The organism is Rhizobium sp. 05L419, assembly GCF_056397845.1.
In genome coordinates this window covers 1-55,791 of record NZ_JBFTOF010000026.1, presented here as the reverse complement: position 1 = coordinate 55,791, position 55,791 = coordinate 1, and the positions used below count along the sequence as shown (strand labels likewise).

The 55,791-nt window shown below is 60.5% G+C and carries 54 protein-coding genes and 1 pseudogene (1 of these 55 only partly in view); 29 read left to right on the top strand and 26 right to left on the bottom strand.

Annotated elements, in window-relative coordinates; genetic code table 11:
* Positions 1 to 248: the final stretch of a branched-chain amino acid ABC transporter permease gene (locus AC1DMK_RS25375; RefSeq protein WP_477863014.1), read on the top strand. It extends 742 nt beyond the left edge of the window; only the last 248 of its 990 coding nucleotides appear in the window; the start codon falls outside the window, past its left edge; its stop codon occupies positions 246 to 248.
* 82 nt (positions 249 to 330) lie between these two features.
* Positions 331 to 1,206 (top strand): 3-hydroxyisobutyrate dehydrogenase, encoded by an 876-nt coding sequence (gene mmsB / locus AC1DMK_RS25370; RefSeq protein ID WP_477863012.1) that lies wholly within the window; start codon positions 331 to 333, stop codon positions 1,204 to 1,206.
* A gap of 31 nt (positions 1,207 to 1,237) precedes the next feature.
* Here mmsB and guaD read toward each other — a convergent pair whose 3' ends face one another.
* From guaD to AC1DMK_RS25330, 8 genes are all read right to left on the bottom strand, one after another.
* Entirely contained in the window at positions 1,238 to 2,605 is a 1,368-nt protein-coding gene (gene guaD / locus AC1DMK_RS25365) for a guanine deaminase (RefSeq protein ID WP_037060427.1), read from the bottom strand.
* 16 nt (positions 2,606 to 2,621) lie between these two features.
* Positions 2,622 to 3,182 carry an amidohydrolase family protein gene (locus AC1DMK_RS25360; protein ID WP_477863010.1) on the bottom strand — a complete coding sequence of 187 codons (561 nt, stop codon included), beginning with the start codon at positions 3,180 to 3,182 and terminating at the stop codon, positions 2,622 to 2,624.
* A gap of 4 nt (positions 3,183 to 3,186) precedes the next feature.
* Positions 3,187 to 4,044, bottom strand: a complete 858-nt coding sequence (locus AC1DMK_RS25355; RefSeq protein WP_477863008.1) for an aromatic ring-hydroxylating oxygenase subunit alpha — start codon at positions 4,042 to 4,044, stop codon at positions 3,187 to 3,189.
* A 104-nt stretch (positions 4,045 to 4,148) separates the two neighbouring features.
* Positions 4,149 to 4,271 carry a hypothetical protein gene (locus AC1DMK_RS25350; RefSeq protein ID WP_477863006.1) on the bottom strand — a complete coding sequence of 41 codons (123 nt, stop codon included), beginning with the start codon at positions 4,269 to 4,271 and terminating at the stop codon, positions 4,149 to 4,151.
* A 14-nt stretch (positions 4,272 to 4,285) separates the two neighbouring features.
* Positions 4,286 to 5,221 carry an ABC transporter permease gene (locus tag AC1DMK_RS25345; RefSeq protein ID WP_477863004.1) on the bottom strand — a complete coding sequence of 312 codons (936 nt, stop codon included), beginning with the start codon at positions 5,219 to 5,221 and terminating at the stop codon, positions 4,286 to 4,288.
* Positions 5,222 to 5,232: 11 nt separating this feature from the next.
* Positions 5,233 to 6,276 (bottom strand): ABC transporter permease, encoded by a 1,044-nt coding sequence (locus AC1DMK_RS25340; protein WP_037060150.1) that lies wholly within the window; start codon positions 6,274 to 6,276, stop codon positions 5,233 to 5,235.
* Position 6,277: 1 nt separating this feature from the next.
* On the bottom strand, positions 6,278 to 7,852 hold the full coding sequence (locus tag AC1DMK_RS25335) for an ABC transporter ATP-binding protein (RefSeq protein WP_477863002.1): 1,575 nt from the start codon (positions 7,850 to 7,852) through the stop codon (positions 6,278 to 6,280).
* 75 nt (positions 7,853 to 7,927) lie between these two features.
* Positions 7,928 to 9,049, bottom strand: a complete 1,122-nt coding sequence (locus AC1DMK_RS25330) for a BMP family ABC transporter substrate-binding protein (RefSeq protein ID WP_477863000.1) — start codon at positions 9,047 to 9,049, stop codon at positions 7,928 to 7,930.
* A gap of 450 nt (positions 9,050 to 9,499) precedes the next feature.
* Here AC1DMK_RS25330 and AC1DMK_RS25325 point away from each other — a divergent pair, with 450 nt between their 5' ends.
* From AC1DMK_RS25325 to AC1DMK_RS25305, 5 genes are read left to right on the top strand one after another with little or no spacing between them, the layout of a single operon-like run.
* The gene (locus tag AC1DMK_RS25325; RefSeq protein WP_477862998.1) at positions 9,500 to 9,772 is read left to right on the top strand and encodes a hypothetical protein; all 273 of its coding nucleotides are present in this window, start codon (positions 9,500 to 9,502) and stop codon (positions 9,770 to 9,772) included.
* Entirely contained in the window at positions 9,759 to 10,433 is a 675-nt protein-coding gene (locus tag AC1DMK_RS25320) for a Rieske 2Fe-2S domain-containing protein (protein WP_477862996.1), read from the top strand. The genes AC1DMK_RS25325 and AC1DMK_RS25320 overlap by 14 nt, the downstream gene beginning before the upstream one ends.
* Complete coding sequence (locus AC1DMK_RS25315; RefSeq protein ID WP_477862994.1) at positions 10,433 to 11,065, top strand: glutathione S-transferase family protein; 633 nt, start codon at positions 10,433 to 10,435, stop codon at positions 11,063 to 11,065. Before AC1DMK_RS25320 ends, AC1DMK_RS25315 begins: the two co-directional genes overlap by 1 nt.
* 19 nt (positions 11,066 to 11,084) lie before the next feature.
* Positions 11,085 to 12,887: an adenine deaminase C-terminal domain-containing protein gene (locus AC1DMK_RS25310; protein WP_477862992.1), complete on the top strand. Its 1,803-nt coding sequence runs from the start codon at positions 11,085 to 11,087 to the stop codon at positions 12,885 to 12,887.
* On the top strand, positions 12,887 to 13,816 hold the full coding sequence (locus AC1DMK_RS25305; RefSeq protein ID WP_477862990.1) for a LysR family transcriptional regulator: 930 nt from the start codon (positions 12,887 to 12,889) through the stop codon (positions 13,814 to 13,816). The genes AC1DMK_RS25310 and AC1DMK_RS25305 overlap by 1 nt, the downstream gene beginning before the upstream one ends.
* A 77-nt stretch (positions 13,817 to 13,893) precedes the next feature.
* Here the strand turns inward: AC1DMK_RS25305 and gcvA are convergent, their stop codons facing one another.
* The gene (gcvA, locus tag AC1DMK_RS25300; RefSeq protein WP_477862988.1) at positions 13,894 to 14,787 is read right to left on the bottom strand and encodes a transcriptional regulator GcvA; all 894 of its coding nucleotides are present in this window, start codon (positions 14,785 to 14,787) and stop codon (positions 13,894 to 13,896) included.
* Positions 14,788 to 14,915: 128 nt separating this feature from the next.
* Between gcvA and AC1DMK_RS25295 the strand changes: the two genes are divergently transcribed.
* The 4 genes from AC1DMK_RS25295 to AC1DMK_RS25280 all read left to right on the top strand — a co-directional run bounded on the left by AC1DMK_RS25295 (position 14,916) and on the right by AC1DMK_RS25280 (position 19,101).
* Positions 14,916 to 15,620: an SDR family oxidoreductase gene (locus AC1DMK_RS25295; protein WP_477862986.1), complete on the top strand. Its 705-nt coding sequence runs from the start codon at positions 14,916 to 14,918 to the stop codon at positions 15,618 to 15,620.
* A gap of 293 nt (positions 15,621 to 15,913) precedes the next feature.
* A complete protein-coding gene (gene ahpC, locus AC1DMK_RS25290) occupies positions 15,914 to 16,477 on the top strand; it encodes an alkyl hydroperoxide reductase subunit C (RefSeq protein ID WP_037060133.1) in 564 nt (187 codons plus the stop codon).
* Between the two features lie 103 nt (positions 16,478 to 16,580).
* Positions 16,581 to 18,161 carry an alkyl hydroperoxide reductase subunit F gene (ahpF, locus tag AC1DMK_RS25285; RefSeq protein WP_477862984.1) on the top strand — a complete coding sequence of 527 codons (1,581 nt, stop codon included), beginning with the start codon at positions 16,581 to 16,583 and terminating at the stop codon, positions 18,159 to 18,161.
* A gap of 22 nt (positions 18,162 to 18,183) precedes the next feature.
* Positions 18,184 to 19,101 carry a LysR substrate-binding domain-containing protein gene (locus tag AC1DMK_RS25280; protein ID WP_477862982.1) on the top strand — a complete coding sequence of 306 codons (918 nt, stop codon included), beginning with the start codon at positions 18,184 to 18,186 and terminating at the stop codon, positions 19,099 to 19,101.
* A 21-nt stretch (positions 19,102 to 19,122) separates the two neighbouring features.
* Here the strand turns inward: AC1DMK_RS25280 and AC1DMK_RS25275 are convergent, their stop codons facing one another.
* From AC1DMK_RS25275 to AC1DMK_RS25245, 7 genes are all read right to left on the bottom strand, one after another.
* Positions 19,123 to 19,650 carry a hypothetical protein gene (locus AC1DMK_RS25275; protein WP_477862980.1) on the bottom strand — a complete coding sequence of 176 codons (528 nt, stop codon included), beginning with the start codon at positions 19,648 to 19,650 and terminating at the stop codon, positions 19,123 to 19,125.
* A gap of 607 nt (positions 19,651 to 20,257) precedes the next feature.
* Positions 20,258 to 21,712: an NADP-dependent succinate-semialdehyde dehydrogenase gene (gabD, locus tag AC1DMK_RS25270; protein WP_477862978.1), complete on the bottom strand. Its 1,455-nt coding sequence runs from the start codon at positions 21,710 to 21,712 to the stop codon at positions 20,258 to 20,260.
* Between the two features lie 208 nt (positions 21,713 to 21,920).
* Entirely contained in the window at positions 21,921 to 22,667 is a 747-nt protein-coding gene (locus AC1DMK_RS25265; RefSeq protein ID WP_037060125.1) for a ThuA domain-containing protein, read from the bottom strand.
* A gap of 13 nt (positions 22,668 to 22,680) precedes the next feature.
* Positions 22,681 to 23,766: an ABC transporter ATP-binding protein gene (locus AC1DMK_RS25260; protein WP_477862976.1), complete on the bottom strand. Its 1,086-nt coding sequence runs from the start codon at positions 23,764 to 23,766 to the stop codon at positions 22,681 to 22,683.
* A 21-nt stretch (positions 23,767 to 23,787) separates the two neighbouring features.
* A complete protein-coding gene (locus AC1DMK_RS25255; protein ID WP_477862974.1) occupies positions 23,788 to 24,699 on the bottom strand; it encodes a carbohydrate ABC transporter permease in 912 nt (303 codons plus the stop codon).
* 1 nt (position 24,700) lies between these two features.
* Entirely contained in the window at positions 24,701 to 25,588 is an 888-nt protein-coding gene (locus tag AC1DMK_RS25250) for a carbohydrate ABC transporter permease (protein ID WP_037060421.1), read from the bottom strand.
* An 84-nt stretch (positions 25,589 to 25,672) separates the two neighbouring features.
* Positions 25,673 to 26,965 (bottom strand): ABC transporter substrate-binding protein, encoded by a 1,293-nt coding sequence (locus tag AC1DMK_RS25245; protein ID WP_477862972.1) that lies wholly within the window; start codon positions 26,963 to 26,965, stop codon positions 25,673 to 25,675.
* A 201-nt stretch (positions 26,966 to 27,166) separates the two neighbouring features.
* On the opposite strand from AC1DMK_RS25245, the gene AC1DMK_RS25240 reads away from it, so the two are divergent.
* The 3 genes from AC1DMK_RS25240 (at position 27,167) to AC1DMK_RS25230 (ending at position 30,249) form a co-directional block, all read left to right on the top strand.
* On the top strand, positions 27,167 to 28,171 hold the full coding sequence (locus AC1DMK_RS25240; protein WP_477862970.1) for a Gfo/Idh/MocA family protein: 1,005 nt from the start codon (positions 27,167 to 27,169) through the stop codon (positions 28,169 to 28,171).
* Between the two features lie 9 nt (positions 28,172 to 28,180).
* The gene (locus tag AC1DMK_RS25235) at positions 28,181 to 29,179 is read left to right on the top strand and encodes a LacI family DNA-binding transcriptional regulator (protein WP_477863051.1); all 999 of its coding nucleotides are present in this window, start codon (positions 28,181 to 28,183) and stop codon (positions 29,177 to 29,179) included.
* Positions 29,180 to 29,298: 119 nt separating this feature from the next.
* Positions 29,299 to 30,249, top strand: a complete 951-nt coding sequence (locus tag AC1DMK_RS25230; RefSeq protein WP_037060418.1) for a lytic transglycosylase domain-containing protein — start codon at positions 29,299 to 29,301, stop codon at positions 30,247 to 30,249.
* Between the two features lie 66 nt (positions 30,250 to 30,315).
* Here the strand turns inward: AC1DMK_RS25230 and AC1DMK_RS25225 are convergent, their stop codons facing one another.
* The gene (locus AC1DMK_RS25225; RefSeq protein ID WP_037060115.1) at positions 30,316 to 30,747 is read right to left on the bottom strand and encodes an Lrp/AsnC family transcriptional regulator; all 432 of its coding nucleotides are present in this window, start codon (positions 30,745 to 30,747) and stop codon (positions 30,316 to 30,318) included.
* A gap of 124 nt (positions 30,748 to 30,871) precedes the next feature.
* Here AC1DMK_RS25225 and AC1DMK_RS25220 point away from each other — a divergent pair, with 124 nt between their 5' ends.
* Positions 30,872 to 31,975, top strand: a complete 1,104-nt coding sequence (locus AC1DMK_RS25220; protein ID WP_037060112.1) for a saccharopine dehydrogenase family protein — start codon at positions 30,872 to 30,874, stop codon at positions 31,973 to 31,975.
* Positions 31,976 to 32,084: 109 nt separating this feature from the next.
* On the opposite strand, the gene AC1DMK_RS25215 is transcribed toward AC1DMK_RS25220, so the two are convergent.
* The 8 genes and pseudogenes from AC1DMK_RS25215 to AC1DMK_RS25180 form a co-directional block, all read right to left on the bottom strand.
* Entirely contained in the window at positions 32,085 to 33,362 is a 1,278-nt protein-coding gene (locus tag AC1DMK_RS25215) for a DUF3422 family protein (protein ID WP_477862967.1), read from the bottom strand.
* 237 nt (positions 33,363 to 33,599) lie between these two features.
* Positions 33,600 to 33,944 (bottom strand): ArsR/SmtB family transcription factor, encoded by a 345-nt coding sequence (locus AC1DMK_RS25210; RefSeq protein ID WP_477862965.1) that lies wholly within the window; start codon positions 33,942 to 33,944, stop codon positions 33,600 to 33,602.
* Positions 33,945 to 34,359: 415 nt separating this feature from the next.
* Positions 34,360 to 35,910 carry a DHA2 family efflux MFS transporter permease subunit gene (locus AC1DMK_RS25205; RefSeq protein WP_477862963.1) on the bottom strand — a complete coding sequence of 517 codons (1,551 nt, stop codon included), beginning with the start codon at positions 35,908 to 35,910 and terminating at the stop codon, positions 34,360 to 34,362.
* Between the two features lie 174 nt (positions 35,911 to 36,084).
* On the bottom strand, positions 36,085 to 37,125 hold the full coding sequence (locus AC1DMK_RS25200; RefSeq protein ID WP_477862961.1) for an Ldh family oxidoreductase: 1,041 nt from the start codon (positions 37,123 to 37,125) through the stop codon (positions 36,085 to 36,087).
* An 83-nt stretch (positions 37,126 to 37,208) separates the two neighbouring features.
* Entirely contained in the window at positions 37,209 to 38,120 is a 912-nt protein-coding gene (locus tag AC1DMK_RS25195) for a dihydrodipicolinate synthase family protein (protein WP_037060100.1), read from the bottom strand.
* Between the two features lie 186 nt (positions 38,121 to 38,306).
* Positions 38,307 to 39,449 (bottom strand): M24 family metallopeptidase, encoded by a 1,143-nt coding sequence (locus tag AC1DMK_RS25190; protein WP_477862959.1) that lies wholly within the window; start codon positions 39,447 to 39,449, stop codon positions 38,307 to 38,309.
* Between the two features lie 204 nt (positions 39,450 to 39,653).
* Positions 39,654 to 39,945, bottom strand: a pseudogene (locus tag AC1DMK_RS25185) (DUF4172 domain-containing protein); the annotation flags it as partial.
* Between the two features lie 11 nt (positions 39,946 to 39,956).
* Positions 39,957 to 40,676 (bottom strand): GntR family transcriptional regulator, encoded by a 720-nt coding sequence (locus tag AC1DMK_RS25180; RefSeq protein WP_477862957.1) that lies wholly within the window; start codon positions 40,674 to 40,676, stop codon positions 39,957 to 39,959.
* Positions 40,677 to 40,982: 306 nt separating this feature from the next.
* On the opposite strand from AC1DMK_RS25180, the gene AC1DMK_RS25175 reads away from it, so the two are divergent.
* Genes AC1DMK_RS25175 through AC1DMK_RS25165 form a run of 3 tightly spaced genes read left to right on the top strand, consistent with a single transcriptional unit; the run spans position 40,983 to position 43,836 of the window.
* Positions 40,983 to 41,534, top strand: a complete 552-nt coding sequence (locus AC1DMK_RS25175) for a MaoC family dehydratase (RefSeq protein WP_477862955.1) — start codon at positions 40,983 to 40,985, stop codon at positions 41,532 to 41,534.
* A gap of 5 nt (positions 41,535 to 41,539) precedes the next feature.
* The gene (locus AC1DMK_RS25170; protein ID WP_477862953.1) at positions 41,540 to 42,700 is read left to right on the top strand and encodes a CaiB/BaiF CoA transferase family protein; all 1,161 of its coding nucleotides are present in this window, start codon (positions 41,540 to 41,542) and stop codon (positions 42,698 to 42,700) included.
* Positions 42,697 to 43,836, top strand: a complete 1,140-nt coding sequence (locus AC1DMK_RS25165) for an extracellular solute-binding protein (protein ID WP_477862951.1) — start codon at positions 42,697 to 42,699, stop codon at positions 43,834 to 43,836. The genes AC1DMK_RS25170 and AC1DMK_RS25165 overlap by 4 nt, the downstream gene beginning before the upstream one ends.
* Before the next feature lie 51 nt (positions 43,837 to 43,887).
* Here AC1DMK_RS25165 and AC1DMK_RS25160 read toward each other — a convergent pair whose 3' ends face one another.
* Positions 43,888 to 44,676 (bottom strand): IclR family transcriptional regulator, encoded by a 789-nt coding sequence (locus tag AC1DMK_RS25160; RefSeq protein ID WP_477862949.1) that lies wholly within the window; start codon positions 44,674 to 44,676, stop codon positions 43,888 to 43,890.
* Between the two features lie 204 nt (positions 44,677 to 44,880).
* Here AC1DMK_RS25160 and AC1DMK_RS25155 point away from each other — a divergent pair, with 204 nt between their 5' ends.
* The 11 genes from AC1DMK_RS25155 (at position 44,881) to AC1DMK_RS25105 (ending at position 55,065) form a co-directional block, all read left to right on the top strand.
* Entirely contained in the window at positions 44,881 to 46,164 is a 1,284-nt protein-coding gene (locus tag AC1DMK_RS25155) for a type 2 periplasmic-binding domain-containing protein (protein ID WP_477863049.1), read from the top strand.
* Between the two features lie 77 nt (positions 46,165 to 46,241).
* On the top strand, positions 46,242 to 47,138 hold the full coding sequence (locus AC1DMK_RS25150) for a carbohydrate ABC transporter permease (protein ID WP_037060084.1): 897 nt from the start codon (positions 46,242 to 46,244) through the stop codon (positions 47,136 to 47,138).
* The gene (locus AC1DMK_RS25145) at positions 47,138 to 48,004 is read left to right on the top strand and encodes a carbohydrate ABC transporter permease (protein ID WP_037060081.1); all 867 of its coding nucleotides are present in this window, start codon (positions 47,138 to 47,140) and stop codon (positions 48,002 to 48,004) included. The genes AC1DMK_RS25150 and AC1DMK_RS25145 overlap by 1 nt, the downstream gene beginning before the upstream one ends.
* A 3-nt stretch (positions 48,005 to 48,007) precedes the next feature.
* On the top strand, positions 48,008 to 49,105 hold the full coding sequence (locus AC1DMK_RS25140; protein WP_477862947.1) for an ABC transporter ATP-binding protein: 1,098 nt from the start codon (positions 48,008 to 48,010) through the stop codon (positions 49,103 to 49,105).
* Position 49,106: 1 nt separating this feature from the next.
* A complete protein-coding gene (locus tag AC1DMK_RS25135; protein ID WP_477862945.1) occupies positions 49,107 to 50,219 on the top strand; it encodes a mandelate racemase/muconate lactonizing enzyme family protein in 1,113 nt (370 codons plus the stop codon).
* 12 nt (positions 50,220 to 50,231) lie between these two features.
* Positions 50,232 to 50,561, top strand: coding sequence for an L-rhamnose mutarotase (locus tag AC1DMK_RS25130; RefSeq protein ID WP_477862943.1), 330 nt, complete (start codon positions 50,232 to 50,234; stop codon positions 50,559 to 50,561).
* Positions 50,554 to 51,630: a Gfo/Idh/MocA family protein gene (locus AC1DMK_RS25125; protein ID WP_477862941.1), complete on the top strand. Its 1,077-nt coding sequence runs from the start codon at positions 50,554 to 50,556 to the stop codon at positions 51,628 to 51,630. The genes AC1DMK_RS25130 and AC1DMK_RS25125 overlap by 8 nt, the downstream gene beginning before the upstream one ends.
* Before the next feature lie 3 nt (positions 51,631 to 51,633).
* Complete coding sequence (locus AC1DMK_RS25120) at positions 51,634 to 52,083, top strand: MaoC/PaaZ C-terminal domain-containing protein (protein WP_037060071.1); 450 nt, start codon at positions 51,634 to 51,636, stop codon at positions 52,081 to 52,083.
* A 13-nt stretch (positions 52,084 to 52,096) separates the two neighbouring features.
* Positions 52,097 to 52,831 carry an SDR family oxidoreductase gene (locus AC1DMK_RS25115; protein ID WP_037060069.1) on the top strand — a complete coding sequence of 245 codons (735 nt, stop codon included), beginning with the start codon at positions 52,097 to 52,099 and terminating at the stop codon, positions 52,829 to 52,831.
* A 31-nt stretch (positions 52,832 to 52,862) separates the two neighbouring features.
* The gene (locus AC1DMK_RS25110) at positions 52,863 to 53,708 is read left to right on the top strand and encodes a fumarylacetoacetate hydrolase family protein (RefSeq protein WP_477862938.1); all 846 of its coding nucleotides are present in this window, start codon (positions 52,863 to 52,865) and stop codon (positions 53,706 to 53,708) included.
* Between the two features lie 79 nt (positions 53,709 to 53,787).
* Positions 53,788 to 55,065 carry an L-fuconate dehydratase gene (locus AC1DMK_RS25105; RefSeq protein WP_477862936.1) on the top strand — a complete coding sequence of 426 codons (1,278 nt, stop codon included), beginning with the start codon at positions 53,788 to 53,790 and terminating at the stop codon, positions 55,063 to 55,065.
* Positions 55,066 to 55,791 lie beyond the last annotated feature (726 nt).

The following is a 55,791-nucleotide window of genomic DNA, read 5'->3' as shown; positions in this document are numbered from 1 at the left end:
CGTGGCAGATGTCGGGAGAGGTGATCCTGATGACGCTGCTCGGCGGCATAGGGACGCTGATCGGTCCGCTGTTCGGCGCAGGCCTGGTCGTCACGCTGGAGAACTATCTGGCGACGTCGGAATTCCCGGTCACGATCATCACGGGCGTCGTCTTCATGGTTTGCGTGCTGGTCTTCCGGCGCGGTGTCATCGGCGAATTGTATGCCTCTCGGATTGGCCGCAAACTGGGCTTCGTCTACCGCCGCTGAGCATGGCCGGATCGCATCATGTGGATCGATCGCTGCAGAAGCGGCGGCGATGATCCCGACAGACAAAAGATAGGAGAGCGACATGGCAACGATCGCATTCATCGGTCTCGGCAACATGGGCGGGCCGATGGCGGCAAACCTCGTCAAAGCAGGCCATCAGGTGACTGGCTTTGATCTTGCGGCGCCGATGCTGCAGGCAGCCGAAGCAAGCGGTATTCAGCCCGCAAGCCACATCAGCCAGGCCGTTGCGGATGCCGAGGCTATCGTGACGATGCTGCCGCAAGGCAAGCATGTGCTGAGTGCCTGGACGGACATCCTGGGGTCTGTGCCTTCGGGAACGCTGGTGATCGACTGCTCGACGATCGACGTCGACAGCGCGCGCAAGGCTCACGAGATGGCGAGAGCCGCGGGCTGCCTTTCGCTTGACGCGCCGGTCTCGGGCGGCACCGGCGGCGCTGCAGCCGGTACGCTGACCTTCATGGCGGGCGGGTCGCCGCAGAGCTTCGCAAAGGCCAAGCCGATCCTCGAGGCGATGGGTAGGAAGATCGTCCATTGCGGCGAGGCAGGTGCCGGGCAGGCGGCCAAGATCTGCAACAACATGATCCTCGGCATATCGATGATCGCCGTCTGCGAAGCTTTCGTGCTCGCAGAAAAGCTTGGACTTTCGCATCAGGCGCTCTTCGACGTCGCGTCGACCTCGTCGGGTCAATGCTGGTCGATCAACACGTATTGCCCGGTGCCGGGCCCGGTTCCGACATCCCCCGCCAACAACGACTACAAACCGGGGTTTGCCGCCGCGCTGATGTTGAAGGATCTGCGGCTATCGCAGGAGGCAGCCCTTTCGAGCGGAGCGTCTACGCCGCTCGGCGCGGAGGCCGCGCAGCTGTTTTCGCTCTTCGAAAAGCAAGGAAACGGCGCCCGCGACTTCTCCGCGATCATTGAGATGTTCCGCGGCTGAGCGTCGCGAAAACCATGAGGGATGCTCGTCATCAAGGCAGCCGGATATGCATTCCGCCGACCCAGGTGGCCGAGATGTTTGCCTTCGAGGCCGTGTAAATGATCTTCTGCAGGATCTGGTCGCCGGCGTCGAGTTCCTCGAAGAGCCGGACGGACCCCTTCTCCGCCCTGGTGTCGATCACGATGGCGTCGAACTGGTAGCCGGGCTGGAACTGGCCGACGGGAAGATCGAGTGCTATGCCGCCGCCTGCCGTTGCGAGGTAGAATGCATCGCGAAAATCGATCTGTGCCGGGCCGAAGGCAGAGCGGGCGCCGGCTGCGAGGTTCGGGTCGGCTCCAGTTTCGAGAACCCGCGACACCAGGATCGCGCCACGGCAGTTTTCCAGCATCGAGGCACTCGGACCACCGGAAATGTCGGTACCGAGACCGACATGCAGCCCTTTCTCCAGTGCGGCCCGCAACGGAAACACTGCATTGGCGAAATAGACGTTCGACAGCGGGCAATGTGCCACGGCCGCCTCGCGGAGGCGCACACGCTCCAAGTCGCCGGCCGTCAGAAAGTTTGCGTGGGCTATAACGCTGCGGCGCCCAAGCAGGCCGAAGCGGTCCAGCATTTCGGCGTCGGTCGCGCCGTGGCGTGCGAGCACGTAGCTATGTGCCCAGTCGCTTTCCGAGCAATGCGTCTGGACATGACAGCCGCATTCCCTGGCGATGGCGCCGAGACCTTCGAGCGTCGCATCAGTGCACGACGGAATGAACCGGGGCGTTACAACCGGCAAAACGCGGCCTTCGCCGTTTTCCGGATGAGCTCTCACATAGTCGATCAGGGCGCGCGTTCCCAAGATCGCCGCTTCGGGCGAGGCGTCGCGATAATAGTCCGGGCATTCGTCGGCATTGTCCATCGCCACTTTGCCGATCAGCGCCCGCTGGCCTTTGTCGAGGCAGGTATCGACCAGCGCGCGCGTCGCCTCCTGGTGGATGGTGGCAAAATAGAGCGCCGTCGTCGTGCCGTTCGCCAACAGGTCCTCGACCAGAAGGCCGTAGCTGCGGCGCGCAAACGCCAGGTCTTCATAGCGGGCTTCGAGCGGGAAGGTGTACGTCTGCAGCCAGACCTCAAGCGGCACGTCGAGGGCGCTCCCGAGCTGCGGATACTGCGGCGCGTGGACGTGCAGATCGACAAAACCGGGCAGCAGAAAGGAACCGGGCGGCAGGGTCACGAGTTCGCCGGTCTCTTCTCGTGCATCGCGAAGGGTGCGATAGTTGGGATCGCCCGGCCGATGGATCGCCTCGATCCTGCCGTCAGCGCCAATGGCGATCAGCACGTCCTGCAAAATGTCGATCGCGCCACGCTCGGGTGCATGAAAGCCGGAGGCGCAGATTGTCCTGTTACGCAAATCCACGTGCATGTCCCCCAATTCAATTCATGCTTCGATTCTTCAGTGCAAGTGCGCCCTCGCGAAATCTATGGCGAATTTCCGCCTCGTCTATGCCGGGCAGCACGCGTTCTTCCATCAAGATCCGTCCGCCGCAGATGGTGGTGACCACATCGTCGGCGCGCGCCGAGTAAACGAGTGCCGCCGTCTCGTCGAAGACCGGCAGGCAATGCGGCTTGTCGAGATCGACGATGATCACGTCAGCCTTCTTGCCAGCGGCAAGGGCACCGGTTTCCGGCCGGTTCATGGCAGCGGCAGCACCCGTCGTTGCCAGCTCCAGAAGTTCGCCGGTCTTCATGAACTCCACGTCGGCAGTCTTGTCCTTGTGGATCATGCCGGCGAACTTCATCTCCTGGAACATATCAAGCGCGTTGTGGCTTGCCGGCCCGTCGGTCGCCAGCCCGACCGTGATGCCGGCCTCTCTGACGCTGCGCAGACGAAGCGTCCAGTCGCCAGAGATCGTCAAGCTGCCGTTGCCGATCTTGCCTGCGCCGCCCATCGGCAGGATGGTGGCGTTGATGATGGCGATATCGGGATTGCTCATATTGTCAGGCTGCCGTCGCCGTTGTGCCGTAGGTGATGCCCTTTTCCTTCAGCCAGCGGCGGTAGGCGATCGAACTTGCGTCGGCGCGAGTGGGGATTTCGGCGCGCGCTTCCATCGGCAGCAAGGCCGGACGCTGGTTTTCCAGGATGATGCGGTCCTGCAGGAAGATCAGTTGCTGGAAATGCAGGAGTTCGGTGGTGGTCGAGACATCGTCGATCAGGAACATGACGGGATGAGCGATGCAGCGATCGGGTTCGAGCGGCTGCACGAACAGGCAGATCACGTCCCAACGGTTGGCCGCATTCGGGCAGGTCTTGTAGAGCAGCGTCGCAAACGGCGTCATCACCCGGTAGGTGTAATCCGTCATGATGCCGTCGGTCGCCGAAAGGGCGGCCTGCGGCTGGAAGAACTGGCAGTTGGTCGCCCAGACCTCGTCGACGTCGCGGCGGATTTCGGCGTTGTAGTGCATGACTTCGGTATGCGGCTCGGCACCGAGAATATCCGTATGGACAAAGGGGAAATGCGCCATGTCGAGGAAGTTCTCGATGATGCGCAGCCCAGAGGCGCGCACCATGACGGCGCCGCAATTGACGACGCGGCGGTCTTCCTCGTCGGCCTCCGGCAACGCGAAAAGGCCGCCCTTCGGCTCGCCGAGCGTCGTCCAGACAAGGCCGAAGCGTTTGATGATCGGTAGCGGCGCGATGCAGCCGTCGATAGTCACGACAATCGTTCCATCGGTCGCTCTGTAGAGTACGAGATCGGTGCCCAACAACCGCATGGCCGATTGGCCGAACGCAATCTCCGTCTCTGTGCCAAGCGGATACCACTCGTTGAGGGCTGCCTTGTCTGAACACCGGCTCATGGGACGCTCGCTTTCATTGGTCATAGATGCGGTCCATCACAGTCTGGTGGCTTGCCAGCAGCCCGTCCACATCCAAATGTCGAAACTCGCCGTTCGCGACGATCTCACGGCCGTTCCGACGGCCTCGATGACGTTGTCGCGCAGCAGCAATGCGCCGTCCTGATCTCGCGCGCTTCGTCATCGAAGGTGGCGAGATAGTCGATGTTCCTTACAACAAGAGCGGTCATGTCGTTTCCGGTATTTATCGGACGTCGCGGTAGTAGGGTACGCCGATGGCAGCGGGAGCGGCCATGATCCGACGCATGCGCTGCCACGCAAGGACCGGCACGATGATGAAGGCCATGGTGCCGAGATATGGCAGCATGGAGAGGAAGGCGGGGGCGATCGGCCAGCCGCGCGCCTGGCCGACAAAGCCGAGCGCGGTGATGAAACCGAAGAGCAGGCCCGACAGGACGGCCGGGATGGGCCGGTAGCCGGCGAAGATGACGAGCGCGACGGCAATCCAGCCTCGGCCGGCGACGACGCCGTCCGACCAGGAGGGAACGAAGGCGAGCGTCAGATAGCCGCCGGCACCTGCCGCCAACGCCGAGCCAGCGGTGACATAGGCAAAGCGGATCAGGTTCACTGAAATGCCGGCGGCATCGGCTGCGGCCGGGTTTTCACCGACGGCGCGCAGGTTGAGGCCGTGGCGGGTGCGGAACATGATGTAGTTCAGGCCGACCGGCAGGATGATGTAGATCAGGTAGACGAGGATGTTCTGCGAGAAGAAGGCGGGACCGAGGATCGGGATCTTACTCAGGAGCGGCACTTCGATCGGCGAGAAGACAGCCCGCGCCGGCATGCCCGAATAGGCACGCCCGATGGTCGAGGCGATGCCGCTGCCCATCAACGTCAGTGCGAGGCCGCAGAGCACCTGGTTGGCGCGCAGGATGACAGTTGCGAAGGCGAAGAGCATGCCGCAGAGCGCACCGACGACGAGTGCGGCGAGGAAGCCGATGGCAGGCGAGGGAATGGCGGCGACGGTTGCGATCGCCGTCAGCGCCCCCATCGCCATCAGGCCCTCGACGCCGAGATTGACGACACCGACGCGTTCGGCAAGGACTTCGCCAAGCGCTGCCAGTGCCAGCACGCCGCCTGCCAGAAAGGCTGTGGTGAAAAGGCCGGTCAAGAGGTCCATGGTCGTCTCCTTCAAGCCTTGTCGCGGGCGATGCGATAGTGGGCAAGCTCGTCGCCGATCGCGGTCAGGAACAGGATGAGGCCGGTGATCGCGAGCACCGTGGATGTGGTCAGCCCCTGCGTCTGCAGGATGATCCCGGCGTTCAGGATGAAGGCCATCAGGGCAGCGGAGAAGATGACGCCGACGGCGGAGCTTCGCGCAAGCACCGCGACCATGATGCCGAGATAGCCGTAATTGTTGGAAATGCCGCCCTGCAGTCGGTGCACCGTTCCGGCGATCTCCAGCATGCCGGCGAGGCCGGCGATCGCGCCGGACAAAAGCATGACGGTGACAAGGTGGCGGCGGACGGGCATGCCCGCGTATTTGGCGGCGGAGGGATTGGAGCCGACGAGGCGGACCTCATAGCCCCAGCGCGAAAAGGCAAGCAGTCCGGCGACGGCGAGCGCGACGATGATGGCGATCGGCAGTCCCCAGTGGACCGAACCCCAGAATTCCGGAATCTCGGCCGAGAGACGCGGCGTCGCGGAGTTCGCCATGCGATCGCGCCAGGCATTGGTCGAGACGAAATAGACCAGGAGGATGGCCACGAAGTTCAAAAGCAGAGTGGTGATCAACTCGTTGACGTTTACATAGGCGCGGGCAAGCGTCGGAATGAGGATCCAGAGGGCTCCACCGACAAGCCCCGCCAAGAACATCAGCACCAGGATCAAGGCGGGTGGCCCGGGCACGAAGAGACCGACGGCAGCCGCGCCGAAGGCGCCAGCGTAGAATTGGCCCTCGGCGCCGATGTTCCATGCGCCGATCTGCTGGGCCATGGCAACCGAGAGCCCGGTCAGGATCAACGGGATCACCAGCACGCCGAGATCTTCGATGCCGAAGCTGGAACCGAAGCTGGCGCCGATGACCTCCGAGCCGAGCTCGATCGGGTTTGCCCCTGCGGCGGCGAGGATGACGCCGGCGGAGACGAGAGCCAGGACGATGGCGGCGGCGCGGGCGACAAGCGCAATGCCGGGAGACGCCGAGGGAAGGCGCTGGAGGCGGAAGGAGGCTGCCATATTACGCAACCTCGCGCGCCTGGGTGCGGCCACCCATCAGCAGGCCGATTTCGTCGATATCGGTCTTTTCGTTGTCGACGATTCCCATGATCTTTCCTTCATAAAGCACGGCAATGCGGTCGGAGAGGTTGAGCAGTTCCTCGAGCTCTTCGGAAATGAGAACGATGCCGGCGCCCGCATCGCGCAGCTCGACGATGTAGCGCAGCATCGTGTTGATGGCGCCCACATCAAGACCACGGCTTGGGTAGGCGGCAATCAACACCTTGTCGGCGATGCGCATCTCGCGCCGGGCGACCAGGCGCTGTTGATTGCCACCCGAGAGATTGCGGATCGGCATGCCGAAATCGGGGATGGCGACTTCGGCGGCGGCGGCGATTTCCTTGGCGAGCGCCGTGGCAGCCCCCTGTCTGTAACTGCCGCCCGACGAGACCGGCGGCTTCTTGTATTCGCGCATGACCGCGTTGACAGTGACACTGAGTGCCGGAGCAAGGCCGCTGTGGAGGCGATCTTCCGGAATGTGACCGATGCCGCTTTGGGCAAAGGCCGCAGCGTCGCTCTTTTCGACAGGCTTGCCGCCAAGCAGTAGCCGACCCGCGCTTACTGGGCGGATACCGGTCAGGACCTGGCTCAGTTCGCGCTGGCCGTTGCCGGCGACACCCGCAACACCGACGATCTCACCTGCGCGCACCTCAAGCGAGATGCCGTGCAGCGCCTCGTTGCCGCCGTCGCCGATCGCCGAGACATTTTCGAGCGAGAGCACCGGCATCGCCGACATCGGCGCTGCACCTGCCGGGCGCTGACGCATGTCGGCAAGCACGATGTCACGGCCGACCATGAGCTTGGCGAGCATGCGCGGATTGCAGTCACGTGTGTTTTCCGTGGCAACCTTGCGACCGCCGCGCAGGATGCTGATGCGGTCGGAAATCTCGAGCACTTCGTCGAGCTTGTGGCTGATGAAGATCACGGCGTTGCCGGTGGCCACGAATTCTCGCAGCGCCTTGAACAGCTCTCGTGCTTCGGCCGGCGTCAACACAGCCGTCGGCTCATCGAGAATGAGGACGCGGGCTTGGCGGGCCAGCACGCGCAGGATTTCGACCCGCTGCTGTTCTCCGGTCGACAGGTCGCTGACGCGGGTGCCGGGGTGGGTCTGGAGATTGAATTTGGAAGCGAGCGCCGCAGTGCGCTGTTCCAGCACCTGCGCGGAGGCGCGGCGTGGTGTTTCCGACCAGCCGAGATGGATGTTTTCGGCGACCGTGAAGGCCTGAACGAGCTTGAAATGTTGATGCACCATGCCGATGCCGGCGCCGATCGCCTGCAGCGGCGTTGCGAACTCCTTGGCATATCCGTCGATGATGATTTCGCCCGCATCCGCCCGGTAGATGCCCGTCAGGATGTTCATCAGCGTCGACTTTCCAGCACCGTTTTCGCCAAGCAGCGCATGGATTTCGCCGGGCAGGACGTCGAGATCGACATTCTCGTTGGCGATGACGCCGGGAAAGTACTTGGCGATGCCTTTCAGCTGGACGAGAGGCGGGGTGCCCGGAGGGGGCGAATAACGTGTGGCGTTTTCAGTCATGGAGTGGCACCGGAGCGTGAAGGCGGGGAGCCCGGCCGATCCTGGACGGCCGGGCTCTTGGCTTGGGAGGCCCGATCAGGCGGAGAGGCCGGCAACGCCCTCGACCGACCAATCCCAGTTGTAAAGCTCGAGCTCGGTCATCTTCTGGCCCGCCTCGACGCGCACTTTGCCGGTGGCGTCCTTCAGCTCACCGACGAAGGGCGACCAGCCGCCCATGATTTTGTCGCGCACGGCGTCGGCGGCGGCGGCGACGTCGGCCGGAACCTTTTCGCCCCACTTGTCACGGTCGACGCCAGCGCCCATCGCAAACAGCTGCTCGCTCGGCGTCCAGGTGCCGGCAAGGCGCTTGCCGACCTGTTCGACGTAGAACTTGGAAAAGTCGATGAGGATCGACGAGACGTAGGAGTTCGGGCCGTAGCGGCGGATGTCGGTGTTCCACATGGCTGCCCAGACGCCGCGCTTTTCGGCGACCTGCAGGTAGCCCGCTTCGTCCATGATGCCGAAGAGGAAGTCGCAGCCGTTGTCGATCAAGGCCGTGCCGGCCTGCGTTGCCGCCTGCGGGTCGAACCAGGAGTTGATGACGATCGTCTGGACCGTTGCGTTCGGGTTGACGGTGCGCGCGCCCATCAGGAAGGCGTTGGTCGAGGCGTAGACCGAAGCGACCGGGAAGGAAGCGACATAGCCGAGCTTGCCCGTTTTCGACAGATGGCCGGCGGCAACACCGAGGACATAGGTCGGGTACCAGTGCGCGAGATAGTACCAGCCGAGATTGTCCATCGTGACGTGGCCGTTGCACTCCATGAATGCAACGTCCGTGGCGCGCTTGACCACTTCATGCAGGAAATCGCCGTTCGACGACGTGTCGAAGATCAGATTGGCGCCTTCGCTGACGAACTGGCGGTAGGTACGCGTCGCATCGGCGGAGTAGGGAATGTTCTCGACTTCCAGGACCTTCTTGAGCTTCGGATATGCTTCCTTAACGGCAAGCAGGCCTTGATGATGCGCCCAGGTCCAGCCTTCGTCGGAGATCGGGCCGACATGGCCGAAGCCGATCACTGCGTCTTCCTCCTTGATCGCGGGCAGCGGCGAGGCGGCAAGCGCCTGGCGGGCAAGACCGGCGGGCAGCATCATGGCGGCTGCGCCGGCAGCGCTCATGTTCAGAAATTTCCGGCGGGAAAGCGTACGCAAATCAATCATGGTATCCCCTTTTGGCTTTGGCGCTGGTGGCCGCGCTTGCGATCCTCGGCCTTGTCGGCCCTGCTGTTTCAAACGCAACAATTATGCCAGTTGCCGCGCACCATCTCAGTCGTCTTGGGATAACCGCTTGCTACCCCGCGCGGCGATCGTCGCGGCGAGCGCTAGACGTGCTGAAGGAGGCAGCGGACGATGCTGCGGACGCCCTTTCGCAAAGCGGAGGGCCGTCGAAAGCAAGCAAGCGCAGCAATGCCGGCAAATCGCCATTGTTCGAAATAGGGCTGATTTGGGGATGATCGAACTGCGCAAAAGGCAACAAGCAATTGCGCAAAGTCTCTTGAAATCCCATCCAGAGAATGCCTAAAATGCACAAAAGTAAAGCATGCATATTATTTGTGCATAGTGATTGATTCCGAGGCGCGAGGTGGGACGGATGTGGGCGGTGAACAGACAATGTCCGGTGTGACGCAAGCTGCGCGCTTCACGTTCCGGGGGAAGATCGTATGCGAAAGCTTCACCGAATTTGCGCTCCATCGGGCTCGCAGGCTGGACCTCGAGATCGACGTCGGTGCTTGCGACGCCGCTTCGGCTACGCTGTCGGTGAAAGGGCAGGAGGATCTGGTCGACGCCTTTGAAATGGCCTGCAGCCTCGGCCCTTATGATTGCATCATTCTGGATATCGAACGCGCAGCGATGCGAACAGGAGTGAACCATGAAACTGTATGAGGGATGGGTACCGGTTGCGTTGTCATCGTCGATCGAGGCCGGGACATCCACAGGCGCCATTGTCGAAGGCAGCGAGATCGTCGTCTGGCGCGACAACAGCGGCAATGCCCATGTCTGGGAAGACCGCTGTCCGCATCGTGGCATGCGCTTGAGCTTCGGCTTCGTGCGCGGCGATCACATCGCCTGTCTCTACCACGGCTGGCAATACGACACCGCCGGGCATTGTCGCTACATTCCGGCTCACCCGACGTTGGAGGTTCCCGACACGATCAAGGTTCCGACCTATCAGGTGCAAGAAGAATATGGGATCGTCTGGACGACGACCGCATCCGAATGCCCATTTCCGGATGCAGGCCCTGCCGCGACGATCACGCCCGTCAGAAGCCTATACGTCGATCGCGCGAGCGGCGATGTCCGGGCGGCGTTCGAACAGGCGGGCATGACGACCCTCGGCGAGCAGGCGGGCAAGCTTGTTTTCGGCGACGACGTGCTGCTTTTTGCCTTCCAGGCAATGGCGCAGACAAAAACAGCCGTCCACATCGTTATCTCGGGTTCGCCGGCTATATTTGGCGGCGCCAAGCAGAAGCATTATGCCCAATGGGCAGAAAATCTCCGCTTCGACCTCGAACTGGCCGCGCCTTGCGCGGTGGAGTTCGCCTGATGTCGAAGATCACGCTTTATAATTACGAGCTTGATGAATCGAGCTACCGCGCCCGTCTGCTGCTCTCCATGCTCGGCCTGGAGTGGACGACGATCGCGATCGACATGTTCCCCGGCGGGGAGCAGAAGAAACCGCCGATGCTGGCGTTGAACCCGCTCGGCACGTTACCGGTCCTTCGCGATGGCGACCTCGTACTCCACGGCACGGCGGCAATCCTTCTCTATCTCGCCAAGGCTCGTGATCCGGCAAAGCGCTGGCTACCGGACGATGCTTCAGCCTTCGGCCAGGTCTCGATGTGGCTTGGCTTTTCCGAAGTCGCCTTAGCACCGGCCATTGAGGCCCGGCTGCAGGCGCTTTTCGATACCAGTGGCGACGAAGGGGCACTGCGCGCCAACGCGCGCAAGGCCTTCCGCACCATGGATGATCATATGACCGCGCGCGGTTTCGACGGCAAGGAGTGGTTTGTCGGCGACCGTGCGACGCTTGCCGACGTCGCCCTTTTTCCATCCTTTGCACTCAGCCGCGACTACGGTGTGGATCACGACGAGTACCCGGCGTTGCGCCGTTGGATCCGCCGTTTCCGCACATTGAAGGGCTTCCACACGATGCCCGGCATTCCCGACTACCATTGATTTTCAGATTGGAGTTTTCATGAGCACTTTGACCCGTTTTTCCGTGAAGCCGCTGTCGACGCTGACGCGCACGCTGACCGATGTCGCCTTCGGACGAAAGGAACCCGATCTGGTGATCCAGGGAGCCCGTGTGCTCTCCACCTATTCGGAGCGGTTCCTTGGGGACAAGGAAATCTGGGTTTCCAACGGGCGCATCGCTGCCGTCAAACCATCCGGCAGCTACAGAAACGGCTCGGCAAAGCTATACGACGCCGGCGGAGGCATCATTGCGCCCGGCCTCGTGGATCCGCATATCCATATCGAATCCAGCATGGTGACGGCCTGCGCTTATGCGGAAGCTGCGCTTCTCAATGGCACGACGACGATCTTTTGCGACAGCCACGAAATCGGCAACGTCATGGATGTGGCCGGTGTCGAGGCGATGCTGGAGGATGCGCGCCATGCGCCGCTCTCGATCTTCCTCACGGTGCCGAGCACCGTGCCCGCTACGTCGGTGCAACTCGAAACCGCAGGCGGCGATCTGACTGCAGAGAAGATTGCGGCCCTTTTCGACAAATGGCCGGAAGCCGTGGCGCTTGGCGAGAAGATGGACTTCGTGCAGGTAGCGATGGGCGACGAGCGCAGCCATGCAATCCTTGCAGCCGCGCTTGAGCGCGGTCGGCCGGTCTCTGGCCACGTCTATGGCCGCGAGTTCGTTTCTGCCTATGCTGCCTCCGGCGTGACGGATACGCATGAGGCAATCGACCGCGAAATCGCCGACGATCTGCTGGAAGCCGGCATCTGGCTTTTCCTGCGCGGCGGCCCGCCGACGACCCCGTGGCACAGCCTTCCGCATGCGATCAAGACGATCACGGAACTTGGCGCCTCGCACAAGCGCATCGCCGTCTGCACCGACGACCGCGACGCCGACGATCTGCTCCTCTTCGGCCTCGACTGGGTGACGCGCGAAGCGGTGAGGGCGGGTATGAAACCGGAACAGGCCTGGTCGATGGGGTCGCTGCATGGCGCAACACGTTTCGGCATGGAAAATGAAATCGGCGGCCGCGGCGGCGGACGTCGTGCTGACCTTGTGCTGCTCACGGACGATCTGACACCGGTCAACACCTGGTACGGCGGCGAACTGGTCGTGGAAGACCGGAAGGTGACGCCGATCCTGGAGGAGGCACTCTCCAAGCCCTACCGCTATCCGCAAGCCGCCTATCACACCGTCAAGCTGCCGAAAAACCTCAAACTGACGCCCGATCTGCCAACCGAGACCGTGATCGCTCACACGATCAAAACCGAACTGCCCGGCATCACCCTTGGCCATTCCAAGGTCACGCTGGAACCCGCCAACGATTGGCAGGCTCATTTCGACCGTCACGGCCTCTGCTTTGTGACTGTCGTCGAGCGCCATGGCAAATCACCGGGCAATGTCGCGCATGGCCTGCTGAACGGCTTCGGCCTGAAGAAAGGCGCGGTCGCCTCCTCGGTCGGTCATGACAGCCACAACATCATCGTTGCCGGCACCAACGAGCGCGACATGCAGATTGCGCTCGATGCAATCGAAGAAAAGCAGGGCGGCGTCTGCGTCGTCATGGACGGCAAGGTGACGGCCATGGTGCCGTTGCCGATCGCCGGCCTGCTCTCCGACAAGCGTGTGCACGAAGTCGCGCAAGAGGTGAAAGCTCTGAAGGTCGAGTGGGAAAAGGCCGAGTGCACCATCGCCTATATGGGCTTCAACCTCATTCCGCTGTCGGTCATCCCTGAAATCCGCATCACCGACAAGGGGCTGGTGCTGGTGCCTGAAATGGAAATCCAGCAGCTGTTCGAGACGCTTTGATGGATCCATACCGCCTGGGACTTGTCGCGACACGCATTCACTACTTTCAGCTGGTCGCAAGGCTAGGCTCGGTCCGACAAGCCGCCCAGGCGCTCAACGTCGCGCCTTCCTCCGTCAGCCGCATGCTGCGACAGCTGGAGGATGAACTCGGCACCGCGCTGTTCGAGCGCTTTCGCCAGCGCCTCAAGCTGACCCGCGCTGGCGAGCTGATGCTTTATCACGCCCGCCTCAGTCTTTCGGAGCTGAACCGCGCCTGCAGCGAGATCAACGACCTGCATGGCCTGCATCGGGGAACGGTGTCGGTTGCCGCAATCGAAAGCGTATCGCGCGGGGTGATGCCGGAAGCGCTGCAGGAATTCTGGCAGCGGCATCCGGCGATCACCGTGAACGTCCGCGTGATGGGCTCGCAGCAGGCCGCCGACGCGGTTGCCGAGGGCGAATGCGATCTCGCCGTCGTCTTCGATATCCGGGCGCCCCGCAACGTTCGGCGGATTGCCACGGTCTCCTTGCCATTGGGCGTTCTGGCTCTGCCTGGCAGCCGGTTTGCCGGGAAGAATGAACTCAAGCTTTTTGATCTCGCCGGCGAGCGCGTCATCCTGTCGGATTCCAGTTTGACGCTCGGCACATGGATCGAGGAGGCCTTCAGTCGCTCCTTCATCGATCTGACGCAACGGGCCCGCACAAATTCGATCGGGCTCATGGTCGATCTCGCCAAGCGCAACCTCGGCACGGTGTTGCAGACTCGCGTCGGCATCGAACAGGAAATCGCCGACGGTACGCTGAAATTCGTGCCGCTTCGCGACGCAAAGCTCAATCCGCGCAAGCTGATGCTGCTTTCGCGCTCAGAAAAGGAGACGTCGGATGCGGCTTCGGCTCTGGGCAAGCTTCTGGCGCAGTCCATCGAGCGCTCCGGTGAGGACGGGTTGTGAGCTGTTTCTGGCGCATCACCTCGATCTGAAGAACGCAAAACCGCTCTGCACTTTTGCTGGAATTGTTCTAGCCGCTCTCAGGACGAGGGTTCAGCATGACGCAACAGCCAGTCGCGCACCTTGGCGACTGATTGAGCATTTTGCGGCCGGCGCGGCGCCACAACGTAAAAGTCCGTGTTCGCACGCATTTTTTGTTCGAAAGCCCGCACCAGCCGTCCGGCGGCAATATCCTCGTTGACAAAGATGCTGCTGGCCAATGCCATTCCCTGGCCGGCAATGGCCGCCTCGATTGCGTGGGAGGTGTGGTTGAAGCGCACGCTTTTCGATGCAGGTGACGGCGTGCCTGCGAGCAGCGTCTCGATGAATGCCGGCCATTGATCGTGCGTGTCGTGCAGCAGCACGAAACGGCCGAGTTCAGCCGGTGACAGAGCGCCTTGCGAGGGCATCAAAGCCGGACTGCAGACAGCCAGCAGATCCTGCTTAAACAAAAGATCGGCCACAAGTCGGGTGTCGAACGGCGGCTGCGCCAGGCGGACGGCAATATCGACGGCATCGGACTGGAAATTCGAAATGCGTTCGCTGGCAAGGATGCGCAAATCGAGTTCCGGATGGGTTGCCAGGAGGTTCGGCAGACGCGGCATCAGCCATCTGGAGGCGAAGGTGGGCGTTACGCTGATGGTCAGGCGGAAGGGCTCGGGCCGGAGCGTGGCCGTCGCCTCGGCCACCAGTTCGAGTGCACGTCTGATGCTGACCGCGTAGGCGTGTCCGACATCCGTCAATGCGAGCACCCGCGGAAGGCGGTGAAACAACTTGCAACCAAGCTCGGTTTCCAGTCCGCGCACCTGTTGTGCGACGGCGCCTTGTGTCACCCCGAGCTCCTCGGCGGCTAGCCGAAAATTCAGGTGACGTGCGGCCACTTCGAAGGCACGCAGGGCGTTGAGAGGCGGAAGGCGATGAAGCGGCTTGGTCATGCAATAGAAATTCTACTGGTAGATGGCAACGGAATTGGCTCGAACAGGCCAATCCGCAATGATATCATGTTCGGGATTAGCTGAAAACATAGCGCCAATTGCGCCGCACTCACGGGAAGGCAACGATCATGGCAGTAGAAAAAGTAGCACTTGTGACGGCGGGTGGCAGCGGCATGGGCGCCGATGCGGCCCGGCGCCTGGCCGCCGACGGGTTCAAGGTCGCTGTTCTTTCCTCGTCCGGAAAAGGCGAAGCGCTGGCGAAAGAACTGAGGGGCGTTGGGGTAACGGGCTCCAATCAGTCGAACGACGATCTCCAGCGTCTGGTCGATCTGGCAATGCAGAGCTGGGGACGGATCGATGTGCTGGTCAACAGCGCCGGACATGGCCCGCGCGCACCGATCCTAGACATCACTGACGAGGATTGGCACAAGGGCCTTGACGTCTATCTGATGAACGTCGTCCGCTCGGCCAGATTGGTGACACCGATCATGCAGGCGCAGAAATCGGGCACGATCATCAATATTTCCACCGCATGGGCCTTCGAGCCCTCCGCCATGTTCCCGACATCGGCCGTGTTCCGGGCGGGGCTTGCCTCCTACACCAAGATCTTTGCCGACACCTACGCCGCCGATAACGTCCGGATGAACAACATACTGCCCGGCTGGATCGACAGCCTGCCGACAACCGATGATCGCCGCCAGTCCGTTCCCATGCAGCGCTACGGCAAAAGCGAGGAGATCGCCGCAACGGTCGCCTTCCTCGCGTCAGAGGGTGCGGGCTACATCACTGGTCAGAACATCCGGGTTGATGGCGGTCTCGGGCGTTCCGTCTAGACGCTAAAACCAGGGCAGGTGCGCGACTGGCTTGTCTGAGCGCGCCTGCAACTGTCCACTGCGGCTCGCCCTCGAGGAGACCGCTAAGGGCCGGACACCTGTTCCTCGCTATGCCACTGTCGCGGCACTTCGCGAGCGAGCAATCGGCGCCGCGAGCGAGCAATCGGTGTTGCGACCGATAGACGCTCCCTATCGAAATTTTAGAATTTATCTATTTCATTTATCGTCGGCCTCCATTTATGTTGCGGCGCGAAAGCGGCATTTCGCTTCGCAGCAATTTTAAAGGAGTCCCCATGTCCCTTATCAACACATCCATTAAGCCCTTCAAAGCGCAGGCTTTCCGGCAGGGAAAATTCATTGAAGTGACCGACGCCGATACCAAGGGCAAGTGGGCTGTCTTCTTCTTTTATCCCGCTGACTTCACCTTCGTCTGCCCGACGGAACTCGGCGATGTTGCCGATCACTACGCCGAGCTGCAGCGCCTCGACGTCGAGGTCTACTCGGTCTCCACCGACACCCATTTCACCCACAAGGCCTGGCACGATAGCTCCGAAACCATCGGCAAGATCCAGTATACGATGGTGGGCGACCCGACCGGTACGGTCACCCGCAACTTCGACGTCATGCGCGAATCCGAAGGTCTTGCAGACCGCGGGACCTTCGTCGTCGATCCCGACGGCGTCATCCAGGCGATGGAAGTGACGGCGGAAGGCATCGGTCGCAACGCCGCCGACCTGCTGCGCAAGATCAAGGCGGCCCAGTATGTTCGCGCACATCCAGGTGAAGTTTGCCCGGCCAAGTGGGAAGAGGGTGAAAAGACGCTGGCTCCATCCCTGCATCTCGTCGGCAAGATCTGACGCCTGAATTGAGAGGCTGCCCTTCTTCAAGCGGAAGGGCAGCTGTCGCCTGCCACATCAAGCACCCAAGCGATGCTGCCATCTGTTTTTAGCGGAGTAGTCCATGCTCGACGAGAATCTGAAGTCCCAGCTTAAAGCCTATCTGCAAAGGGTCGTGCGCCCGATCGAGATCATCGCCTCTGTCGACGACAGCGCGAAGTCGAAGGAGATGGCAACGCTTCTGGAGCAACTGGTCGAGCTTTGCGACAAGATTTCCGTCACCGTGCGCCGCAACGACGGTGAACGTACGCCGTCCTTTGCGCTAAACAGCCCCGGCCATGACATCCAGCTTCGCTTCGCAGGCATTCCGATGGGCCATGAGTTCACGTCGCTCGTGCTGGCGCTGCTGCAGGTCGGCGGCCATCCGCCGCGCACCGAACAAGCGATCATCGACCAGATCAGGGATATCGACGCCGACCTGAGCTTCGAGACCTACTTCTCGCTCTCCTGCCAGAACTGCCCTGACGTCGTGCAGGCACTGAACCTGATGGCGGTCCTCAACCCCCGCATCAAGCATGTCGCGATCGACGGTGGCGTCTTCCCGGCCGAGGTCGAAAGCCGTCAGGTCATGTCGGTGCCGACCGTCTATCTGAACGGTCAGATCTTCGGACAGGGCCGCATGGAGGCCGAGGAAATCGTCGCCAAACTCGATACTCGTTCTGCGGCCCGGGCCGCTGAGCGGTTGAACAATCGCGAAGCCTACGATGTGCTGGTCATCGGCGGTGGACCGGCGGGTGCGGCGGCGGCGATCTATGCTGCGCGCAAGGGAATCCGCACGGGTCTCGCCGCCGAGCGCTTCGGTGGTCAGGTGCTGGATACCATGGCGATCGAGAACTTCATCTCGGTGCGCCACACCGAGGGTTCGCAATTGGCGGCCTCGCTTGAGGAACACGTCAGGGACTATGATGTCGACGTGATGAACCTGCAGCGAGCCGAGAAGCTCGTTCCCGGCAAGGCGATGATCGCCGTCGAGCTTGCCAATGGCGCGACGCTGCGCTCAAAGACCGTCATCCTGTCCACCGGCGCACGCTGGCGGCAGATGGGTGTCCCGGGCGAGGATCACTATCGAAACAAGGGTGTGGCCTATTGCCCGCATTGCGACGGACCGCTCTTCAAGGGCAAGCGCGTGGCGGTGATTGGCGGCGGCAACTCCGGCGTCGAGGCGGCGATTGATCTCGCCAACATCGTGAGCCACGTGACGCTAATCGAATTCGACAGCAAGCTGCGTGCGGACGACGTTTTGCAGCGCAAGCTAATGAGCCTGCCCAACGTCGACGTCCTGTTGTCGGCCAGGACGACCGAAGTGCTGGGCGACGGCCAGAAGGTCACCGGTCTTGTCTACGAGAACCGCGTTGCCGGCCAGCGCCACACGCTTTCTCTCGACGGCATCTTCGTGCAGATCGGCCTGTTGCCAAATACGGAATGGCTGAAGGGATCTGTCGAACTTTCGTCGCGCGGCGAGATCGTCGTCGATCAGCATGGCCAGACGTCGGTTCCGGGCGTTTTTGCCGCCGGTGACTGCACGACCGTCCCCTACAAGCAGATCGTGATTGCACTTGGAGAGGGAGCGAAAGCATCGCTTGCCGCCTTCGACCATCTGATCCGCACGTCGGCGCCGGACGCCGACGCCGTCAAGGCAGCATGACAAGCAGCGGCTCGATCGCACCATGACCCTGCGCGAGCTGGAGTACCTGGTCGCGCTTGCAAACCACCGGCATTTCGGCCGGGCTGCCCAGGTGTGCCAGGTAGCCCAGCCGACGTTGTCGATGCAGATCAGGAAGCTCGAGGAGGATCTCGGTGCGCCGCTCATCGAGCGGGCGTCGCGATCGCTCATGCTGACGGCTTTCGGCCAGGACACCGTCGAGCGTGCACGCCGCATCCTGGCCGAAATCGAGGAGATGAAAGCGGCGGCCCGTCGCAGCCGCAACCCGGAGGTTGGCACGCTTCGTCTCGGCATCTTCCCCACGCTTGCCCCCTATCTCCTGCCGTATGCCGTTCCGCGCATCCGCGAGAGGTTTCCCGGCCTGGAAACATTGCTAATCGAGGAAAAAAGCCACGGCCTGCTGTCGCGCCTCAACGACGGTAACCTGGATGCGGCAATCCTCGCCCTGCCGGTCGGCGACGATCGCCTGACAACAGAGCTTCTGTTTACGGAGCGTTTCCTTCTCGCCGTGCCGTCCACCCACCCTTTGGCGGAGCGCAAGGACCTCGCGCTTGGCGACCTCAACGGTTACAATCTGATGCTGCTGGAGGAAGGTCACTGCCTGCGTGATCAGGCACTGGACGTCTGCCGTCTGGCGGGTGCCAGCGAGCGCGCATCGTTTCGCGCTACCAGCCTCGAGACGCTTCGCCAGATGGTTGGGGCTGAGGTCGGGATGACGCTGCTGCCGGAGCTCGCCACGCTTCACGCCGTTTGCGCAAACATCAGGCTTTTGAGCTTCACTGATTCATCGCCAAGTCGCCAGATCGGCATCTGCTGGCGGAAGGGATCCGCGATGCGTCACTTTCTGCCGGAGATCGCCGTGCTGTTGCGTGGCGTGTCAGAGGGGCTCTTGGCTGCCGCGTCGATACCTGCGTTCGACTAGGCAGTCAAAGCCTTGAGTGCTTCATTGCCACTCCCACAGAACCGGGGATGAATACGGCCGGTCCTGGACCAGCAGGTCTTGTCGCGCCAATCTGCGCTCGTAAGCTGCTGCATCTGCATCACCGTTCAACCCGACGAAGAGCATTTTCATAGAGCTTGTCTGCGGCTGTCCCTTTTTCCGATAGGTAAAATGCACTGCACAGGTCGGATATTCCCAATCCGCCGTCAGCGTCTCGGCAAATCCCTGCTCGGTAAGACCATCGGTGCGTCCTGTTGAGGCCAGAAACTGGCCAAGACCGAAAAAGCCTGCAAACAGCCGATAGGCGGTCTGTTGCTGCATCTGCGCGCCCTGGTCGTTGGTCGTGTCTCGCCGATAGAACAGGCTGTCGGTCTGGCCGCGCTGTCTCTTCAGGGCATAGCTTACCAGGTTGCGTTGTGCCAGCAGTTCCATCGTCAGATCGTAGGTCTGATACCTGTCAGGGTCTGTCTGAAGATCGTCGATCCTCAACCTCAGATCGACGATGTAGTCCTGATAGAATGCCGCGCTCATCTGCAATTCCTTGTTACCGTCGGCGGGGTGTTAGCAGAAAACACGACGGGACCAAAGCGTGCCGGGTGATTTGCGTCCCAGACGGCCAGGAACGCCGCATTGAGCCATAAGCCGCGCGCCACGCGCATGGCGCATAGCTGTACTGCATAAATGTGCCTATCATTTGGGCGAAGCATCTGTATATTCAATTTCAACGAAGCGATGCACCTCCTCCCGCAGAGCTTCGTGTTTGCAAGCGGCCCTATCCTCCTCCCAAGGGCTCTTGCGGGAACAGCAGCACTCCTCCTCCCAGCTGCTGTTCGGTTACTTTTGAAAAGCCTGCCGCACCTCCTCCCGCGGCAGGCTTTTTTCGTTTGGCCGGACAGCTGGACGCAGCCGTTCATGCGGTACCAAAGACATGGTCGCTCAAAGCGGGACAGGTTCGAAGGAAGAGTTCTCATCAATTGGGACGGAAAGCGTTTTACTGGTGACCGGTGCCGGCAAGGCCCAGGGCATCGCAGGGCAGCTGCTTTGCGCCTGAAGACCAGCGGCTAAGACGTACGGTTGCAGACAGGCGGATGCGCCGCCCGACTGTCTTGCGGCCACTGACGTGGGCTACGCCCGCTCTTCAGCCGATCCCGCCGAGGCAGACATATTTGATCTCGGTAAATTCCTCGATGCCGTAGCGTGAGCCCTCGCGGCCGAGGCCCGACAGCTTAACGCCGCCGAATGGTGCCTCTGCCGTGGAGATCAGCCCGGTGTTGACCCCGACCATGCCATATTCGAGCGCCTCGGCAACGCGGAAGACGCGGGCCAGATCCTTGGCATAGAAGTAGGAGGCAAGGCCGAATTCGGTGTCGTTGGCCTGTTCGATGACATCGCCCTCGTCCTTGAACCGGAAGAGAGGAGCGACCGGTCCGAAGGTTTCTTCGCGCGCGACGGCCATCTCCTTCGTCACATTGACCAGCACCGTTGCCTCATAGAAGGAGCCCCCCAGCGCATGCCGCTTGCCGCCCTGCACCACGCTTGCGCCTTTGGCGAGTGCGTCGGCCACGTGTTCTTCGACCTTCTCCAGCGCCGGCTTGTCGATGAGAGGTCCGAGGATGACCCCCTCGTCGAAGCCGTTGCCTGTCTTAAGCCTGCCGACCGCTGCACCGAGCTTCTGCGAGAAGGCCTCGTAGACGCCCTCCTGCACATAGAGCCGGTTGGCGCAGACGCAGGTCTGGCCGTTGTTGCGGAACTTGGCGATCAAAGCGCCTTCGACGGCGGCATCGAGATCGGCATCGTCGAAGACGATGAACGGTGCATTGCCGCCGAGCTCCAGCCCCAGTTTCTTGATCGTCGGTGCGCTCTGCTTGTAGAGTTCGGCACCGACCTCGGTGGAACCGGTGAAGGTGAGCTTTCGCACCGTGGGGTTTTCCGTCATCTCGGCGCCGATGGCCGCCGCCGAGCCGGTGACGACGGAAAACAGTCCCTTCGGCAGTCCGGCGCGCTCGGCCAGAACGGCGATTGCGATTGCTGAAAACGGGGTCTGCGAGGCAGGCTTCAGCACCATGGCGCAGCCGGCAGCAAAGGCCGGGCCGGCCTTGCGGGTAATCATTGCATTCGGGAAATTCCATGGCGTGATTGCCGCCACGACGCCGATCGGCTGCTTCATCACCAGGATACGCTTGTCGGGCTGGTGGCCGGGAATGAGATCGCCGTAGACACGGCGGCCCTCTTCGGCGAACCATTCGATGAAGCTGGCGCCGTAGACGATCTCGCCGGTGGCCTCAGTCAGCGGCTTGCCCTGCTCAAGCGTCAGGATGCGGCCGAGATCGTCCTTGTTTTCGATCATCAGCTCGAACCACTTGCGAAGGATGCCGGCGCGCTCCTTGGCGGTGCGTGTCGCCCAGCCCTTCTGCGCAAGACGCGCCGCCTCGATTGCCACTTTGGTCTCGGCCGCGCCGAGCTTGGGAACGCGGCCGATGATCTCGCCGGTCGCAGGATTGTTCACCGCGATCGCATCGGCCGGATCGGCTTCGATCCAGCTGCCACCGATGAGGGCTGCCTGGCGAAAGAGAGAGGGGTCGTTGAGGTGCATTTTATCCATCCTGTGCGAGAATTCACCGGACCCTGGCCCGGGGTCAGATCCCATGACGTCAAAGGCAAATCTGGCGCCCGTTTCTGTCATGTCAAATTGGCCCGCTTGAAGATGGAATACAACAGGTCGGCGTTTTCCAACGCTTGCCAGGGCGCAAACCGATCGTCTGCGCCCTTTGTGCTCTCACCGCAAATTGCGCCTTGAAGTTTTAGGGCTTTTTGATCGGACGACCGTGGATCGGCTCCGCCCGGTGCCAGTTCTCCAGGATGCGGCCGTCTGTATGGGTCTGTTTTGCCCAGCGGATGCCATTCGAGATGACTTTGTGAATGGTCTTGTCGTGGTAGATCGGATAGGTCTCGTGGCCGGGGCTGAAGAAGAAGATGCGCCCACGTCCGCGCTGGAAGGTGCAGCCGCTTCGGAAAACTTCACCGCCCGAATACCAGGAAATGAACACCAGTTCGTCCGGCTGGGGGATGTCGAAGGGTTCTCCGTACATCTCCGACGCGTTGACCTCGAAATAGGGCGGCAAGCCCGCAGCGATCGGATGGGAGGGATTGACCACCCAGACCCGTTCAAGGTCTCCATCAGGCGACTCGCGCCAAGAGAGGTTTGCATTCGTGCCCATCAGGCGGCGAAAGAGCTTGGAGTGGTGGCCCGAATGCAGGATCAGCAGCCCCATGCCCTTGAGCACGCGCTGCTGCACGCGATCGATCAACCCGTCGCTGACGTCTTCATGGGCCATATGACCCCACCAGATGAGCACATCGGTATCGTTGAGGACGGAATCGGGCAGACCCTCGTCGGGATCGTCGAGTGTCCCCCGGCGGATCTCGAAGTCGGGATGCTCAATGCCGGCGGCGATCGCGCCGTCGATACGGTCGGGGTAAATCGCCTGCACTTCCTTGTGCAGTTGCTCGTGGCGCCCCTCGTTCCAGATGGTGACCTTGATTGTCATGATGTCCTCGATGTTATGAAGCTTGGGCTTGGCGGACGACCCGCCCTGCAGAATCGAATAGATGGCAGGCGGAGGCGTCTGCGATGAGGGAGACGCGATCGCCGGGTCGTACAGCAACGTCGCCCTCGGCGCGTACGACGATCGGCTGCTCCGGCGATCCTACCGTCATGTAGGTTTCGACGCCGAGGCGCTCGACGATGACGACGTCGGCGGTGAAGTTTCCTTGCCCGTCGGGCGCGATCTTGAAGTGCTCGGKCCGAATGCCGAGCGTGGCTTCACCTTGCGGCACCGCGCCGTCTTTATCTGCAAGGTGCAATGCAAGGCCGATCGGGCTTTGCGCGCGCAGTTCGCCTGCCTGCGGCCTGGTGACCGTCACCGGAATCGTGTTCATCCGCGGTGAGCCTATAAAAGTCGCGACAAACTCGTTGTCGGGTCGATGATAGAGATCCATCGGCGCACCCTGTTGGGCGACCAGCCCCTTGTTCAGGACGACGATGCGGTCGGCCATCGTCATGGCCTCGACCTGATCGTGGGTGACATAAACGACCGTTGCCTTGAGCTCCCGGTGCAGGCGCTGTAATTCTGCGCGCATCTGAACGCGCAAGGCGGAGTCGAGATTGGAAAGTGGTTCGTCGAACAGGATCAGCGACGGCTTCTTGATGATCGCACGGCCGATCGCGACGCGCTGTCTTTGGCCGCCGGAGAGGGCCGCCGGCCGGCGATCGAGATAGTCGGTCAATTGCAGAATCTCGGCCACACCCTCCACCTGCTTTCGGATGTCCGCTTCCGGCACCTTCTTCAGGCTCAGCGAGAAGCCGATATTCTGCGCGACCGTCATGTGCGGATAAAGGGCGTAGGACTGGAACACCATGGCGATGCCGCGCTTGTCGGGCGGCACATCGTTGATGCGCCGGCCGTTAAGGACGAGATCACCACCGTCTATCCCCTCAAGGCCAGCGATCATGCGCAGCAGCGTGGACTTGCCGCAGCCGGACGGGCCGACGAAAACCGCGAATTCACCATCCTCCACGGTGATGTCGACGCCCTTGATGACCTCCAGCGCACCGTAGAATTTGCGAACATTCTTGAGATTGATCATCTTTGAAACTCTTTCTGGATATCAGCCTTTGACGCCGCCTGCGAAGGTCTGGACGAGGAAGCGCCGCGCGAAGCCGAAGGCGATCACGGCCGGCAGGAGGTAGATGAAGGCAAGGGCTGCAAGCAGGCCGTAGTCGATCTCGTTGATGCGCAGGAACGCGCGKAACAGACCGAGCGGCAGCGTCTGCAGCTCCGGAGACGACAGGAAGATCAGCGGCAGCAGGAAATCGCCCCAGGCCGACATGAAAGCGAACAGCCCGGCGGCGGCCAAACCCGGCAGGGCCAGCGGGATCAGCACCCTGCGAATACGCTGCATGAGCGTTGCGCCGTCCATCAGCGCGGCTTCTTCATAGTCGCGCGGCAGGCCATCGAAGAAGGTCTTCATGATCCACAGCGCCAGCGGCAGCTGCATGGTCGCGAGCACCAGGATCAGTCCGAGATAGCCGTCGATGAAACCCGTCCAGCGCATGATCGGTCGGGCGTATTCGCCAAGGATCGGCCGAAGAATGGCGCCCTCCATGTTGTTCAGCGTCAGCAGGAACTTGTAGAGCGGCACGACGAGYGCYGTCGGCGGCAGMACRCGGATCAGSAGGATGGCATAGAGGAACGGCAGCTTCCACCAGGCGCGGGTACGCGACAGCGCATAGCCGCCGAGACCGGCGAGCACCATGACCAGAACGGTCGCCCCGCCAACGACGAAAAGGGAGTTGAACAGCCACCTTGCCCCGTCTTCCTTGGTGAAGACCCTGACATAGTTGGCCAAAGTCCACTGTTCGGGCCAGCGCAGAAACAGCTGTGCGTTTGCATCAAGCGATGCCAGCAACACCCAGAAGAAGGGGACAGCGCAGAAGATCGAGATCAGCGACAGCGTCGCATAGGCAAGCAGATCCGACCGGGTCTTGTTGGCATTTTCTGTGGGAGACATCGCGGCCATGTCAGACCTCCACTTTCATGGCCCGGACATAACCGATGCCGAGGACGAGCGAAATCAAAAGGGCGACCACCGCGACGGCTGCTCCGTAGCCAAGCTGGAAGGAGGTGAAGGACTGGTTGTAGATGTAAATGCTGATCACCTCTGTCGCGCCACCCGGACCACCGCGCGTCAGGGCATAGACGAGGCCGAACACGGCGATCGTCGAGACAGCGGAGATCAGCATGTAAAGCAGGATTGTCGGCATCATCAACGGCAACGTGATGCGGCGGAACATCTGCGAAGGTGTCGCGCCATCCATGCGGGCAGCCTCATAGATTTCGTTGGGGATGGTGCTGAGGCCGGCGGTCAAAAGGATCATTGCCGTCGCGATGCCGCGCCAGGTGTTGACGATGATGACCATCGACAGGGGAAAGACCTGCAGCCAATCGGCAGGCGTAACGCCGAAGAAGCTCACAATACGGCTGAGCGTTGCGTGCTCGCCGCCCGCCAGCATGGAAATCCACATGAAGCCGGCGACGACCTCAGGTGCTGCGTTCGGCAAGAGGATGATGGAAGAGAATATCTGCCGGAAGCGAATGTTCCGACGCAGCGCGATCGCCGAGATCAGGCCGAGAACGAACTGGCCGATCACGGCCGAACCGATCACGAAGAAAAAGGTGACGAGCAGCGCGTTCCAGAATTTCGCGTCGTTGATAAGACGGGCATAATTCCGCATGCCGACAAAGCGCGGCCGAAGTGCCGCAGCCCCCGTCAGCGCTTCGTTGGTGAAGCTCAGATAGACGGAATACAGTGCCGGATAGATCACGAAGGCCAGAAGCAGCACCAGCGATGGCAGCAGGATCACGAGAAGCTGACGCTCGACGCGTCTTTCGTGAGAATTGAGGACCATGAAGCTCACAACCTTGTCGAATGAGCGGAGACGCGGCAAATGGGCCGCGCCTCCGTCTTGGGCGGAAGTTGGAAAGCCCGAGGCTTACTTGACCGCCTCGTCGCCGAGCGTTTCCTTGACATAATCGACAAGGATTTTCTGGGCGCCGGCGGCATCGGTTTCCTTGCGCAGCAGGGCTTCCGTCGCGCGGGCGACACCCTCGGCGACCGTGCCGAAACCGGACGCCTGCTTGAGGAAGACGCCGTTGCCGGCCGCTGCGTGGATCGGAACCAGTTCGGTCAGCTTCTGGAATTCGGCATTCTTCGCCGCATCCTTGCTGGCCGGAATATTGCCGATGCGCGCTGCATAGGAAACCTGGGTTTCCACCGAGCCGATTTCCATCAGCGCCTTGGTGGCAAGTGCGACGTTTGCCGATTTTGCGTTGACGGCCCAAGGAGCAGCAAGGTTGGCCAGCACATACTGGCCGCTGTCCTGGCCCGGAACGGTCCAGGTGCCGACAATCTTGGTCACGTCAGGGATCGGGTTCTTGCTCTCTCGACCCCAGTCGAAGATGTAGCACCAGGAACCGCAAGTGGTCGCCACAAGCTTGCCCTGCGGGAACATTTCATACTTCGGAACGACCCAGGGTTCAGGTCCAAGGAGCGGCTGCGTCGGCATCAGGTCCTTGTCGATCAGCTCCTTGTAGACCCCGAACACGTCCTTGATGCCTTCACCGCCGAGATCGAGCTTGCCATCGGCATCGACCAATTGCGGCGTCTTGGAGCCAACGAGAAGGTGCTGGAAGCCTTCGTCGAAAGCGCCGCTGCCCCAGGAAACGCCTGCAGGGAAGAGCAGGCCATAGGCGCCAGTCTTCGTCTTGACCTCGGCGGCACGATCGAGGAGATCCTTCCAGGTCTTCGGCTGCTCGGTCGAGATGCCGGCCTTTTCGAGAACGTCTTTGCGGAAATAGATCTCCTGGATGCCGAGCATGAACGGCATCACATAGGTTTGGCCATCGGGGCTGACGGCGAGCTGCTTGGCGACGTCATAGAAGTTGGCGTAACCGTCCCAGGCGGTGATTTCCTTCGTTACCGGAGCAAGGTAACCGGCAGCGACCATATCGGCCACGGCAGCCGTCGTCGGGATGGAGAAGAGGTCCGGAGCGTTGCCCGCGCCGAGCTCTGTGAGCAGCTTCGTCAGGTAATCCTTGTCCGGCGCAGGGTATTCGATGACCTCGACGGTCACCCCGTATTTCTTTTCGATCGCCTCGACCGTCGACTTCATGGCGTCGATGCCGGCCTGGCCGTGGTTTGCAATTCTGATTGTCTCGGCATGTGCGAGCGTCGACACGGCGCTGAGCAAAATGGCGCACAGGCCACCAATGACCGTCTTCTTCAACGGAAGTCCTCCCTATTGGTTCCGCAGCGCCCTCCAGCACCGCATGAAAAAATGTACACGCATTCTGAAATGAGGCAAGGGAGATTTTTGATCTCAACCAGAGGCATCATTCATCAGCTTGATTTTATAGAGTTAAATAGAACTTGCCTTCGTGATTTCGTTTGTGTAATCGTATACAATCTGCATTCGGGAGGATTTGTCATGTCAAAGAAATCGCGGCTTGGCGTCATCGGCGCGGGCCTGAAGGCGGCTGAGTATGCGGCGAGCTGGGCTGCGATGCCCGAGATCGAATTCGTTGCCCTCGCGGACACGGTTTCCTCCTCGCGCCAGCGCCTAATCGACGTCTGCGTCGCTGCGGGAAGTCCGGAGCCGAAGAGCTTCGAGGACTATCGGGAGATGCTATCTGCGTGCCGAGATGACCTCGACATAATCTATGTCTCGACCCCGCATGCTTTCCATGGCGAACAGGCCGCAGCGGTTGCCGCGGCCGGCCTCGACCTTTTCCTGGAAAAGCCGATGGTCACCACAGTTGAAGAGGCAGAGAGGTTGATTTCCGCCCAGAAGAAGAGTGGCGTGACAATCGTCACCGCGTTCCAGGGCGGCCTTTCTCCGCTGGTGATCGATACGCGCAAGCGCGCGCTGGCCGGCGAGTTTGGAGATCTGATCGCCATCTCGGGCATGATCTGGGAGAGCTGGTCTGATAACTACGACGGCCATTGGAAGCAGCAGCCCGAGATCTCCGGCGGTGGGTTCATGTTCGACACCGGCGCGCACATGATGAACACCGTCTGCCTGCTTGCGAATTCGGATTTTGACAGTGTCTCCGCCTATATGAACAATCACGGCAAGAAGGTGGATATTGCCACTGCCGTCTCCGCGCGTTTGCGCAACGGTGCGCTGGCGACGCTGACGGCGGCAGGCAAGGGTCCTCCAGGCTGCGCTTCCTACATCACCTTCTTCTATTCCAAGGCGATCGTGCGGATCGACGCATGGGGCGGCTGGCGCGAGATCAGCGTCGATCGCACCAACGAGCCCCGCGAGGAGGCCGAGATTCTCGGCAATCCGATGAAGAACTTCCTCGCCATTCGCGCCGGCACGATGGAAAATACAGGCTCCGTTGAAATGGGCTTGCGATTCGCCAGGCTGTGGGATGCAATCAAAGAATCGGCAGCAGCCGACGGGGCATCCGTCAGGATCGCGACATAAACGCGTGGAATATCGGGAATGAGCAAGCGACGGATCACCTCCAAGGAACTGGCAAAGCTGGCCGGGGTGTCTTCCGCGACTATTTCGCGCGCCTTTTCGCCCGATTCCAGGATCAGCAGCGCAACCCGCGACCGTATTCTCGCGGTTGCCCGCGAATACGGCTATCAGCCGAACGCGATTGCCCGTTCGCTGAACAACCAGCGCTCCCGTCTCGTCGCGCTCGTCGTCAACGCGATCGGGAACCCCTGCGAAGCCGAGGAGCAACAGCTTCTCGTTCACCGCCTGCAGGCCCGACAGCTTCTCCCGATCATCCTTTGCTGCGCAGATCATGACGACCGGCTGCAACTGATGCGCCTCGCATCCACCTATCAGGTCGACCACGTCGTGGTCTTCTCCGACATGGTCTCGATGCAGGATGCCGTCGATATCTTTCACACGACGAAGCCGATTATCGTTTCGTTCGAGCCGCTGGAAAACGAAAACGTCTCCAACATCCGCATCGACGGGTCCGCTGCGGCCGGCGAAATCATCGACAAGATCGTCCGCGACGGCAAGAAGCGCTTTGCGTATCTCTCCGGCACGAAGTCGAGCTGGATCGACAAGCTGCGCCGCAAATGGTTCGCCGACGCGCTTGCAGAGCGCGGCCTGTCGCTGGAGGCCGAGGCCTTTGGCGACTACAGCTATGATTCCGGCTTCAAGGAGGCGGTTATGCTGCTGCACCGGTCGAAGGTCGATGCCATCATTTGCGGCAACGACGTCATGGCGATCGGCGCTCGGGATGCGGCGCGCCGCGTGCTTGGCAAGAACACGCCCGATGACCTCGCAATCGTCGGGCAGGACGGCATCGCCATGGCCGCCTGGGACTGCAACGACCTGACCACGCTGAGCCTCGACCACGCTGCGTTCATGGACGCGGTCGTGGACCTGATCGAGCGCCACGACGCCGATCTGGAAGGGCCACACAGCATAACGCTCACCTGCACGGCGCGCTGGGGTTCCACAGCCTAGCCGATCGCCGACGGTCGCTGCTTTCAACGGCGATGTCTTGACTGCAATCGGCGAAAGAAATGGTATAAGCGGCCAGGTGCTACTCGATGGCGGTGTTGCAGCAGCGGCACCGGAACCACATGACAGCGGGAAATCGGCGCGACACTATCGACCTTCGGGCAGTTGAGGCTTTGACCCTTCTGCTCTTTTTTCTGTTTTCGGCTTCGATCTCGCGCGCCGAGCCGCCTCAGGTCCCGGCTTCGGCCGCCTGCCTCTATACCCGGTCAATTGCCGCGTCCCGGGAAATGCTCTGTATTCGAAAGGACAGCTTTGTTAGCGATCTCTGTGGGGCAATCGAGCGCACTGCAGTTGATCACGATCTGCCGCCGGACTTTTTTGCACGACTGATCTGGCGCGAGAGCCGATTTCGTCCGGATGCACTGAGCTACAAGGGCGCGCAGGGCATCGCACAATTCATGCCGGGGACGGCAAAGCTGCGTGGCCTGCAGGACAGCTACGATGTGCTGGAGGCTTTGCAGAAGTCGGCGGAATATCTCGATGAACTTCGCGACCGCTTCGGCAATCTCGGACTGGCCGCTGCCGCCTACAATGCGGGCGAGAACGGATTGTCGAACTATCTTGGTGGCGGCAACCTGCCGTCCGAGACACGCAGCTACGTGATGGCGATTACCGCCCGCAGTGTCGATGACTGGAAATCCAGTCATTCGGATGTGCCAGCGCGCGCGCTGGACAAGGATCGGCCCTTCGTCGAAGGCTGTGTGGCACTCGCTGACAGCCGCAATTGGGGTCAGCCGGCCTGGCAAACGGAGGGTACATGGGCACCCTGGGGGGTGCAGCTTGCAGCGCACGCCAACCCCGATGTCGCCCGCCAGCTCTTCTTGGAGGCGGTGCAGCGGCTGCCGCCGCCTCTCAATCAGGAACGGCCGCTTATTCTGCGGCAACGCGACCGGAGTTTCGGCTACCGCCCGCGCTACGTGACCCGCATCGCGCGTCAGACAAGGGCGGAGGCGAACGATGTCTGCGCTCAAATTCGCAAAAGCAACAGGATCTGCCTTGTCTTCAAGAACTGAAGCCGCGGTGGCACAACCTGACGACAGCCCGCCACTGCATCTGTGCTGATCGGCTGTTGGGGTGGTCTAGCGATCAATGCGTGTCGACAATATGATCGAGGACAGCGTTCTTTCCACGCCTTCAATCTCGCCGATCTGATCGATGATCTTGTCCAGTTCGCTGATGGAATTCGCCGCGACGATGGCGATCAGATCGAAGCTTCCGCTGACGGAAAAGACCGATCGGACATGGGAGATGGCATGGAGGTCGCGTGTCACGCCGCCTAGCGATTTTGCGGCGAGCGTAATGAGTATGTGCGCCCTGACGAGCCCCCTTTCGAAATCATCGGACAGGCGCACGCCATAGCCTGAAATGACGCCGTCGCGTTCCAGGCGCTCAATCTTTGCTTGTACGGTTGTGCGCGACAGGCCGAGCTTGCGTGCAAGCAGGGCAACCGGCATCCGAGCGTTTTCGCTCAATAGCGCCAGAAGATCCCGATCTTTCTCATTCAACGTCATATTGTCAGATCCAGACGTCGCTCTGTTCAAATTAGTTAGTAGAATTATTCGTTTTGGCGCTTGGATTCAACATGCGGAGACTGAATAAAAAAAGCATAAAGATTGGCGGGCAGAGGAGGTTMAAATGCGAAATGTGGTTGTGGTGGGCGCAGGCAAGATCGGATCGACGATTGCGAGGTTGCTTGCCTATTCCGGGGACTATCACGTCACTTTGGCGGACAGGAGTGCCGAACAGCTTTCGCAGATCGAAAAGCATGATGCCATTGCGCTTGCCGAGATCGACATTTCCGATAGCGCCGCGATGGTACGTCTGCTTGCTGGCAAATTTGCCGTTCTGAGTGCTGCGCCGTATCATCTCACGATCCCGATTGCAGAAGCGGCGGCCAAGGCCGGCGTTCACTATCTCGACCTGACGGAGGATGTTGAATCCACTCGCCAGGTCAAGGCAATCGCTGCGACCGCCGCCACTGCGTTCATTCCGCAATGCGGCCTGGCACCGGGGTTCATCTCGATCGTTGCCAATGACCTTGCCAGCCGCTTCGACACGCTCGACAGCGTGCGCATGCGTGTGGGCGCGTTGCCACAGTATCCGTCCAATGCGCTCAACTATAACCTGACTTGGAGCACCGACGGCGTCATCAACGAATATATCGAGCCCTGCGAGGCGATCGTCGAAGGACAGTTGATCAAGGTTCCGGCGCTTGAAGAACGCGAAGAGTTCTCACTTGATGGCGTTACCTACGAGGCGTTCAACACCTCGGGAGGGCTGGGGACGCTCTGCGAGACCCTGAAAGGCAAGGTTCGGACGCTGAACTATCGCACGATCCGCTATCCCGGCCATGCTGCCATCATGAAGGCATTGCTGAACGATCTGGGGCTGCGCCATCGTCGCGAGGTGCTCAAGGATATTTTCGAGAACGCACTTCCATCGACGATGCAGGACGTCGTGATCATCTTCGTGACCGTCTCCGGTCGCAAGGAGGGCCGACTGGTGCAGGAAACATATGCCAACAAGGTCTATAGCGGCGTCATCGGCGGCCGCATGATGAGCGCAATCCAGATTACCACGGCATGCAGCATTTGTGCTGTCCTCGACATGCTGACGCAGGGCGTCCTTCCTGCCAGGGGCTTCATCCGCCAGGAGGATATTGGCCTGGATGCCTTCCTGAAGAGCCGCTTCGGTCATCACTATGAGCAGAAGACCTACTCCGACAGGGTCGCCAGCTAAAGGGATCGAACGGCAGTCTCGCCAATAGCGAGGCTGCCTCGTCCAACGGAACGCAAGCCACCCGATCGAGGCGCGCTGACGCAACCGCCTCCGCCGACGCCAATTAAAGTCAACGTCTGTCTTCTTCTGCGTGCCGGCGCCGGATATTGCGCACGACCAGCCACATGCCGGCGACGACAAGCGGCACCGAGAGGCCCGTCAGCGCCTCTGGCGCGACGTCGAAGCCGATGACGTGGGCGCCCTTCGCCAGATATCCAAGCAGGCCGACGACGTAATAGGAGATCGCAGCGACGGAGAGCCCTTCGACCGTCTGCTGCAGGCGCAGTTGCAGCTGGGCGCGCCGATCCATCGAGTTCAGCAGCGTTGAGTTGATACGCTCGAGCTCGACATCGATCCAGCTTCGCAGCAAGGCCGTGGCGCGGGCGAGCTTGCGCGACAGGTTCGCCTGCCGCTCCTCCACCGATTGACAGGTCCGCATCGCCGGCGCCAGGCGCCGATCAAGGAACGAACCAAGCGTCTCGCTCCCCGACGAAGCGGTCTCGGCAAGCGCGCGGATCCGTTCCTGCACGATTTCATTGTAGGCGCGGCTTGCCCCGAAACGGTAGAGGCTAAGGGCCGCATTGGCCTCAAGGTCGGCCGCCAGGCGCGTGATCTCGGACAGCATCTGGTCGGCTTCGTCGCGGGCATGCTGCTTCATCCGCTGCGTGATCGCCGTCAAGCCCGACTCGATACGACGAATTTCCGGCGAAAGCGATTGCGCCAGCGGCAGGCCCATCATCGCCAGCGTGCGATAGGTCTCGATGTCGAGTAGCCTCTGGACGAGGGCGCCACGCGCGCTGTCGCTCATGCCGCGGTCAATCACGAGGATCTTCGTCAGTCCATGACCATCCTGACGAAAGTCGGTGAGGATTGTTGCCTGGCCGTTCCTAAGGTCGCTGCGGCAAAGGCTCGTCGGATCGAAAACGACGATCTCCTGCTCGGTCTCGGCGGTATCGGACCTGATCTCCAGTCGAATCCCTGAAATGAACGGTCCCGGCGCAGAAAAGCCGTCGCCAAATGGGTGCACGGGAATATCCATTCCGAACCGCTCTGGTGCCGGGCTGTCCCAGAAATAGGTCGAGAATTCGGTATGCCGTTCCCATCTCAGGGTCCCCTGGCCCCAGCTTATCGCGTGATGGCTGGTTTCAAGGGCAGGCGGCGCAACGCCACTCGAGCGCGAGAGGCCGGCAAGCGTTTCCTGGTCTGCGTCGGCAGCCGAATCCGTCAGAAAGGCAAGCTGGAAGATGACGCGCGGGGCGGCGACGAGCGCAAACGGTCGCGCATGAATTTCGCCGATCGCGCGTGCGCGCAGTTCGGCAGGAGGGAAGGCGAAGCTTCCTCGTGTCATCGATCATCCTTTCGATCGGCCCGTTCCTTCAAGCCGGGAAAGCTCACGTTTCCCGGCTAAGGACAGATCGCATACAATAAATTCAGCGTAAATCATGGACTTAGTTTGAATTGATCAGGGAAAGCGATTCAATCGATTAGCCGACAGAATGCCGCAGCAATCGGCCATGCGACATAACGATCGACGGTCAGTTGTACCCCAGTCGGCGACAAGGACTGTCCATTGTGGGCGCGGTGATCATGAACCTAGCCCGGTCGTCCGTGTCTGGTCGCTGTGGTGGGATTGCCGGAAAAGCAACTCCTGGACGTGCGCGAGTGCCACCGCGATCGTCTCGCGACGGATCGAGTAGAACACGGCCTGCGAGACGCGTCTCGTGGAGACGAACTCACATTCCCTGAGGATTGCAAGATGCTGCGATAGTGCCGATTGCCCGAGCCCCGTCTTTCTGGCCAGGGCATTCACCTGAATTTCCCMACCGAGGAGATGACCAAGGATGGAGAGCCGGTTGGCATTGCCGAGCACTGACAGACGATGAGCCAAAACGTCATTAGCTTTATGATTCCAGGAGTCGTCGTCCTGCATGGAATGTCCTCAATGAATGACACATGAAATGGGATGACAAAATGAATGCGACGCCCGACGTCTACGCAGTGTGGACGCAGGGGCGATTGGGTCTTTGATCGATGAAATGTCGTGACTTAGATTGACGGCCGCCGGCAATCTGCCACTGAAAGCTGCGTGGGGGCGAAGCGCGCGCTGCAGCGGATGGGATCGTGCGGCGGCGGCAACAGCGGATATGCCGTCGCAAGATGCGACTGGCCATGCTGTAGATTGAGCGTGGACATCATGTTCACCTGGTTGAAATGGATATCCGCACCATCCTTCACAGCACTAAAAAGAGCGTTAAGAAATTCGCTTCAGCCAATTGAAAGCTCGTTTTTTTGATGCCCCGCGGCAGTCACACCGTGCGACCTAAGCGTTGCGTCCCGCCGCAACACTAGCCGTTTTGGGCTGGGGGCTGGTGCCGGGCGATCGGGATAGAGAGCAGGGCGCAGGCGGTAAGCACGGCAATCACCATCCAGGCCTCATTGATGGCCTGAACACTCGCAGCAGTCTGGACCAACGGATCGAGCATCGCCGTCGTATCGGCATCGAAGCTTCCCTGATGGCCGACAATTGCTTGGGCCGGCGCGCCGACGAATGTAGCGGCCGCGACGTCGCCTGCCTGCAGGCGCTGCCACAAACCCTGCCCCAGGGGCTCCGACCGCGTGTAGATAATGGTATCGATCAAAGCGATACCGATAGCGCCGCCAAGGTTTCGCATCAGGTTGAAGAGGCCGCTCGCATCGGGGACGCGCTCAGGCGAAAGCGTGCCAAGTGCCAGGCGCGTCGGCGGCAGCAGGCAAAACATGATTGCAACGCCGCGCAGGACCTGTGGCCAGAACATTGCGTCGTAGTCGGTACCGGGGTCCTGGAAGGCACTCATGCCGACCCCGACAGCAAAGAGCGCGAACCCTATCGCCGACAGCGGGCGCGCGTCTGTCCGTTTTTCCAGCGCGACCACGATCGGCGCTGTCAGAAGTTGGGCGATCCCTGTCACCAGCATCGTTTCTCCGATCTCCAACGCGCTGTGGCCCCTGACAAATGCGAGAAACACCGGCATCAGATAGACCGAGCCGAATAAGCCGATTCCGAGAACGAAACTGAGAACGGAGCCTACGAGAAAATTCCGGTCACCGAAATTTCCAAGATCGACCAGGGGTCGGGCACTGCGGAGCGTTCGCAGGGTAAATGCCGATCCGGATGTGAGGCTGAGTAGGAGCAAGCCCGCAACATATGGTGAGCTCCAGCCGCCTGTCGGGGCCTCTTTCATCGCGAGCTCCAGTGTCGCAAGCGCTGTTGCCATCATCACGAGCGACACGGCGTCGAGGTGCCTGATATGCGATGCGTCCACCCGTTGTCTGGGCAGAGACAGCGCGGCGAGGACGGCGGCAGCGAGACCAGGGAAAACGTTGATCAGGAAGAGCCAGTGCCATGAATATGTTTCGGTGATCCAGCCTCCGACGACTGGCCCCACAGTCGGGGCGAGCACTGCGAGAACGCCTGCGATGGTTGTCGCCAAAGCCTGACGCCTGTTGGGAAACAGAATGAACACGGCGGAGAATACCGATGGAATGATGGTACCGCCCGAGAAGCCTTGAAGCACCCGCCAGGCCACCAGCTCGCCAAAGCTGCCGCTGGCTGCGCAGCCTGCCGACGCTGTTGCGAACAAGGCAATGGCGGCTACGAAGAGCCACCGCATCGTGAGGAACCGCGTGAGGAAGCCGGTGAGCGGGATCGCAACAACCTCCGCAATCAGGTAGGCCGTTTGGATCCAGCTCATTTGATCAGGGCCGATCTCAAGTGCGCTCTGTATGGTCGGCAGCGACGTTGCGACGACTTGTATGTCGAGGATCGCCATGAACATGCCGGCGCACATCGCAATAAAGCCAATCCAGACGATGGCAGTTCTTTCGTCTGGAGGAGCAGCTTCAGATCTTTCCGACATTTAGCGATCCTGAGCGCGCGATGGTGTCCGCTCTTATGCGATTGGGCAGGACGATGCAGGGGCAAGACCGCGATCTCGCCCACAACGACAACATAGTTCGGATGGCGGCAGAAGCGATAGAGGTCCTCGAGACAACTGACCGGGAGGGGAGCGTTTCAACGATCCAGCCGGCGCCTACGCGTTATCCTCGATACGGAGATCCGCGAGCAGCCGTTCCAGTTCGGCAAGCAGCTCGGCTTGAACAGGAATGCCGAGCGTCTCGTTCCGGTCGCGGGCTTCGTAGCGCCGCTGCGATGGAAGTCGTGCGCCTTGGTCGGTGATGGAACCGAACAAACCCTCGGCTCGCTGAAGGTTCTCTGCCACGCCTCCTCCCAGGAAGGAGTGTGGATCGAGCGCGATGATAAGTTCGCCGTGGCAGGGCGTAACCCCAGCGCCTTCGTCAAAGCCCATCGACTCTGCACTCATCATGTCACCGATCAACGGCCCTGCGAGAAGCTCTATCATCGCTGACAGGGCCGAGCCCTTGTGCCCGCCAAACGTCAACATTGCACCCCGCAGGGCTTCGGTGGGATCTGTCGTGTCCCGGCCCTCGCTATCCAGGGCCCAACCGATTGGTATGGGCTTTCCTGCACGCCGGTGAAGCTCGATTTCACCGCGGGCTGCCGCACTGGTGGCGAAGTCGAAGACGAACGGTCGTTTGTCCGGTCGCGGCCAGCCAAAGGCCAGGGGATTGGTCCCGAAGGCCGGCTTTATGCCCCCTGCGGGTGCAACCCAACTGTGGCTCGGCGTGAGGGCCAACGCCACGAGACCGGCTTCGGCGATTGCCTCGACCTCCGGCCAGAGAGCAGAAAAGTGAAAGCAGCGCGTGATGGCCATGGCGGCGATACCTTGTTGCCGAGTCTTGCTGACCAGCTTCGCCAGCCCGGTGTCGAACGCCAGCAAGGAATAGCCGAAGTTGGCATCGACACGGACGATACCCGGTGCCGCATCATCAACGACCGGAACCGCGTTCGGGTCGATTTTGCCGGCCTTGATGGTCCGCACGCATCCAAGCAGGCGATAGAGCCCATGCGAGTAGCATTCGTCGCGTTGCGCAGCCACCATTGACGCCGTCACTGTACGGGCGTGGTCGGATGCCAGACCTGCCGCCAGAAGGATTTGGGTACTGAGCGCGTGCGCGGCTTGCCGCGAGAGATATGTGATGCTGGAAGACATGGGGCTTGCCTGTTGTCAAACACGGAAAGAGGCGCAGGACCGCGCCTCTTTCCGATTTCGGCCGCGTTGCTGGAGGCGTAACGTTACGCCGCTTTCTTGCTGAGCGAAGGGCGCGTGGCAGCGGCTTTTTCGACCATGGCAGTCACCTCGGCGCGGCGCGCACCTGTTAGCGGCATGCGGGGCATGCGCACGCGTTCCGTGCCGCGGCCCATGATCTGTTCGGCCAGCTTGATCGACTGAACCAGATCATGCTCGGCATCGAGATGGAGAAGCGGCATGAACCAGCGGTAGATGCGACGGGCTTCTTCCCAATCGCCGCGTTCGGCTGCAGCGATGAGCTGAACCGATTCCTGCGGGAAGGCGCTGGTGAGGCCCGAGACCCAGCCCTTGGCGCCGAGCATCATGCCCTCCAGGGCCACGTCGTCGAGACCGGCGAAGAGGTCGAAACGATCGCCGAATTCATTGATGAGGTCGGTGAAGCGGCGCGGATCCGGTGCGCTTTCCTTGACGGCCTTGATGTTCTTCACGCCTTCGAGCTCGCGCAGCACATCGACGCCGATATTGACGCGATAGGCGGGCGGATTGTTGTAGAGCATGATCGGCAGCGAAGTGGCTTCGGCAACCGCCTTGAAATGGGCGACGAGCTCGTGCGGCTTCGGCACGTAGACCATGGCCGGCAACAGCATGAGGCCGTCGGCTCCGAGCTTCTCCGCGTCCCTTGCATAGGCAATGGCGCGGCGGGTGTCGAACTCGGACACGCCGGTGACGACAGGCACGCGGCCGTTGACGACTTCGACGGCGGCCTTGAGGATCGTGCGCTTTTCCTCCGGATCGAGCGAGTTGTTCTCGCCGCAGGTGCCCATCACGATCAGACCGGTGACGCCGTCGTTTACGAGCGCGTCCTGGACATGTTGGGTGTTGTCGAGATCGACCGACAGATCTTCATGGAATTGCGTTGTTACAGCGGGGAAAACGCCGCGCCAGCCAGTGGTCATTTCAGCCTCCTATCGTGTTGGTGAAAGCATCAGTATACAAACTGTCGACAAAAGCAAGTGACTCGTCGAGTTGAGGCCAGAAAGATGCCCGGGCCAGGAATGGGGGGAGGTCGCGGGTCGAGTGGCCGTCCGACCCTTCGAGATCTGGCGGCGCGACCAACGTGCCCGTTCGCTGGGCAAGAAGCGTCAGCAGAACGGCTCGAGCGGGCCCTTTGCGGGCGTCGTGAACCATCGAGCACCACTTTCGGTCAGATAGATATGGTCTTCCAGACGGATGCCGAACTGATTGGGGAAGACGATCATCGGTTCGTTGGAAAAACACATGCCCGGTTTCAACCGCATTGTATTTCCGCGGACGAGATACGGCTCTTCATGAATTTCGAGACCCAATCCGTGCCCGGCGCGGTGTGGCAGACCGGGCAGGCTGTAGTCCGGGCCGAGGCCGTGTCGCATCAAAACCCGCCGCGCCGCGTCGTCGACGCTGCCGCATGAGGCTCCCAACGCGGCCGCCTCGAAAACTGCCTGCTGCGCTTCCCGCTCGATTGCCCACGCGCTGGCAAAGGCCTCACCCGGGGTCTCCAGCACGTACGTTCGGGTTAGGTCCGAATGATAGCCATCAATGCGGCAGCCGGTGTCCACCAGCACGACATCTCCTGGCGAGTATACCTGATCGCCGTCAGCACCATGGGGGAGCGACGTTGCGCCGCCGAAGGAAACGATGCTGAAGGAGGACCCGCCTTCCGCGCCCAGCGCCCGATGCTGCTCATCGATATAGCGGACAACTTCGGAGGCACGAACGCCCGGCTTGATGAAGTCGTGGGTGCGCCGTTGTACCTCCAGCGTGAGGTTCATCGCATACTGGATGAGGTCGATTTCAGCCTGCGACTTGCAAAGGCGCAGGTCGCGGATCGTCCGGCCGCCGTCAAGCAGCCGTTCGGGCCCCATGTGCGCAGCCAAGGCGTGATAGACGAAGAGGGGCAAGGCGTCGTCAAGCGCCAGCCGCTTCCTGTGGTCGAGGAGAGTGGCGACCAAGGCCGCGCTGCTCTCGTCTTCTTCCCAGGCGAGGATTTCACCGGCAAGCTTTGGCAGGCTGTCGACGCGACTGCGCTCGAAGCCGGGCACGATGTAGTAGAATTCCGAAGGGGTGATCAGCGCGCCGAGCAGGCGCTCGCTCTGGTGCCAGACGAGGCCGGTAAAATAGCGCAAACTCTCTGTAGGGCCAAGCAATATGCCGCCGATATCTTGGTCCGTGAGCTCGGCCCGCAAGCGGGCGATGCGCCCCTGCCGTTCGGTGTCGGTGATGGGCTGGACGGGATGAGGCCAGGACATTTCTCTGGTTCCAATCTTGAGGAATCGATTTTCGGACGGCGACGATCGCAAGAAGTCGACGGTGGTCAGGATTTATACATTTAGTGTAGTCAGTTTGTCGACACAAACGTGGACTCGCGATCGGGGATCACTAGCATGACGCCGGGCATCGGAAACGACTGTCCGAGACGGCGCAGATTTAGGACGAGGAGGCGAGGAAAACCCTTGCGGCTTTACAGGTCGATTGTCAGCATCTAGGCCGAACTGCCGGCGCAATGAGGATTGAACGGTCGAGCGATCGAGCATTTCACCCTCGATTTCAGAAGGTTTCGTCGATCAAGAGCTCGATATGCAGCAGATTGCTTTCCTCGTCACTGAAATGGCGGACGGCGCCGATCACTTCGCCCGACGACAGTAGAAATCGGGTTTCAAGTCGTTCGAGAAGCGCCGCGTCATAGACGAAGTGCGGCCAGCTTTTTTGTGTCCAGTTCCGCTCATAGACGGCTGGGCCAAGCAAAAAGCCACTTTTTAGAGGTTCTTTATCTCGCGAGCATTGTTGGTCTCGTGGGCAATGTATTCCTGAATCTGCCGGACGATCTGAGCCGCGTGTTCGATTGCGAGGCGATCTGCTTTTTCGATGTCGCCGGCTTCGATCGCGGCGATCATCTCCTCATGCTCGTCCACATATTGACGAGGCAGTCTGTCGTCGAAGGTCGAGTAGTAGAGCCTGAGAATTCGCCGCCCTTCATCGAGAAGGCGGGAGAAGAAGGCGGTATAGTACGGATTGCCACCTTGCTCCGCGACGGCGACGTGAAAATCCCTGTTCGCTTCGATCATGGCGTATGCGTCTCTTGCGACGACGGCGCGGGCAAAATTCTCCTGATGCGCCCGGATCTGCAGCATGGCCGCCGGGTTGGTCTTTGCTGCGGCAGCTCGTGTGGTCACGCGGTACATGAGCGTCAGCGCATCGAAGTAGGTCGGCAATGTCGCAAAGTCGATCGTTGCAACAATGGTGTTGCGGTTCGGCAGCGTCGTCACCAACCCATCGGCTGCCAGCCGCAACAGCGCTTCGCGAATTGGCGTTCTCGACATCCCAAAGCGTTCGGAAAGCCGCACTTCGTCGAGCGGGCTTCCAGGTTTCAACGACATAGAGAGAATCTCGTTGCGGATCGTGGTATACACAGACTGTGTGCCGGACCCCCGGGCTCTGTTGACATCGCGACTTGGCTCCGGGCTTGTCGTCGTCATTGATGCGTCCTTGTGCAAACGGATGAGGGCGAGTCTCTCTTCTGCACACAATTTGTCGACATTTCAAGTGGAACACAACAGGCGCAGCTGCTTTGGTGCGGCTTTCGCGGGCGACTCCCATCTCCGGCAGGTATTAAGCACGGAAAAATCGAGCGCACCAACTGAGCGGCAATCGCCCACGGGCGAGGGTCTATTTCGGCCTTGTAAAACAGATCCATATGTGAACATTATATTTACATGAGAAGACTTGATGGGGTTGCGACCATCCAGGCGCCTTCAGCGCGTGGTTGAAAGCAGGAGGAGCCTATGACCGAACTTGCGCCAACCGCCGGCGTGTCTTCGACGGGAGCGAAGACAATGCCTGAAGATCATGCGCGGATACCGGTTTGGAATGCCGAGAACTGGCACTATGAAGACTGGCCGGTCGGGCAGAAGATAAGATCGTTGCGCCGAACGCTGGGTGAAGGCGATAGCCATCTGTTCAACGCCCTGGTGACGGACATCCATCCATACGTTCAAGATCAGATCTTCGCTGAGACAGAAGGTCTCTTCGGACGCAGGCTCGTGGCCGGTGCGTTCGTCTTTTCGGCCGGGCTCGGACTTGTCGCGACGAACTGCGTTAACGCGTTTTCCTATGGTTACGACAGGTTGCGCTTCATAAAGCCTGTCTTCATTGGCGACACGATCTACACCATCCGGACGAACCTCGACAAACGACCGCGCTACAAGGACCTCGGCCTGATCCGCGCGAGCTACGAGGTCTTCAAGAACGAAGGCGAACTGGTGCTCTACTGCGAGCACCTTCAGACCGTCAAATACGCAAATCCCGCCGATTTCATCGGCAAGACAGAGAAATAGCAAAAATGTCGGAAGAGAATATCTTGCCGCTCGATGGCCTGGTCGTCGTGGATATGAGCCAGTTCCTGTCGGGACCCTATTGTTCGCTGCGCCTGCAGGATCTCGGCGCGCGGGTGATCAAGATCGAGCGCCCTGACGGTGGCGATCTGTCCCGCCGCCTCTACCTCAGTGATACGGAGATCGGCGGCGACTCGACCATTTTCCATGCGATCAACCGGGCCAAGGAAAGTCTCGCCATTGATATGAAGAACGACGCGGACATGCGGTCGCTCAAGACATTGCTGGCAAAGGCCGATGTGGTGATTCAGAATTTTCGCCCCGGCGTAATCGAGCGTCTGGGGCTCGATTACTTGGCCGTGAAGGCGATCAATCCGCGTATCGTCTATGGCTCGATCAGCGGCTACGGTGAGGAAGGGCCGTGGGTCAAGCGTCCGGGCCAGGATCTTCTGGCGCAATCGCGCTCCGGTGTGATGTGGCTGAATGGCGACGAAAGCCAGGGGCCTGTTCCATTCGGCCTTGCCGTCGGCGATATGCTGGCTGGTGCGGCGCTCGCTCAGGGCCTCCTGGCAGCGCTGGTTCGCCGCGGCATCACCGGCAAGGGCAGCCTTGTCGAAACCAGTCTGCTCGAGGCGCTGGTCGACTTTCAGTTCGAGGTTCTGACGACGTTTTTGAACGACGGCCGCCGCCTGCCCAAGCGCGCGGATTTCCGCAGCGCCCATGCCTATCTATCGGCGCCCTACGGGGTCTATCCCGCCAAGGACGGCTATCTCGCCATCGCCATGACGCCGATTCCAAAGCTGGCCGACTTGCTCGACATGCCGGAACTCGATGAATACCGCAACGAACCGGCCTCCTGGTTTACCAGCCGCGACACCATCAAGACCATGATCGCCGCGAAGATCGCGACGGCAACGGTGGCGGATTGGCTCGAGGTGCTCGAGCCCGCCGATATCTGGTGCGCGAAGGTGTTGAACTGGAACGAGCTTCTGGACAGCGACGGTTTCTCGGTCCTCGACATGCTTCAGACTGTCACCCGTGACGACGATGTCGCCATTCAAACGACCCGCTCTCCCCTAAGGGTGAACGGTGTGCGTCCAAAGTTCGAGCGTGCTGCGCCCCGCATCGGCGAGCACAGTGCTGCCATCCGCGAGGAGTTCGGACTATGAGCGTCACGTTGAAGGGCATGACCTGGAACCATCCGCGCGGATATGACCCGTTGGTCGCCTGCGCTCATATCTGGCGCGAAAAGACCGGTATCAACGTGATCTGGGAGAAGCGGTCGCTGCAGGATTTCGAGACCTATCCGGTCGACGAACTGGCGCGAGCCTTTGATCTGATCGTCATCGACCATCCGCACGTCGGCCAGATCGCCGGTGAGGGTTGCCTTGCGTCGCTCGATGTTGCCGGGCGAGAGGCTGAACGGCTGACGCTTCACGCGGCAAGCGTCGGCGGCTCCTACAAAAGCTACGAGTGGGAGGGTCATCAATGGGCTTTCCCGATCGATGCGGCATCACAGGTTCAGGCCGTGCGGCCCGATCTTATCGCGCAGCCGCCACTGCGCTGGAGCGACGTCCTCGATCTCGCTGCAAAAGGCCATGTACTGCTTCCCTTGCGGCCACCTCACTCGCTGATGACCTTCTACACGCTTGCCGCCAACCTCGGTACGCCGTGCCGCAGCAATGGCAAGGGTTTGCTTATCGATGCGGCTGCCGGAGCGCGTGTGGTGAGCCTGATGCGTGACTTGGTCGTGCATCTCGACCCCGTCTGCTTCGACCTGGACCCGATCGCGGTTCTGGAACGCATGTCGGCCGAAGGTTCGACAGTCGCGTGCTCACCGCTGATCTATGGTTACGTCAGCTACTCGATGGCGGGCTTCAGGCCCCATCCCTTGCGCTTTGGCAATATTCCTGCGGCAGGCAACTTCGGCCCGGCAGGTTCGGCACTCGGCGGTACGGGCATTGCCGTTTCGGCATTTTCGGCGGCAAGCGAGCAAGCGATCGATTTCGCCTATTGGGTGGCAAGCGGCGACGTTCAGAGCGGCCCCTATGCCGCGGCTGGCGGCCAGCCCGGCAATGCCCAGGCTTGGGAGGACGACACCGTCAACGCGTCGACCGAAAATTTCTATCGCGGGAGCCGCGACACTTTGGAATCCTCCTGGATCAGGCCGAGGCACGATGGCTACATGGCATTCCAGCAGCAGGGGTCGGCTTGCATCAACAGCGGATTGCTCCGCGGCAATCCGCCCGAGCAGATCGTCGAGATGCTAAACAGGCTGTTTGCTGCCAGTTTCGCAGGCGAGTAGCGCCGCAAGGAAGAAGCTCCTCCTTGTTCACGGGATTAATTTCCAACGGAATCAGTTCGCTGACGGTGCGACGTCGGATCCCGCCAGAAGGGACAGTTGTCTTGCGGTTTCGACCAGCAGCGAAATTGTTTTCGTTATATCGGGCGCCGCTGGGCTATTGACGAGCGTAATATAGGGAACGGTCAACGCGGCGATGCCCTTGCCATCGGGCCCGAGGACCGGCGCTGACAGGTTATAGACGCCTGCGGTCTGGATGCTGGCCATCATCTCGTAGCCGCGCTCGCGGATTTGATCCAGGCGCGCATAGAAGTCGTCAGACAGGACAACTTCCTTGCGGCTTTTCACGTGTTCCGAGATCATCATCTCCCGCTCTTCCGGCGAACGGAAGGCGAGGAGAACGTGGCCCGAGCCCGTGTCGAAAAGGCTGATGTGAGAGCCGACCCGGATTGAAATCCCCCAATATTCCGGGGCTTCCTGCTGCGCGACCACCACCGCGGAACCTCGGTCGAATACAGCGAGCTGGTTGGCTTGCCTAGAATTGTTTGCAAGCTCACGCATCAATGGCGTGGCATATGACGCAAGCCGGCGTACGGGGGCATGCAGTTGCGCCAGTCCGAACAGCTTCAGCGTCAGCGAATAGCGGTCTCCATCAATACGGGTGACGTAGCCGCGCCGCACAAGCCGGTCGAGCATTCGATAGAACTCGTTGGGGCTTCTGTCGAGCCTCTTGGAAATTTCTGCCTGCGTCAGCCCACCGTCGACGCTGGCAAGCAATTCTAGGATGTCCAGCCCTTTGTCGAGCGCGGGAGCGCGATAACGGTCTGAATCGTCGTTTTCCATTTCGGTCCTTTCTCCGTGAATACAATCATCCGTATACGAATATCAATGTTTTGACAAACGCACTTACTGCTTGACCTCGCGTGAAAATATTGTTTGTATATAAATCAGTTTCTCACACATGGGGATTCCTTGACCCAGGAGAGGTCGAGGCGAGGGAGGAGGAAATACATGAACAAGCTGCTTTCCGGCGTTTCGGTCGGGGTGATGACGCTTGCATTGGCATGTGGTGCGGCAAATGCCGCCGATTTGCCCGGCAAGTTTGAAGGTGTGACCATCGATGCCAAATTGATCGGTGGCCAGCAGTACGAAAAACTGTACGAGCGGATCGGGGAGTGGGAGAAGGAGACCGGCGCCAAGGTCAATATCCTCTCCAAGAAGAACCACTTCGAACTCGACAAGGAGATCAAGTCGGATATCGCGACCGGGGGCATAAGCTGGTGCGTTGCTTCCAATCACTCGTCGTTCGCCCCGCAGTACCCTGACATCTATACGGATCTGTCGGCGCTGCTTCCCGCCGAGGAGGTTGCGGCCTTCGTTCCTGCGGTCATTAAGGCGTCGACGCTGAACGGCAAGCTGGTAATGCTGCCTCGTGCACAGTTCGATGTGTCTGCGCTCTACTACCAGAAGAGCCTGTATACCGACGAAGCGAAGAAGACCGCGTTCAAGGCAAAGTACGGCTATGATCTTGTGCCGCCGGATACCTGGCAGCAGGTGACCGATCAGGCGGAGTTCTTTGCGTCTCCGCCGAATTTCTACGGTACCCAGTTTGCTGGCAAGGAGGAGGCCATCAACGGTCGCTTCTTCGAGATGCTGGTCGCCGAAGGCGGTGAATATCTCGACAAGGACGGCCGTCCGGCGTTCAATTCGGACGCTGGCGTCAAGGCGCTCGACTGGTTCGTCAATCTCTACAAGGCAAAGGCAGTGCCGCCGGGCACGACCAACTATCTCTGGGACGATCTTGGCCAGGGGTTTGCCTCCGGCTCGATCGCGCTCAATCTAGACTGGCCGGGCTGGGCAAGCTTCTTTAACGATCCGAAGTCTTCGAAGGTTGCCGGCAATGTTGGCGTAAAGGTTCAACCAGCCGGATCTTCTGGCAAGCGAACCGGGTGGTCGGGCCACCACGGCTTCTCCGTCACCGAATCGTGCGCCCATAAAGATGCTGCCGCCTCGCTCGTTTGGTGGTTGACCAACGAGGACAGCCAGAAGCTGGAATCGGCCGCCGGGCCGCTGCCGACACGCAGTGCCGTGTGGGACGTCAATATCAAGGCCGCCCAAGGAGACGCCTACAAGACGGAGGTTCTGAAGGCTTTCCAGGAAGCGGCAAAGCATGCCTTCCCGGTCCCGCAGACGCCCGAATGGATCGAGATCTCAAATGCCGTCTATCCTGAGCTTCAGGCGGCGATCCTTGGTGACAAGACGTCGAAGCAAGCGCTGGACACTGCGGCCGAAAAGGCCACTGCCATCCTCCAGGACGCCGGCAAACTCTAGACTCCGCATTCCCGAGGCGGCGTCGGCGAACATGTCGGCGCCGCTTTTCCTTTCATTGAATTGCAGGATGACCTTCGATGAAGATCTCCAGACTCTCGGCACCAGTCTTGCTGCTGACGCCGGCCTTCATCGTATTGGCGGCCGTAATCATTTTGCCGCTTCTTTTCTCGTTGTACTCAAGCTTCACGCCGTTCCGGCTGACCAAGCCAGATTCGCTCTTTATTTTCATTGGCTTGCGCAACTATGCCAGCGTCTTGACAAATAAGGAATTCTGGATCGCTTTCGCGCGCACGGTGGTCTTGCTGACAGTCGCGCTGAATGCCGAAATGCTGCTTGGGCTCGGCCTTGCGCTATTGGTCAACAAGGCGACGCACGGGCAGCGCGTGCTGCGCACCGTCATGATGTTTCCGATGATGTTTTCACCGGTTCTCGTCGGCTTCCAGTTCAAATTCCTGTTCAACGACAATATCGGCTTCGTCAACAATGCGCTTCAGTCGCTGGGCATAACCGATCAGGCGATTCCGTGGCTGATCGACGGAAATCTGGCGCTGATCTCGATCGTCATCGCGGAAGTGTGGTCATCGACCGCTGTCTTTGCAATCCTCATCCTGGCGGGCCTGCTTGCGATGCCCAGGGACCCGGTGGAAGCGGCGCATGTCGATGGCTGCACGCCCTGGCAGACCTTCCGTTATGTAACCTGGCCCTATCTGATGCCGTTCGCCTATATTGCCATGACCATTCGCTCGCTCGACGTGGCGCGCGCCTATGACATCGTGAAGATCATGACGGACGGCGGGCCGGCCAAGCGGACGGAACTGCTTTGGACGCTGATCGGCCGCACCGCCTACAGCGATGCAAGGATGGGCATGGCAAATGCCATGGCCTATGTCGCTATCCTGCTTTCTATTCTCTTCACCGTGTATTTCTTTCGCAAGCTCGCGGCTGCCCGCCAGCAGATCGGAGCGGAGTGGTAATGGACGTCGTCTCCTCACATCGTCTGCGCCGCCGGCTTCTCAAGGTCGCGCATGTCATCGGCCTGTTTCTGGCGATGACCGTTATTTGCCTGCCGGGCCTCTGGATCGTGCTGTCGTCCTTGCGCCCCACCGTCGAGATCATGGCCAAGCCTCCGGTCTGGATACCCGAAACGCTGTCGCTCGACGCCTATCGAGCCATGTTTTCGGGTGCCGGGCAGGGCGGGGTTCCCGTATGGGACTATTTCCGCAACTCGCTGATCATATCCGTTACGTCGACGCTGATCGCGCTCGCGATCGGGATGGCCGGCGGCTATGCCTTTGCGCGCTACCGGTTCAAGGCGAAGTCGGCGATCTTCCTCGGCTTCATGCTGACGCGCGCGGTGCCCGGTATCGCACTCTCGCTGCCCATCTTCATGATCTATGCGCGCACCGGCATCATCGATACGCATTTCGCGCTCATTATTACCTACGTCGCGCTGAACGTCCCTTTCACGATCTGGCTGATCGACGGTTTCTTCCGGCAGGTGCCGAAGGATCTGGCCGAAGCCGCACAGATCGACGGATGCACGCCCTGGCAGGCATTCTGGCAGGTGGAATTTCCACTTGCCGGCCCCGGCATCGCCTCGGCAGGGATATTTGCCTTCCTCACGTCTTGGAATGAGTATGCGCTCGCCTCGCAGATCACCCGGTCGGTCAACTCCAAGACGCTGCCTGTCGGGCTTCTCGACTATACCGCGGAATTTACCATCGACTGGCGCGGGATGTGCGCTCTTGCGGTCATCATGATCGTCCCGGCGCTGACGCTTACCTTCATCATCCAGAAACATCTGGTCTCGGGCCTCACCTTCGGCGCGGTAAAAGGATAACTCATGGCTCACGTCACGCTCAGGAAACTCGTCAAGCGCTATGGCGCCCTGGAGGTCGTTCACGGCATAGATCTCGAGGTCAAGGATCGCGAGTTTATCGCCCTGGTTGGTCCCTCGGGATGCGGAAAATCCACCACGTTGCGCATGATCGCGGGGCTCGAGGATGTCAGTGGCGGCCAAATCGAAATCGGCGACACCGTGGTGAACGACCTGCCACCCAGGGCACGGAACATCTCCATGGTCTTCCAGTCCTATGCGCTTTATCCGCATATGAGCGTGGCCGAGAATATGGGCTTTTCCCTGAAGATCGCAGGCCGGTCCGCTGACGAGATCAAGGAGCGCGTCGCCGAGGCCGCGACGATCCTCGATCTGTCTCACCTTCTCGAGCGCCGGCCAGCGCAGCTTTCAGGCGGGCAGCGCCAGCGGGTGGCCATGGGTCGCGCCATCGTGCGGCAACCGGAGGTGTTCCTGTTCGACGAGCCGCTGTCGAACCTTGACGCCAAGTTGCGCACACAGGTACGCACCGAGATCAAGAAACTGCATGCGCGCATGCAGGCGACCATGATCTATGTGACCCACGATCAGGTCGAAGCGATGACGCTCTCGGATCGAATTGTCATCATGCGCGATGGCTATATCGAGCAGGTGGGAACACCTGAGGACGTGTTCAGAAAGCCGGCGACAAAATTCGTGGCGGGCTTCATCGGATCGCCGCCGATGAATATGGGCGAAGCTACGGTCAGCGGTGGGGAACTCGTATTCTCCGGTGGCGCGCGGCTGCCGGTCCCGCCACGGTTCAGCACGCGTGTCAGCCAAGGACAGAAGGTGACCTTCGGGCTGCGCCCCGACGATCTCTACCCGACCGGTCACGGATTGCACGGCGGAGAGGCGAGTGCGGTCCATCAGTCCGAGCTCAATGTCTCAATTACCGAACCTCTCGGCAACGAGACACTGGTTTTCGCCCAGTTCAATGGCTGCGACTGGGTCTCACGCATGCTCAATCCACGGCCGCTGCAAACAGGAGAGAAGGTGCCAATGAGCTTTGACCTGTCAAAGGCACACCTCTTCGATATCGAGACCGGCAAGACTCTGGACATCTGACATGGCAAAGATAGAGAAAATCGAACTGAGAATGGTCGACCTTCCACCGAAGGTCAAACGCACGGATGCCATCCAGAGCTTCGTCAGCCAGGAGACGCCCATCGTCACCATTACAGACAGCGACGGGGCGGTCGGTACGGGCTACAGCTATACGATCGGGACGGGTGGCTCGTCCGTCATGCGGCTGCTGTCAGATCACCTGGTGCCGGTTCTGATCGGAGAAGATGCCGATTGCATCGAAGCGATCTGGCACAAGATGGAATTTGCGACGCATGCGACGACCATCGGAGTGATCACCACGCTGGCGCTGGCGGCCGTCGACACGGCACTTTGGGACTTGCGGGCCAAGAAACAGAACCTGCCGCTCTGGAAGCTCGCCGGCGGCGCCAAGGATCGATGCCCGCTTTACACCACTGAGGGCGGCTGGCTCCATATCGAGAAGGAAGCTCTGGTCGAGGATGCTTTGCAGGCCAAGGCAAAGGGCTTTTCAGGTTCCAAGGTCAAGATTGGCAAGCCGCATGGCGCGGAGGACTATGCGCGTTTGTCGGCGATGCGTGCTGCCCTTGGCGATGGCTTCGAGATTATGACCGACTGCAACCAGGGCTTTACCGTTGACGAGGCAATCCGCCGCGCCGCTCGGCTGAAGGAACTCGACCTTGCCTGGATCGAGGAGCCTTTGCCAGCCGACGATCTTGACGGTCATATTCGGCTCACCCGTTCGACGCCGATGCCGATCGCGGTGGGCGAGTCGATCTATTCGATCCGTCATTTCCGAGAATACATGCAAAAGGGTGCATGCTCGATCGTGCAGGTGGACGTTGCAAGGATCGGAGGCATCACGCCCTGGCTGAAGGTAGCCCACGCGGCTGAGGCGTTCGACATCCCCGTCTGCCCTCACTTTCTGATGGAGCTGCATGTCAGTCTCGTCTGTGCCGTGCCGAACGGGAGGTTTGTCGAGTATATTCCCCAGCTCGACGATCTCACCAGCAAGGGTATGAAGATTGTCGACGGCAAGGCGATCGCCCCCCAGGAGACCGGGATCGGCATTGCGTGGGACTGGGACGCGGTCAAAGCGCGCTCCATTCCCGAATTTACCGCCGAGTTCCGCGCTTAAGGAGACCACGTCATGCAGCGTATGGGAATGGTGATCGCACTGAAGCCCGGGAAGATCGCTGAATACAAGCGGCTTCACGCGGCGGTGTGGCCGGAAATCCTTGCGCTGATCTCCGAGTGCAACATTGCCAACTATACGATTTTCCTCAAGGAACCGGAGGACCTGTTATTCGGGACCTGGGACTACGTTGGCGCCGATTTCGAGGCAGATATGGCGAAGATGGCCAGCCATCCAAAGAACAAGGAATGGTGGGCGGTCTGCATGCCTTGCCAGCAGCCGTTGGAAACGCGGAAGGAAGGCGAGTGGTGGGCGATGATGGAGGAGGTCTTCCATCATGACTAAGTGGTTTGATCCGCGCAGTTTGCAGCAATGGTGGCCAAGGCCTGCGGCTCCGAGCCCTGTTGTCATCTTCGGTGCCGGAAGCATCGTCGGTGATGCGCATCTGCCGGCCTACAGGAAGGGTGGCTTTCCGGTTGCCGGGATTTACGATCCGAACCGCGACAGGGCAGCGGAGCTTGCGGCCCACTGGGGTATTGCCGCCTTCGCGAGCTGCGATGAGGCCGTTGGCATCGACGGCGCCATCTTCGACCTTGCGACACCGCCTGCTGCCCATGCCAGCATATTGTCGCAACTACCGCCAGGTTCGCCTGTCCTCATCCAGAAACCGATGGGCAGCGATCTGGCGCAAGCCAGTGAAATTCTCTCGATCTGCCGTGCGCGCGATCTTCGGGCCGCCGTCAATTTCCAGCTGCGGTTCGCACCGATGATGCTCGCACTGAGGGATGCCGTGGCCAAAGGCTATCTCGGCGAAATCGTCGATTTCGACGCCTGGCTTGCGCTTTCCACTCCATGGGGGCTGTGGCCCTTCCTCAAGGGCCTGCCGCGGATCGAGATCGCAATGCACTCGATTCACTATTTCGATTTTGTTCGCAGCCTTCTGGGCAACCCCGACGGCGTTCACGCAAAGACAGTGGGTCACCCGAACCACGACGTGGCGCAGACCCGCACGGCCGCCATCCTCGATTATGGCGACAAGGTGCGCTGCGTGCTGTCGGTCAATCACGACCACGATTTCGGTCGCAAGTTTCAGGCATGCGAATTCCGCATTTCGGGAACGCGGGGTGCCGCCTATGTCAAGCTCGGCGTCAATCTCGACTACCCCCGCGGCGAGCCCGACGCTCTGTGGATCAAGCCCGAGGGTGCGGACTGGACAGAGGTGGTCCTTGAAGGCGCCTGGTTCCCGGATGCCTTTGTCAGCCGCATGGCAAATCTGCAGCGCTTTGCCTGCGGCGAGGATGCGGAACTCATTGGTTCGGTCGAGGACGCATGGCACACCATGGCCCTTGTCGAGGCGGCGTATCAATCGAGCGCTGCGCCGGCAACGCCGCTCGCAACCCTTCCCAAGGCTTGAAACATGGGCGAACAGGTCATTCATTTTGAAGACTACCAGATTGGCAACGCAAGGGTGACGACCGGACGGACGATCACCGAGACGGACTTCGTCGTGCATGCAGGCCATACCGGCGATTTCTTCCCGCATCATATGGATGCGGAGTTTGCTAAGACCTTGCCGGGCGGCCAGCGTATCGCTCACGGCACGATGGTCTTTTCGATCGGCGTCGGACTGACGGCATCCCTTATCAATCCGGTTGCATTTTCATATGGGTATGACCGCCTTCGTTTCGTTCGTCCTGTTCATATCGGCGATACGATCCGTACGCGCGTGACGATTTCGTCCAAAGAGGACGATCCCAAGCGAATGCATATGGGCAGGGTTGTCGAACGATGCGAAGTTCTCAACCAACGGAACGAAGTCGTTCTGGCAGCAGATCACATCCTGATCGTCGAACGTAAATCCAAGTGAAAGACCAAACACCATGAGCGATTATCTAAAAGGCAAGACCGTACTGATCACCGCAGCCGCACAAGGCATCGGCCGTGCCTCTGCGCTTGCCTTCGCCAGGGCTGGTGCAAAGGTTCATGCGACGGACATCAACACCGAGGTACTTTCGCAGATCTCCGGCGAGGATGGGATAAACACCCACAAACTCGATGTCTTGGATCGCGAAGAGGTTGAGGCGCTCGTCGCCGAGATCGGTGTCGTCGACGTGCTTTTCAACTGCGCAGGCGTGGTTCACAACGGCAGTATCCTCGAAATGCCGGACAAGGATCTGGATTTCGCCTTCGATTTGAACGTCAAGGCGATGATCCGTACGATACGGGCAGTCCTGCCTGGAATGCTGGAGCGAAATGATGGTTCGATCGTCAACATGGCCTCCGTCGCTTCCAGTGTGAAAGGCGTTCCCAACCGTTTTGCCTATGGAGTGACCAAGGCCGCGGTGATCGGCCTCACCAAGGCCGTGGCGGCAGATTATGTTGCGCGGGGCGTTCGCTGCAACGCGATCTGCCCAGGTACGGTCGAGAGCCCTTCGCTACAGGACCGCTTGCGCGCACAAGGGGACTTCGAAGTTGCGCGTGCAGCGTTCATCGCGCGGCAGCCCATCGGCCGTATCGGCACCCCAGAGGAAATCGCCGATCTTGCAGTCTATGTCGCTGGCGCAACCTATACGACCGGCCAGGCCTTTGCCATCGATGGCGGCTGGACGATCTGACACTTTCAATTTGCCACTTCAGGAGAACATCATGAAATTTCTTCGCTACGGCGCGCCCGGCCATGAAAGCCCGGGCATCCTCGATGCCGACGGCGTGGTTCGGGATCTTTCGGGCCAGATCTCGGACCTGTCCGGCGCAGTCCTCGATCCCGACAAGCTTGCCGAGCTGGCGCGGCTCGATATCAAGACATTGCCAGAGGTAACGGGAACGCCGCGGTTGGGTCCTTGCGTCGCCGGTACGGGTAAATTCATCTGCATCGGTCTCAACTATTCCGATCACGCCGCCGAGACGGGCGCGACGGTTCCCCCGGAGCCGATCATCTTCATGAAAGCGACCTCGGCGATCGTCGGGCCCAATGATGATCTGGTCATTCCGCGCGGTTCGGAAAAGACCGATTGGGAAGTCGAACTCGGGGTGATTATCGGCCGGCAAGCCAAGTATGTGACGGAAGCCGAAGCGCTCGACTATGTCGCGGGCTACTGCACCATCCACGACGTCTCTGAGCGCGCCTTCCAGATAGAGAGACAAGGGCAATGGACGAAGGGCAAGTCTTGCGACACCTTCGGCCCGACGGGCCCCTGGCTCGTGACGAAAGACGAAGCGGGCGATCCGCAGAACCTGGGCATGTGGTTGAAGGTCAATGGCGAAACCATGCAGAATGGTTCCTCCAAGACGATGGTCTACGGCGTTGCCTATCTGGTATCCTATCTCTCGCAGTTCATGTCCCTGCAGCCCGGCGATATCATTTCTACCGGCACGCCTCCCGGCGTTGGAATGGGCATGAAGCCGCCGCGTTACCTGAAGCCAGGCGATGTGGTCGAACTCGGTATCGAACGGATCGGCAGCCAGAAGCAGATTGTCATAGCCGATATCTGAACCGTGTCATTCGTCGACGTCCTGCGTCTCCGGGGTGCATTCCGTCATTCCCGGACACCGGCCAGCACTGGAGGTTTCAATGCCCCGCATTACCAGCATGCAAGTTTTCGATCTGCGTTTTCCAACGTCACTCAGCCTCGACGGCTCGGACGCAATGAACCCGGATCCGGACTACTCCGCCGCCTATGTCATTCTCGGTACCGACGAGCCGGTGCTTGAAGGCCACGGCCTGACGTTCACGATCGGTCGCGGCAACGACATCTGCTGCATGGCGATCCGGGCAATGGAACATCTGGTTGTCGGAACAGACCTTGATGAGATCCTCGCCGCGCCAGGCAAATACTGGCGGCACCTGACGAGCGACAGCCAGTTGCGCTGGATCGGTCCGGAAAAGGGCGCGATCCACCTTGCAACGGGCGCCGTCGTCAATGCGGTGTGGGACATGCTGGCCCGCCGCGCCGGAAAACCGGTCTGGCAGCTGGTCGCCGAGATGTCTCCCGAGGAGATCGCCGATATCGTCGATTATCGCTACATGACCGATGTGCTGACCCGCGACGAGGCAGTCGAGATTCTGAAAAAGGCGGAACCCGGAAAGGCCGAACGCATCGCGACACTGAGGCGGGAGGGTTATGCGTGCTACACCACGTCGGCCGGCTGGCTCGGCTACTCCGAGGAAAAGCTGCGTAGGCTTTGCCAGGAGGCGATCGATGCCGGCTTCAATCACGTCAAAATGAAAGTCGGACGTGATCTTGAAGACGATATTCGCCGCCTCACCATCGCGCGCGAGGTCATCGGTCCGGACCGTTATCTGATGATCGATGCCAACCAGGTCTGGGAGGTAGGGCAGGCCATCGACTGGGTCAAAGAACTGGCCTTTGCCAAGCCGTATTTCATCGAAGAGCCGACCAGCCCCGACGATGTGGCGGGCCATCGGAAAATTCGCCAGGCGATTGGCCCAGTCAAGGTCGCAACCGGTGAGATGTGCCAGAACAGGATCATGTTCAAGCAGTTCATCGCCGAGGGCGCGATCGATATCGTGCAGATCGACAGCTGCCGCATGGGTGGCTTAAACGAAGTTCTTGCCGTGCTGCTCGTGGCAGCCAAGTTCGGCTTGCCTGTCTGGCCGCATGCGGGCGGTGTGGGGCTTTGTGAATACGTACAGCATCTGTCGATGATCGACTACATCGCCGTTTCCGGAACCAAGGAGGGCCGGGTGATCGAGTATGTTGATCACCTTCACGAGCATTTTGTCGATCCCTGCATCATCCGGAACGCCGCCTACATGCCGCCGGAAAGCCCTGGGTTCTCGATCGAGATGAAGCGAAGCTCGATCGAAAGCTATTTATTCAAGGGCTAGTGTGGCAGTCCGCCGGCAATTGTGAAATCTAGGCAGGAAACAAAACCGCGCAGCTGAGCGTGGTTTTGTTTGCACGCAAGGACCCAGCGCCTGCGCCGATCGCGCGACAGTTGCCGCCGTGGCATTCGCTTCGCTGTGCGGGAGGCGCCGACCTATTCGCACAGCGCTTGCCTTGTTCCTATCGACGAGCCTCGCGGCAGCTGTCGCTGACAATAAGTCCGCCCAGGCCGATCCGATCCGGCCAGAACGCAGCATCATGCCGTTTCTCAATCTTCTTAGAACGGCGGGCGTTGACGAAATATCCAGTTCACTGCCGTCACACCAGTTCACGATTGTCGCGTTGCCTGTTCCCTGATGATCGGCAATCCTTATCGCGAACACGACTGGGACATGGCCTCGCGAACAGCGAGCGCCACACCGCGTCCGAGGTGAGCCGGGCAGATTCATTTGCCGCCGAGGTCTTTGTCGCCCTGTTGGGGCCTTCTTTGTGCGCGCTTGAAATTCTGTCATATGAATCATGATGTTACAAAATTGTGAAAAAACATTGTTTGGGTGTGTTGACTTGGAAAAGGGGTTRGCCGTATAAGCCCCCTCACTGAACGAGGGCGGCGGCGCTGCTGGCGACGATGTCTTTTGTTCTTGGTTTCCTGATTGGCTTTGTTGGCTGATGACGGGTTTGGGGCTTTCGGGCTTTGAGCTTGGGATATTCGACCGGGTTTGACTGGT

Excerpts from the sequence above, each read along its gene's own strand:
- ahpF (WP_477862984.1), top strand. The coding sequence starts at position 16,581 with ATGCTCGACGAGAATCTGAAGTCCCAGCTTAAAGCCTATCTGCAAAGG.
- ahpC (WP_037060133.1), top strand. The coding sequence starts at position 15,914 with ATGTCCCTTATCAACACATCCATTAAGCCCTTCAAAGCGCAGGCTTTC.
- AC1DMK_RS25140 (WP_477862947.1), top strand. The coding sequence starts at position 48,008 with ATGGCTCACGTCACGCTCAGGAAACTCGTCAAGCGCTATGGCGCCCTG.
- AC1DMK_RS25195 (WP_037060100.1), bottom strand. The coding sequence starts at position 38,120 with ATGACCACTGGCTGGCGCGGCGTTTTCCCCGCTGTAACAACGCAATTC.
- AC1DMK_RS25225 (WP_037060115.1), bottom strand. The coding sequence starts at position 30,747 with ATGACGTTGAATGAGAAAGATCGGGATCTTCTGGCGCTATTGAGCGAA.
- AC1DMK_RS25325 (WP_477862998.1), top strand. The coding sequence starts at position 9,500 with ATGTCCGGTGTGACGCAAGCTGCGCGCTTCACGTTCCGGGGGAAGATC.
- AC1DMK_RS25120 (WP_037060071.1), top strand. The coding sequence starts at position 51,634 with ATGGGCGAACAGGTCATTCATTTTGAAGACTACCAGATTGGCAACGCA.
- AC1DMK_RS25315 (WP_477862994.1), top strand. The coding sequence starts at position 10,433 with ATGTCGAAGATCACGCTTTATAATTACGAGCTTGATGAATCGAGCTAC.
- AC1DMK_RS25320 (WP_477862996.1), top strand. The coding sequence starts at position 9,759 with ATGAAACTGTATGAGGGATGGGTACCGGTTGCGTTGTCATCGTCGATC.
- AC1DMK_RS25155 (WP_477863049.1), top strand. The coding sequence starts at position 44,881 with ATGACGCTTGCATTGGCATGTGGTGCGGCAAATGCCGCCGATTTGCCC.
- AC1DMK_RS25145 (WP_037060081.1), top strand. The coding sequence starts at position 47,138 with ATGGACGTCGTCTCCTCACATCGTCTGCGCCGCCGGCTTCTCAAGGTC.
- AC1DMK_RS25230 (WP_037060418.1), top strand. The coding sequence starts at position 29,299 with ATGACAGCGGGAAATCGGCGCGACACTATCGACCTTCGGGCAGTTGAG.
- mmsB (WP_477863012.1), top strand. The coding sequence starts at position 331 with ATGGCAACGATCGCATTCATCGGTCTCGGCAACATGGGCGGGCCGATG.
- AC1DMK_RS25130 (WP_477862943.1), top strand. The coding sequence starts at position 50,232 with ATGCAGCGTATGGGAATGGTGATCGCACTGAAGCCCGGGAAGATCGCT.
- AC1DMK_RS25250 (WP_037060421.1), bottom strand. The coding sequence starts at position 25,588 with ATGGTCCTCAATTCTCACGAAAGACGCGTCGAGCGTCAGCTTCTCGTG.
- AC1DMK_RS25330 (WP_477863000.1), bottom strand. The coding sequence starts at position 9,049 with ATGATTGATTTGCGTACGCTTTCCCGCCGGAAATTTCTGAACATGAGC.
- AC1DMK_RS25105 (WP_477862936.1), top strand. The coding sequence starts at position 53,788 with ATGCCCCGCATTACCAGCATGCAAGTTTTCGATCTGCGTTTTCCAACG.
- AC1DMK_RS25360 (WP_477863010.1), bottom strand. The coding sequence starts at position 3,182 with ATGAGCAATCCCGATATCGCCATCATCAACGCCACCATCCTGCCGATG.
- AC1DMK_RS25135 (WP_477862945.1), top strand. The coding sequence starts at position 49,107 with ATGGCAAAGATAGAGAAAATCGAACTGAGAATGGTCGACCTTCCACCG.
- AC1DMK_RS25125 (WP_477862941.1), top strand. The coding sequence starts at position 50,554 with ATGACTAAGTGGTTTGATCCGCGCAGTTTGCAGCAATGGTGGCCAAGG.
- AC1DMK_RS25310 (WP_477862992.1), top strand. The coding sequence starts at position 11,085 with ATGAGCACTTTGACCCGTTTTTCCGTGAAGCCGCTGTCGACGCTGACG.
- AC1DMK_RS25175 (WP_477862955.1), top strand. The coding sequence starts at position 40,983 with ATGACCGAACTTGCGCCAACCGCCGGCGTGTCTTCGACGGGAGCGAAG.
- gabD (WP_477862978.1), bottom strand. The coding sequence starts at position 21,712 with ATGCACCTCAACGACCCCTCTCTCTTTCGCCAGGCAGCCCTCATCGGT.
- AC1DMK_RS25350 (WP_477863006.1), bottom strand. The coding sequence starts at position 4,271 with ATGACCGCTCTTGTTGTAAGGAACATCGACTATCTCGCCACCTTCGAT.
- AC1DMK_RS25295 (WP_477862986.1), top strand. The coding sequence starts at position 14,916 with ATGGCAGTAGAAAAAGTAGCACTTGTGACGGCGGGTGGCAGCGGCATG.
- AC1DMK_RS25205 (WP_477862963.1), bottom strand. The coding sequence starts at position 35,910 with ATGTCGGAAAGATCTGAAGCTGCTCCTCCAGACGAAAGAACTGCCATC.
- AC1DMK_RS25170 (WP_477862953.1), top strand. The coding sequence starts at position 41,540 with ATGTCGGAAGAGAATATCTTGCCGCTCGATGGCCTGGTCGTCGTGGAT.
- AC1DMK_RS25305 (WP_477862990.1), top strand. The coding sequence starts at position 12,887 with ATGGATCCATACCGCCTGGGACTTGTCGCGACACGCATTCACTACTTT.
- AC1DMK_RS25180 (WP_477862957.1), bottom strand. The coding sequence starts at position 40,676 with ATGACGACGACAAGCCCGGAGCCAAGTCGCGATGTCAACAGAGCCCGG.
- AC1DMK_RS25150 (WP_037060084.1), top strand. The coding sequence starts at position 46,242 with ATGAAGATCTCCAGACTCTCGGCACCAGTCTTGCTGCTGACGCCGGCC.
- AC1DMK_RS25160 (WP_477862949.1), bottom strand. The coding sequence starts at position 44,676 with ATGGAAAACGACGATTCAGACCGTTATCGCGCTCCCGCGCTCGACAAA.
- AC1DMK_RS25345 (WP_477863004.1), bottom strand. The coding sequence starts at position 5,221 with ATGGACCTCTTGACCGGCCTTTTCACCACAGCCTTTCTGGCAGGCGGC.
- AC1DMK_RS25275 (WP_477862980.1), bottom strand. The coding sequence starts at position 19,650 with ATGAGCGCGGCATTCTATCAGGACTACATCGTCGATCTGAGGTTGAGG.
- AC1DMK_RS25335 (WP_477863002.1), bottom strand. The coding sequence starts at position 7,852 with ATGACTGAAAACGCCACACGTTATTCGCCCCCTCCGGGCACCCCGCCT.
- AC1DMK_RS25110 (WP_477862938.1), top strand. The coding sequence starts at position 52,863 with ATGAAATTTCTTCGCTACGGCGCGCCCGGCCATGAAAGCCCGGGCATC.
- AC1DMK_RS25240 (WP_477862970.1), top strand. The coding sequence starts at position 27,167 with ATGTCAAAGAAATCGCGGCTTGGCGTCATCGGCGCGGGCCTGAAGGCG.
- AC1DMK_RS25340 (WP_037060150.1), bottom strand. The coding sequence starts at position 6,276 with ATGGCAGCCTCCTTCCGCCTCCAGCGCCTTCCCTCGGCGTCTCCCGGC.
- AC1DMK_RS25220 (WP_037060112.1), top strand. The coding sequence starts at position 30,872 with ATGCGAAATGTGGTTGTGGTGGGCGCAGGCAAGATCGGATCGACGATT.
- AC1DMK_RS25165 (WP_477862951.1), top strand. The coding sequence starts at position 42,697 with ATGAGCGTCACGTTGAAGGGCATGACCTGGAACCATCCGCGCGGATAT.
- AC1DMK_RS25355 (WP_477863008.1), bottom strand. The coding sequence starts at position 4,044 with ATGAGCCGGTGTTCAGACAAGGCAGCCCTCAACGAGTGGTATCCGCTT.
- gcvA (WP_477862988.1), bottom strand. The coding sequence starts at position 14,787 with ATGACCAAGCCGCTTCATCGCCTTCCGCCTCTCAACGCCCTGCGTGCC.
- AC1DMK_RS25280 (WP_477862982.1), top strand. The coding sequence starts at position 18,184 with ATGACCCTGCGCGAGCTGGAGTACCTGGTCGCGCTTGCAAACCACCGG.
- AC1DMK_RS25265 (WP_037060125.1), bottom strand. The coding sequence starts at position 22,667 with ATGACAATCAAGGTCACCATCTGGAACGAGGGGCGCCACGAGCAACTG.
- AC1DMK_RS25190 (WP_477862959.1), bottom strand. The coding sequence starts at position 39,449 with ATGTCCTGGCCTCATCCCGTCCAGCCCATCACCGACACCGAACGGCAG.
- AC1DMK_RS25115 (WP_037060069.1), top strand. The coding sequence starts at position 52,097 with ATGAGCGATTATCTAAAAGGCAAGACCGTACTGATCACCGCAGCCGCA.
- AC1DMK_RS25215 (WP_477862967.1), bottom strand. The coding sequence starts at position 33,362 with ATGACACGAGGAAGCTTCGCCTTCCCTCCTGCCGAACTGCGCGCACGC.
- AC1DMK_RS25200 (WP_477862961.1), bottom strand. The coding sequence starts at position 37,125 with ATGTCTTCCAGCATCACATATCTCTCGCGGCAAGCCGCGCACGCGCTC.